The 52,269-nt window shown below is 64.5% G+C and carries 56 protein-coding genes; 19 read left to right on the plus strand and 37 right to left on the minus strand.

Going from position 1 to position 52,269, the window contains the following annotated elements:
- Positions 1 to 1,131, plus strand: a 1,131-nt coding sequence (locus AB0O52_RS18695) for a DUF222 domain-containing protein (RefSeq protein ID WP_364540689.1), incomplete at its 5' end; no start/stop codon positions are given.
- Positions 1,132 to 1,136: 5 nt separating this feature from the next.
- Here the strand turns inward: AB0O52_RS18695 and AB0O52_RS18700 are convergent.
- From AB0O52_RS18700 to AB0O52_RS18715, 4 genes are read right to left on the minus strand one after another with little or no spacing between them, the layout of a single operon-like run.
- On the minus strand, positions 1,137 to 2,138 hold the full coding sequence (locus tag AB0O52_RS18700; protein WP_364540691.1) for a HAMP domain-containing sensor histidine kinase: 1,002 nt from the start codon (positions 2,136 to 2,138) through the stop codon (positions 1,137 to 1,139).
- Positions 2,139 to 2,149: 11 nt separating this feature from the next.
- A complete protein-coding gene (locus tag AB0O52_RS18705; protein ID WP_364540694.1) occupies positions 2,150 to 2,824 on the minus strand; it encodes a response regulator transcription factor in 675 nt (224 codons plus the stop codon).
- Between the two features lie 27 nt (positions 2,825 to 2,851).
- A complete protein-coding gene (locus AB0O52_RS18710; protein WP_364540697.1) occupies positions 2,852 to 3,499 on the minus strand; it encodes a VTT domain-containing protein in 648 nt (215 codons plus the stop codon).
- Between the two features lie 10 nt (positions 3,500 to 3,509).
- Positions 3,510 to 4,355 carry a phosphatase PAP2 family protein gene (locus AB0O52_RS18715; protein ID WP_364540700.1) on the minus strand — a complete coding sequence of 282 codons (846 nt, stop codon included), beginning with the start codon at positions 4,353 to 4,355 and terminating at the stop codon, positions 3,510 to 3,512.
- A 108-nt stretch (positions 4,356 to 4,463) separates the two neighbouring features.
- Here AB0O52_RS18715 and AB0O52_RS18720 point away from each other — a divergent pair, with 108 nt between their 5' ends.
- Positions 4,464 to 5,249, plus strand: a complete 786-nt coding sequence (locus AB0O52_RS18720) for an alpha/beta hydrolase (protein ID WP_364540703.1) — start codon at positions 4,464 to 4,466, stop codon at positions 5,247 to 5,249.
- Between the two features lie 19 nt (positions 5,250 to 5,268).
- Positions 5,269 to 6,165, plus strand: coding sequence for a hypothetical protein (locus AB0O52_RS18725; protein WP_364540706.1), 897 nt, complete (start codon positions 5,269 to 5,271; stop codon positions 6,163 to 6,165).
- Positions 6,166 to 6,284: 119 nt separating this feature from the next.
- On the opposite strand, the gene AB0O52_RS18730 is transcribed toward AB0O52_RS18725, so the two are convergent.
- Complete coding sequence (locus AB0O52_RS18730; protein WP_364540708.1) at positions 6,285 to 7,040, minus strand: FCD domain-containing protein; 756 nt, start codon at positions 7,038 to 7,040, stop codon at positions 6,285 to 6,287.
- Between the two features lie 93 nt (positions 7,041 to 7,133).
- Here AB0O52_RS18730 and AB0O52_RS18735 point away from each other — a divergent pair, with 93 nt between their 5' ends.
- The 4 genes from AB0O52_RS18735 to AB0O52_RS18750 all read left to right on the plus strand — a co-directional run bounded on the left by AB0O52_RS18735 (position 7,134) and on the right by AB0O52_RS18750 (position 11,741).
- On the plus strand, positions 7,134 to 8,012 hold the full coding sequence (locus AB0O52_RS18735; RefSeq protein ID WP_364540711.1) for a carbon-nitrogen hydrolase family protein: 879 nt from the start codon (positions 7,134 to 7,136) through the stop codon (positions 8,010 to 8,012).
- A 10-nt stretch (positions 8,013 to 8,022) separates the two neighbouring features.
- Positions 8,023 to 9,372, plus strand: a complete 1,350-nt coding sequence (locus AB0O52_RS18740; protein WP_364540714.1) for an APC family permease — start codon at positions 8,023 to 8,025, stop codon at positions 9,370 to 9,372.
- Positions 9,373 to 9,418: 46 nt separating this feature from the next.
- Positions 9,419 to 10,207, plus strand: coding sequence for a carbon-nitrogen hydrolase family protein (locus tag AB0O52_RS18745; protein WP_364540717.1), 789 nt, complete (start codon positions 9,419 to 9,421; stop codon positions 10,205 to 10,207).
- Between the two features lie 82 nt (positions 10,208 to 10,289).
- The gene (locus tag AB0O52_RS18750; RefSeq protein WP_364540719.1) at positions 10,290 to 11,741 is read left to right on the plus strand and encodes a cytosine permease; all 1,452 of its coding nucleotides are present in this window, start codon (positions 10,290 to 10,292) and stop codon (positions 11,739 to 11,741) included.
- 49 nt (positions 11,742 to 11,790) lie between these two features.
- Here AB0O52_RS18750 and AB0O52_RS18755 read toward each other — a convergent pair whose 3' ends face one another.
- Positions 11,791 to 13,374 carry an arylsulfotransferase family protein gene (locus AB0O52_RS18755; RefSeq protein ID WP_364540722.1) on the minus strand — a complete coding sequence of 528 codons (1,584 nt, stop codon included), beginning with the start codon at positions 13,372 to 13,374 and terminating at the stop codon, positions 11,791 to 11,793.
- 241 nt (positions 13,375 to 13,615) lie between these two features.
- Complete coding sequence (locus AB0O52_RS18760; protein WP_364540725.1) at positions 13,616 to 14,680, minus strand: NAD(P)-dependent alcohol dehydrogenase; 1,065 nt, start codon at positions 14,678 to 14,680, stop codon at positions 13,616 to 13,618.
- Between the two features lie 101 nt (positions 14,681 to 14,781).
- Here AB0O52_RS18760 and AB0O52_RS18765 point away from each other — a divergent pair, with 101 nt between their 5' ends.
- From AB0O52_RS18765 to AB0O52_RS18780, 4 genes are all read left to right on the plus strand, one after another.
- Entirely contained in the window at positions 14,782 to 15,450 is a 669-nt protein-coding gene (locus AB0O52_RS18765) for a TetR/AcrR family transcriptional regulator C-terminal domain-containing protein (RefSeq protein ID WP_364540728.1), read from the plus strand.
- Complete coding sequence (locus AB0O52_RS18770) at positions 15,422 to 15,766, plus strand: FAD-dependent monooxygenase (RefSeq protein ID WP_364540731.1); 345 nt, start codon at positions 15,422 to 15,424, stop codon at positions 15,764 to 15,766. The genes AB0O52_RS18765 and AB0O52_RS18770 overlap by 29 nt, the downstream gene beginning before the upstream one ends.
- A gap of 43 nt (positions 15,767 to 15,809) precedes the next feature.
- Positions 15,810 to 17,039, plus strand: coding sequence for a hypothetical protein (locus AB0O52_RS18775; RefSeq protein ID WP_364540733.1), 1,230 nt, complete (start codon positions 15,810 to 15,812; stop codon positions 17,037 to 17,039).
- A gap of 768 nt (positions 17,040 to 17,807) precedes the next feature.
- A complete protein-coding gene (locus AB0O52_RS18780) occupies positions 17,808 to 18,020 on the plus strand; it encodes a hypothetical protein (protein WP_364540736.1) in 213 nt (70 codons plus the stop codon).
- Positions 18,021 to 18,152: 132 nt separating this feature from the next.
- On the opposite strand, the gene AB0O52_RS18785 is transcribed toward AB0O52_RS18780, so the two are convergent.
- On the minus strand, positions 18,153 to 18,518 hold the full coding sequence (locus AB0O52_RS18785; protein WP_364540739.1) for a cupin domain-containing protein: 366 nt from the start codon (positions 18,516 to 18,518) through the stop codon (positions 18,153 to 18,155).
- A 52-nt stretch (positions 18,519 to 18,570) separates the two neighbouring features.
- Between AB0O52_RS18785 and AB0O52_RS18790 the strand changes: the two genes are divergently transcribed.
- Positions 18,571 to 19,563: a helix-turn-helix domain-containing protein gene (locus tag AB0O52_RS18790; protein ID WP_364540741.1), complete on the plus strand. Its 993-nt coding sequence runs from the start codon at positions 18,571 to 18,573 to the stop codon at positions 19,561 to 19,563.
- A 57-nt stretch (positions 19,564 to 19,620) separates the two neighbouring features.
- Here the strand turns inward: AB0O52_RS18790 and AB0O52_RS18795 are convergent, their stop codons facing one another.
- The 16 genes from AB0O52_RS18795 to AB0O52_RS18870 form a co-directional block, all read right to left on the minus strand.
- Positions 19,621 to 20,793 (minus strand): flagellar hook protein FlgE, encoded by a 1,173-nt coding sequence (locus AB0O52_RS18795; RefSeq protein WP_364540744.1) that lies wholly within the window; start codon positions 20,791 to 20,793, stop codon positions 19,621 to 19,623.
- A 37-nt stretch (positions 20,794 to 20,830) separates the two neighbouring features.
- A complete protein-coding gene (locus AB0O52_RS18800) occupies positions 20,831 to 21,283 on the minus strand; it encodes a flagellar hook capping FlgD N-terminal domain-containing protein (RefSeq protein WP_364540747.1) in 453 nt (150 codons plus the stop codon).
- 16 nt (positions 21,284 to 21,299) lie between these two features.
- The gene (locus AB0O52_RS18805; RefSeq protein ID WP_364540750.1) at positions 21,300 to 22,778 is read right to left on the minus strand and encodes a flagellar hook-length control protein FliK; all 1,479 of its coding nucleotides are present in this window, start codon (positions 22,776 to 22,778) and stop codon (positions 21,300 to 21,302) included.
- Positions 22,778 to 23,473 carry a C40 family peptidase gene (locus tag AB0O52_RS18810; protein WP_364540753.1) on the minus strand — a complete coding sequence of 232 codons (696 nt, stop codon included), beginning with the start codon at positions 23,471 to 23,473 and terminating at the stop codon, positions 22,778 to 22,780. Before AB0O52_RS18810 ends, AB0O52_RS18805 begins: the two co-directional genes overlap by 1 nt.
- The gene (gene fliJ / locus AB0O52_RS18815) at positions 23,470 to 23,895 is read right to left on the minus strand and encodes a flagellar export protein FliJ (RefSeq protein WP_364540755.1); all 426 of its coding nucleotides are present in this window, start codon (positions 23,893 to 23,895) and stop codon (positions 23,470 to 23,472) included. Before fliJ ends, AB0O52_RS18810 begins: the two co-directional genes overlap by 4 nt.
- Positions 23,892 to 25,223 carry a FliI/YscN family ATPase gene (locus tag AB0O52_RS18820; RefSeq protein ID WP_364540758.1) on the minus strand — a complete coding sequence of 444 codons (1,332 nt, stop codon included), beginning with the start codon at positions 25,221 to 25,223 and terminating at the stop codon, positions 23,892 to 23,894. The genes fliJ and AB0O52_RS18820 overlap by 4 nt, the downstream gene beginning before the upstream one ends.
- Entirely contained in the window at positions 25,220 to 25,834 is a 615-nt protein-coding gene (locus tag AB0O52_RS18825) for a FliH/SctL family protein (protein WP_364540760.1), read from the minus strand. Before AB0O52_RS18825 ends, AB0O52_RS18820 begins: the two co-directional genes overlap by 4 nt.
- A complete protein-coding gene (gene fliG, locus AB0O52_RS18830; RefSeq protein ID WP_364540763.1) occupies positions 25,824 to 26,852 on the minus strand; it encodes a flagellar motor switch protein FliG in 1,029 nt (342 codons plus the stop codon). The genes AB0O52_RS18825 and fliG overlap by 11 nt, the downstream gene beginning before the upstream one ends.
- Complete coding sequence (gene fliF, locus AB0O52_RS18835) at positions 26,849 to 28,483, minus strand: flagellar basal-body MS-ring/collar protein FliF (RefSeq protein WP_364540765.1); 1,635 nt, start codon at positions 28,481 to 28,483, stop codon at positions 26,849 to 26,851. The genes fliG and fliF overlap by 4 nt, the downstream gene beginning before the upstream one ends.
- Positions 28,483 to 28,824: a flagellar hook-basal body complex protein FliE gene (fliE, locus tag AB0O52_RS18840; protein ID WP_364540767.1), complete on the minus strand. Its 342-nt coding sequence runs from the start codon at positions 28,822 to 28,824 to the stop codon at positions 28,483 to 28,485. The genes fliF and fliE overlap by 1 nt, the downstream gene beginning before the upstream one ends.
- Entirely contained in the window at positions 28,824 to 29,216 is a 393-nt protein-coding gene (locus AB0O52_RS18845) for a flagellar basal body rod C-terminal domain-containing protein (RefSeq protein ID WP_364540769.1), read from the minus strand. Before AB0O52_RS18845 ends, fliE begins: the two co-directional genes overlap by 1 nt.
- On the minus strand, positions 29,216 to 29,557 hold the full coding sequence (locus AB0O52_RS18850) for a flagellar basal body protein (protein WP_364540771.1): 342 nt from the start codon (positions 29,555 to 29,557) through the stop codon (positions 29,216 to 29,218). The genes AB0O52_RS18845 and AB0O52_RS18850 overlap by 1 nt, the downstream gene beginning before the upstream one ends.
- A 133-nt stretch (positions 29,558 to 29,690) precedes the next feature.
- The gene (locus AB0O52_RS18855) at positions 29,691 to 29,987 is read right to left on the minus strand and encodes a hypothetical protein (RefSeq protein ID WP_364540773.1); all 297 of its coding nucleotides are present in this window, start codon (positions 29,985 to 29,987) and stop codon (positions 29,691 to 29,693) included.
- Positions 29,977 to 30,417: a flagellar export chaperone FliS gene (fliS, locus tag AB0O52_RS18860; protein ID WP_364540774.1), complete on the minus strand. Its 441-nt coding sequence runs from the start codon at positions 30,415 to 30,417 to the stop codon at positions 29,977 to 29,979. The genes AB0O52_RS18855 and fliS overlap by 11 nt, the downstream gene beginning before the upstream one ends.
- An 11-nt stretch (positions 30,418 to 30,428) precedes the next feature.
- Positions 30,429 to 31,808: a flagellar filament capping protein FliD gene (fliD, locus tag AB0O52_RS18865; RefSeq protein WP_364540775.1), complete on the minus strand. Its 1,380-nt coding sequence runs from the start codon at positions 31,806 to 31,808 to the stop codon at positions 30,429 to 30,431.
- Between the two features lie 114 nt (positions 31,809 to 31,922).
- Complete coding sequence (locus AB0O52_RS18870) at positions 31,923 to 32,789, minus strand: flagellin (RefSeq protein WP_364540778.1); 867 nt, start codon at positions 32,787 to 32,789, stop codon at positions 31,923 to 31,925.
- 300 nt (positions 32,790 to 33,089) lie between these two features.
- On the opposite strand from AB0O52_RS18870, the gene AB0O52_RS18875 reads away from it, so the two are divergent.
- The 5 genes from AB0O52_RS18875 to AB0O52_RS18895 all read left to right on the plus strand — a co-directional run bounded on the left by AB0O52_RS18875 (position 33,090) and on the right by AB0O52_RS18895 (position 38,457).
- Positions 33,090 to 33,590, plus strand: coding sequence for a flagellar protein FlgN (locus AB0O52_RS18875; RefSeq protein WP_364540781.1), 501 nt, complete (start codon positions 33,090 to 33,092; stop codon positions 33,588 to 33,590).
- Positions 33,591 to 33,663: 73 nt separating this feature from the next.
- Positions 33,664 to 35,085 carry a flagellar hook-associated protein FlgK gene (flgK, locus tag AB0O52_RS18880; protein WP_364540784.1) on the plus strand — a complete coding sequence of 474 codons (1,422 nt, stop codon included), beginning with the start codon at positions 33,664 to 33,666 and terminating at the stop codon, positions 35,083 to 35,085.
- Positions 35,086 to 35,088: 3 nt separating this feature from the next.
- Positions 35,089 to 35,976: a flagellar hook-associated protein FlgL gene (gene flgL / locus AB0O52_RS18885; RefSeq protein ID WP_364540787.1), complete on the plus strand. Its 888-nt coding sequence runs from the start codon at positions 35,089 to 35,091 to the stop codon at positions 35,974 to 35,976.
- Complete coding sequence (locus AB0O52_RS18890) at positions 35,973 to 36,359, plus strand: flagellar assembly protein FliW (RefSeq protein ID WP_364540790.1); 387 nt, start codon at positions 35,973 to 35,975, stop codon at positions 36,357 to 36,359. The genes flgL and AB0O52_RS18890 overlap by 4 nt, the downstream gene beginning before the upstream one ends.
- A gap of 532 nt (positions 36,360 to 36,891) precedes the next feature.
- Positions 36,892 to 38,457 carry an APC family permease gene (locus tag AB0O52_RS18895; protein ID WP_364540793.1) on the plus strand — a complete coding sequence of 522 codons (1,566 nt, stop codon included), beginning with the start codon at positions 36,892 to 36,894 and terminating at the stop codon, positions 38,455 to 38,457.
- Positions 38,458 to 38,519: 62 nt separating this feature from the next.
- On the opposite strand, the gene AB0O52_RS18900 is transcribed toward AB0O52_RS18895, so the two are convergent.
- The 10 genes from AB0O52_RS18900 to AB0O52_RS18945 form a co-directional block, all read right to left on the minus strand.
- Positions 38,520 to 39,065 carry a hypothetical protein gene (locus tag AB0O52_RS18900; protein ID WP_364540795.1) on the minus strand — a complete coding sequence of 182 codons (546 nt, stop codon included), beginning with the start codon at positions 39,063 to 39,065 and terminating at the stop codon, positions 38,520 to 38,522.
- A gap of 439 nt (positions 39,066 to 39,504) precedes the next feature.
- Complete coding sequence (locus AB0O52_RS18905; RefSeq protein WP_059388261.1) at positions 39,505 to 39,807, minus strand: DUF4193 domain-containing protein; 303 nt, start codon at positions 39,805 to 39,807, stop codon at positions 39,505 to 39,507.
- A gap of 143 nt (positions 39,808 to 39,950) precedes the next feature.
- Entirely contained in the window at positions 39,951 to 40,127 is a 177-nt protein-coding gene (locus AB0O52_RS18910) for a hypothetical protein (RefSeq protein WP_364540798.1), read from the minus strand.
- A 56-nt stretch (positions 40,128 to 40,183) separates the two neighbouring features.
- Entirely contained in the window at positions 40,184 to 41,035 is an 852-nt protein-coding gene (locus tag AB0O52_RS18915; RefSeq protein ID WP_364540801.1) for a DUF6454 family protein, read from the minus strand.
- The gene (locus AB0O52_RS18920; RefSeq protein WP_364540804.1) at positions 41,016 to 42,563 is read right to left on the minus strand and encodes an inositol monophosphatase family protein; all 1,548 of its coding nucleotides are present in this window, start codon (positions 42,561 to 42,563) and stop codon (positions 41,016 to 41,018) included. The genes AB0O52_RS18915 and AB0O52_RS18920 overlap by 20 nt, the downstream gene beginning before the upstream one ends.
- Positions 42,560 to 43,639, minus strand: coding sequence for an ABC transporter ATP-binding protein (locus tag AB0O52_RS18925; protein ID WP_364540806.1), 1,080 nt, complete (start codon positions 43,637 to 43,639; stop codon positions 42,560 to 42,562). The genes AB0O52_RS18920 and AB0O52_RS18925 overlap by 4 nt, the downstream gene beginning before the upstream one ends.
- Before the next feature lie 31 nt (positions 43,640 to 43,670).
- Complete coding sequence (locus AB0O52_RS18930) at positions 43,671 to 44,534, minus strand: ABC transporter permease subunit (protein WP_364540809.1); 864 nt, start codon at positions 44,532 to 44,534, stop codon at positions 43,671 to 43,673.
- Positions 44,534 to 45,496 carry a sugar ABC transporter permease gene (locus AB0O52_RS18935; RefSeq protein WP_364540811.1) on the minus strand — a complete coding sequence of 321 codons (963 nt, stop codon included), beginning with the start codon at positions 45,494 to 45,496 and terminating at the stop codon, positions 44,534 to 44,536. The genes AB0O52_RS18930 and AB0O52_RS18935 overlap by 1 nt, the downstream gene beginning before the upstream one ends.
- Positions 45,493 to 46,653 carry an extracellular solute-binding protein gene (locus AB0O52_RS18940; RefSeq protein ID WP_364540814.1) on the minus strand — a complete coding sequence of 387 codons (1,161 nt, stop codon included), beginning with the start codon at positions 46,651 to 46,653 and terminating at the stop codon, positions 45,493 to 45,495. The genes AB0O52_RS18935 and AB0O52_RS18940 overlap by 4 nt, the downstream gene beginning before the upstream one ends.
- A 164-nt stretch (positions 46,654 to 46,817) precedes the next feature.
- A complete protein-coding gene (locus tag AB0O52_RS18945) occupies positions 46,818 to 47,636 on the minus strand; it encodes a hypothetical protein (RefSeq protein ID WP_364540817.1) in 819 nt (272 codons plus the stop codon).
- A gap of 116 nt (positions 47,637 to 47,752) precedes the next feature.
- Between AB0O52_RS18945 and AB0O52_RS18950 the strand changes: the two genes are divergently transcribed.
- Complete coding sequence (locus AB0O52_RS18950) at positions 47,753 to 48,067, plus strand: hypothetical protein (RefSeq protein WP_364540819.1); 315 nt, start codon at positions 47,753 to 47,755, stop codon at positions 48,065 to 48,067.
- A gap of 126 nt (positions 48,068 to 48,193) precedes the next feature.
- On the opposite strand, the gene AB0O52_RS18955 is transcribed toward AB0O52_RS18950, so the two are convergent.
- The 3 genes from AB0O52_RS18955 to AB0O52_RS18965 all read right to left on the minus strand — a co-directional run bounded on the left by AB0O52_RS18955 (position 48,194) and on the right by AB0O52_RS18965 (position 51,724).
- On the minus strand, positions 48,194 to 49,336 hold the full coding sequence (locus AB0O52_RS18955) for a hypothetical protein (RefSeq protein WP_364540822.1): 1,143 nt from the start codon (positions 49,334 to 49,336) through the stop codon (positions 48,194 to 48,196).
- 91 nt (positions 49,337 to 49,427) lie between these two features.
- Entirely contained in the window at positions 49,428 to 50,099 is a 672-nt protein-coding gene (locus AB0O52_RS18960; RefSeq protein WP_364540825.1) for a response regulator, read from the minus strand.
- A complete protein-coding gene (locus AB0O52_RS18965) occupies positions 50,096 to 51,724 on the minus strand; it encodes a sensor histidine kinase (protein ID WP_364540828.1) in 1,629 nt (542 codons plus the stop codon). Before AB0O52_RS18965 ends, AB0O52_RS18960 begins: the two co-directional genes overlap by 4 nt.
- Positions 51,725 to 51,945: 221 nt before the next feature.
- Between AB0O52_RS18965 and AB0O52_RS18970 the strand changes: the two genes are divergently transcribed.
- Positions 51,946 to 52,269: hypothetical protein (locus AB0O52_RS18970; RefSeq protein ID WP_364540830.1), on the plus strand; the 324-nt coding region annotated here is incomplete at its 3' end.

The following is a 52,269-nucleotide window of genomic DNA, read 5'->3' on the forward strand; positions in this document are numbered from 1 at the left end:
GAATCCCCCGCCCGCGGCTCCCGGCTCCACGGACTCGCCACAGCCCTCGTGACCGAAATGCCGCACACCCTCGCCGCCCTCCAGACCGGACAGCTGAACGAATGGCGCGCGACCCTGTTGGTGAAGGAAACGGCCTGCCTGTCCGCCGAAGACCGCTGCGCCGTGGACGAGGAACTCGCCGCCGACACCGGAGTCTTCGACGGCGCCGGAGACAAGACCATCATCGCCGCGGCCCGGGCCGCGGCCTACCGCCGGGACCCCCGCTCCGTCACCCGGCGGGCGGCCCGTGCCGCCGCCGAACGGCACGTCAGCCTCCGCCCGGCACCGGACACCATGACCTACCTGACCGCGCTGCTCCCGGTCGCCCAAGGCGTGGCCGTGCACGCGGCCCTGACCCGGCACGCCGACACCCTCCGCTCCACCGGGGAGGAGACTCGGTCCCGGGGCCAGATCATGGCCGATGCCCTGGTCGAACGCACCACCGGCACCCCCGGCGGGATCACCGGGGTCGAAGTGCAGCTCGTCATGACCGACCGGACCCTGTTCCAGGGCGACGCCGAACCGGCCCGCCTGCCCGGCTACGGCATCGTCCCCGCAGCCTGGGCCAGAACACTGCTCACGGCGGGCGAGCCGGAGAGCGGTCAAGAACTCAAGCTCTGGCTCCGGCGCCTCTACACCGCCCCCGGAACCGGGGACCTTGTCGCCGCCGACTCGAAGGCGCGGCTCTTCCCGGCGGGCATGCGCCGCTTCATCCAGGCCCGGGACGAGACCTGCCGCACCCCCTACTGCGACGCGCCCATCCGGCACTTCGACCACCTCGTTCCCTGGCATGACGGCGGCACCACCAGCCTGGCCAACGGCGCAGGCCTGTGCGAGGCCTGCAACCACACCAAAGAACTCCCCGGCTGGATGGCAGAAACAAGCCCCGGGACACGGCACGTCCTCGACATCCGCACCCCCACCGGCCATACCTACCGATCAACAGCCCCACCCCTACCGGGAACCAGGCTGACAAGAAGCACCGACCCGCCCGATACCGCGGCACCACATTCCAAACGCCACCGACGGCGACTACGACACCACGCCAAGGCGCTGAAATACGCCCACGCCACCGAACTGCAGGCCGCCTAAGAAAGCTATGCCGGGCGAGGTGCCGTGCCGGTCGGGGCGAGTGGCAGCGTGATCCTCATGACCGTTCCCCGCGGACCGCTGCGCTCAACCTCCACAGTGCCGCGGGCGCCCGTGATGATTTCACGGACCAACGCCAAGCCGATTCCGAAGCTGCGCTGGCCAGGTACGCCGTCCGGAGTGTGGGTCCTCACGAAGCGGTCAAAGATCCGGGTCTGGTCAACGCCCTTGATCCCGGCCCCGGAATCCGAGACGGTCACCACCGCGCGGTTGCCGAGCACCGCCGTCGTAATCCCCACTTGGCCGCCAGCAGGGGTATGCGCCAGCGCGTTGTCGGCCAGGGCAAGGAGTGCCCGGCGGAAGCCGTTGCTGTCAATGAGCGCGAAGGGGCGGTCCCTTTCCATCAGGGTGACGCGGACGTTTTTCTCCCCCGCGAGCTGTTGCAAGCTCTCGACGACGGCGCCCGCCACCTTGGCGAGATCGCTTGGCTCTGCTGATACAGCCTGAGGCGAGCCGGTGGCTGCCACAAGCAATTCGTTGACGATGCCGGTGAGGGTCGCGGTGTCGTTGCGGATGCGGGCGAGAGCTTCCCCGGTTTTTGAATCCGCGGGGGCATCGCGCTGGGCCAACTGGACGCGTGCATCCAGGATGGCCAGGGGTGTGCGCAACTCGTGGCTTGCATCCTGCACGAACCGTCGCTGCAATGCGAGCGCTTCTCCCAGGGGCCTGATGGCACTCCGCGCGGTGAGCCAGCCGATGGCCCCGGCAAGGAGGATCCCCGCAATGCCGGCAACGATCATGGCCTTCAGGAGGTCCTTTGTGTCCAGATACGCATAGACGGAGTCGGATTCGCCTGGTCCGGGCAGCGTTGGATGCTGTGCCTGGTTGAAAAGGTAGATCGCGGCGGCCGCCAGCAGGCAAAGAACCAAAATCGCGCATGCCGCGCTGATCCGCACCGCGATCTTCAGGGACGCCTTGCGGAGCGTCGCCTGGTCCGGATTCTCAGTCATGGGCATTGTTCTCAATCATGGGGGTCGCCGATCTGGTATCCGAGGCCGTGGACCGTCCGGATCACAGTTTTGGAGATCTTACGGCGCAAGTGGTGGACGTAGGTGTCGATCACGCCCGGCTGGTCCGTGGGATGGAACAGTGCGTTGATGAGGTCTTCACGGGTAAAGACACGTTCGGGTTCGCCAGCCAAGGTTTCGAGGAGCCCGGCTTCCTTCGCCGTCAGGGTGACCACGGAACCATACACGGAGCGCATGGAACGGGCACCGGCGTCGAGCTCCCAGTCCCCGATTCCCAGAGTCCGGGGCGGCAGGGCGTACGTCCTGGTCAAGGCTCGCAAACGGGCGGCCAGTTCCATGGCGTCGAACGGTTTGCTCATGTAGTCGTTCGCCCCCGCATCAAGGCCCTGGATCTTCTCATCGGTGGCACCGAGCGCCGTCAGGATGAGGATCGGGGTGCCAATCCCTTTGGCCCGAAGGGCTTTGATCAGTGCGATACCGTCCATGACCGGCAGCCCCCGGTCAATGACCATCGCATCCCAACTCCGGGTCAAGGCAAGGTGGAGGCCCTCGCTCCCATTGACGGCCAGGTGAACGGCAAAGTCGGGCTCCAGGAGCTCGCTGATGAGCGGCCCCAGCGCGGCGTCGTCTTCGACCACGAGGAGGGACGGCCGCTCAGCTGTTGTCATGCGGTCTATTCTTCCGTGAAACGCCGGTTACTCCTCAGCACGCCCACTCGCGGCGCCCACCTTGGCCTTGCGCTTTTTGAGGAACTCGACTCCCCACGGCAAGACGGAGATCAAAACCATGATCACGGCGATAGCGTCAATGTTCTTGGCCACGAACTCATAGTGTCCCAGCCAGGAGCCCAGGAGGGTCACGGAAGTTGCCCAAATGACGGCACCGGCGACGTTCCACAGAGTAAAGGATTTGTAGTTGTAGCGGGCGATGCCTGCGCTCAGCGGGGCAAATGTCCGCACAATGGGGACAAAACGGGCCAAGACGATCGCAGGGCCGCCCCGGCGCTTGAAGAATTCCTCGGCCGTGTCCAAGTGCGCGGTCTTCAAGACCCGGGCATCATCCTTGAACCAGAGCCGTCCGAACCTGCGCCCGAGCATGTAGCCGATCTGGTCCCCGGCGATGGCGGCGGCCGATACGACGGCGATCAACACCGGCAATTCAAGCTGCAGTTGCTGGTGAAGCAGGCCGGTAGTGAACAACAAAGAGTCACCCGGCAGGAAAGGGAAAAGGAGACCGGATTCGATGAAGACGATCAACGCCACTACGCCCAGCGCCGCGGGACCCAAGCCCTGAAGGAGGGTGGTGGGATCAAGGAATGCGGGCATGGCAGAAAGTACGTGCATGGGGTCCTCCTCAGGATCCGTTTGCTTGGGTCGTGGTTGCGTCCGACGAAGATGCTTCTGGACCAACGCCAAAAGGCAGCCGCCCGATGACTCGCGGTGCGTACCGGTTCCAGAGCCCGGCCAAGACGATGACCACGGCGCTGGTGGCCAGGAATGACGCCATAACGTCGCTGGGGTAGTGGACTCCGATGTAGATCCGGGACCACGCCACCACTATGGCCAGCACGGCGCCGGCCCACGCGGTGATCACGCCCCATCGGGTGCCCCGGACCAGGAAGTACACGGCGAAGGCGAGCGCTACGGCGAAGGCGGTATGGCCGCTGGGAAAGCTGTTGGAACTCGTTTCCGGAGAAAGTGGATCGAAAAGAAGCGCAGGGTTGGGCCGGTGACGGGCAACGATGAGTTTGAATACCTCGCTGGCAGCCCAGCCCGAACACGCGAAGAGCACAAACATGACCGCCCGCACGAAGGACTTACGAACCAGGAAAACGAACAAGCCGATCACCAGGACAATGCACACTCCCGCTACGGGGGCGAAAAGGAAGTTCAGTGCCATGGCCACGGTGGTCAATGCGCCCACGTGATGGCGGCTGAGTTCCTGGTCAACGCCCAATTCGTTTGCGGTCAGGCCGGTTACCGACTGCACGCTGAAGCCAATGGCAAGGACTGCCGCGGCGAGGACAATGCCCCACAGAAGCCAGTACCGGGGCTGCGGAAGCAACGGCACACCGTGACGGACGACCGCGGAAGCGCGGCCTTCCGTGGAATCGTTCTGCTTGGCGTCTGATGGCATGCGGCTCTCCGGTTCGATGGTGACGGCCGTAGTACGGCCTGCTTCAACTCTCGCGCGCGGCATTTAAGAAGCTCTTAAGAACTCCTGGCCCGCCCCCTTCTACCCTTGACCCGTCGGTGGCCGAGCGCCAGAGTTTAGGAACCTACTGTCCGCCAAATGTAAGGATCTGGGATGTCCGAATTTGTGATCTCGAAAGACGGTACCCGCATCGGGTATGACCAATACGGCGAGGGACCTGCCGTGATCCTGGTTGGCGGTGCAATGCAATTCAGGGGATTCGACGCCAACACGGTGGAAATGGCGAAGCTCCTGGCCGCCAAGGGTTTCAAGGTGCTGAACTACGACAGGCGCGGCCGTGGGGAAAGCGCCGAGGCTCCGTCCTTCACGCTGAAGGACAACATTGACGATCTCGCCACGCTTATCGACATCGCGGGCGGCCAAGCTGCGCTCTTCGGGAGCTCTTCCGGTGGCTCGATTTCCTTGGCTGCGGCGGCAGCAGGCCTGCCCGTCACGAAGCTGGCCCTCTGGGAGACTCCCCTGAGCGATGAACTCGGCACCGGCGGCGCAGAATTCTTCGCCGGGCTCCAGGAACGGATCGCATCCGGCGACAAGGCGAGCACCATCGAGTACTACATGAAGGACATGCCGCCCGAGTGGCTCGCCGGGGCTAAGAACAGTCCAGGATGGCCCATCATGCTCGAGTTGGGCCCCAGCCTTTCCGCTGATGCCGAATCCCTCGCATGGACCCAGTCCGCGCCGCGCGCCCAGCTGTGGTCCGGCATCACCCAGCCCACCCTTGCGATCGTCGGCGAGCAAACCATCCCGATCATGCCGAAAGCGGCCGACTCCATCGTGGCCAACATCCCGAGTGCCCGCAAAGCCACCATTGCGGGCGCCAACCACGGCTGGGAACCCGGAGTCATGGCCGACGCACTCGCCGAGTTCCTGGCCGATTAGCACAGCGCGGGCGTCCACGATGGATCTGGCCGCGATCGCCGCCGAACTCTACACACTGGTTCCCTCGGCGTTCACGGCGGCCCGCACTGCGCGGGCAAAGGAAGCCAAGTCCGCAGGGGAAGCGGAACTGGCAAAACAGCTCGCACAGTTGCCCAAGCCTTCGACGGCGGCGTGGGCAGTCAACATGCTCGTCCGGCACGGCACCAAGGAATTCGCGGGTGTCCTGGAACTCGGGGCATCGCTCGGGAGGGCCCAGGAGCAGCAGGACCACGACCGTCTCCGCACGCTCGGCCAGCAGCGCCCGCGCGTCCTGGGCGCCGCCGTCGAGCAGGCCCGGGCAGTGGCGGAAGGCCTGGGCGTCAAAATCAGTTGCGCCGCCGCGATGGAGATCGAGGCCACGCTGCGGGCCGCCATGACGGATCCCGGCGCTGCCGCGGCGCTCCGCAGCGGACAGCTGGTGCGCTCGTTGTCCACGAACGGATTGGAACCCGTGGACCTATCGGGCGCGGTAGCGGTTGCGGGCGCAATTCCCGCGGTGGATACCACCGAAAAAGGGTCCGACGACGGCGGGCGGCAGCGCGGGCGGAAGGACTCCCAGCGCGGGCGCGCTGACTCGGAGCGCGAACGCGAGAAGGCACAGGCTGCGCTCGTGGAGGCTGAGCGCAGTGCGGACAAGGCTGACCTGGAACTCGCCCAGGCCGAGCGGGAAAAGTCGGAGGCCGTGCGCCGGAGCGAGCAACTCGCCGTCGAAGTCAAAGCTGCCAAAGACAAGCTGGCTGCGCTGCAGCAGGAGCTTGCCGCCACGGAGTGGGCGATCACCCTGGCCGAGCGGAACCGCAAACAGGCAGCGCGGACGGCCGCCCGGGAACGCCGCACCGCTGAATCGGCGCGGGCCCGGTTGGAGGGATTGCCTTGAAGCGGGTTCACGTCACGCCCGGCCGACTTTTGGCAGATCATGCTCGCGATGGGCCCGGAAATCCGGGGTTTGGCAGGCTGCAGACCCCCAAAAAGTTGCCGTGCGTGACGCACGCCGGATCAGTCCCGGCCGTCGCCGCCAGCCAGGCCCATGAACATCGTCTTATGCAACACATCCACGTGCCGCCGCGATACCTCCACCGCGCCGAGATCGTCGCCGGCCCGCAGGGCGTTCACCAGCGCGATGTGGTCCCGGTTGGACTCGTGGAGAAACTCGATCGGGTACGGGATGAAGTAGGCGTAGAGTTCCGCCAGCGCCTCGTTGTAGACGTCGACTGCAGCGCCCAGGCCTGAGGACGCCGCGACGAGCCGGTGAAACCTCTCGTCGGCCTGGTGATATTCGGACCAATTGCTTGATCCGGCCATTTCCTGGGTAAGCCGCTCCAGCTCGTCAAGTTGCGCTGCCGTGGCATTGACTGCAGCGAAGTGGGTGACCGCGCATTCGAACAGGAGCCGGCGGTCCACCAGCCGGTTCACGGCAAGGGATTCTGCGGGCGACGCAGCGAGCTCCTCGAGCACGTTCCGCGGCGGCTCATCAGCGACAAAGGTTCCGCCGCCACGTCCGCGACGCCGGACAACGACGCCCTGATCAGCCAAGCTTGCCAGGGCCCTGCGAGCCGTGATCGGGCTGACCGACAGGCCCAGCGCGACGTCTTGCTGGTCGGGCAGCCTCTCCCCCGGCTGGAGCAGCCCCAAAGATATGGCCATGCCGATCCGTAGCCGCACGGCATCGATTGCGCTCCTGCGGTCGATTCCGAGCAAAGGGGCAGCATCGATGGGTGAGTCGCCGGTGGCGTCCTCGAGCTGACGGGTCATATCCGCTACTTTACGGGGCAAAATCCACCTTCCTTTTATTTGATCATTATGATCTAATATGAGGCGAGTCACAACGACAACGTGGAGAAACAAGTGCAACGCATCCTTCCCCTCATCGCTGCCCAAGCGGCACCCCGACTGATCGGCGAGCCAATCCAGGCCTTCGCAGCCGAGGTCGCCGCCGCAGTCGCGATCCAACCGCAAAGCAAGCTCGTGGTCTTCCCCGAGCTGCACCTCTTTGGGGACACCTACCCGGATCAGCAGCGTACTGAAGTGTTGCAGGACTCTGCCGAACCGCTGGACGGTCCGCGGGTCAACGAGCTGCGGCAGCTCGCAGCGGACCTGGATATCTGGCTGGTTCCGGGCAGCGTCTGCGAACGCGGGCCCGAGGGGCAATTGTTCAACACCCAGTTAGTCCTTTCCCCGGAAGGCGACCTTGCCGGCTACTACCGCAAGGTCTTCCCTTGGCGCCCCTTTGAGCCCTACGACCCTGGCGATCGCTTCACGACCGTTGACCTGGAAGGGATCGGCAGGGTGGGCCTGAACATTTGCTACGACGCCTGGTTCCCCGAAGTAACCCGCCAGCTTGCGTGGATGGGCGCCGAAGTCATCCTCAACGTCGTGAAAACCACGACGGCGGACCGCAAGCAAGAACTCGTCCTCGCCAAGGCAAACGCGATTGTGAACCAGGTCTTCATGGTCAGCGTCAATTGCGCGGGCCCCACCGGCAAAGGACTCAGCCTGATCGTCGACCCCGAGGGGAACACCATAGCCGAGGCCGACGACGACGCCCCCACCCTTCTCGCCGCGGAACTGGACCTCTCCGCCGTCGAGCATGTCCGCACGCACGGGACCGAAAACCTCAACCGTCCCTGGTCCCAATTCCGCCCCGGCGAGCCGCCCATAGAGCTGCCCATCTACCAAGGCCGGATCGACCCGACCACGTGGACCCCGCGGTCCTCCAACCCCTAAGGAACCACCGGTGACAACGCAACCGAGCCTCACGCGCGCCCTGAAACTGCCCTCCCTGGTCCTGTTCGGGCTGGCATACCTGACCCCGCTCATCGTCCTGGCGATATTCGGCGTGATCGCCGAAACCACCGGCGGCGCATCGCCGTCGGCCTATCTGGTGGCCATGGTCGCCATGCTCTTCACCGCGCAGAGCTATGGACGGATGGCTGTTGCCTATCCGGTGGCCGGCTCCGCGTACACCTATATCCGGCGCTCCATCGATTCCCGGATCGGATTCCTGGCCGGTTGGGCAGTCCTTCTCGACTACCTGTTCCTCCCGATGGTCATCTGGCTGATCGGAGGCTCCTACCTCACTGCACAATTCCCCGCCATCCCCATCGGGGTCTGGATTGTCGCATTCATCGCCATCACCACGCTGCTCAACGTGGTTGGAGTCAAAGTGGCGGACAAGGCCAACTACCTGCTGATGGCTTTCCAGCTCCTGGTGATAGCCCTCTTCGTTGCATTGTCCGTTGGAACCTTGCTCTCAACCTCCGGGGCGAGCGCCCTGGTCAGCACCGCTCCCTTCTTCAACGACACATCGAGCTTCGACAAGATCACCGCCGGAGCCGCCATTGCCGCGTACTCGTTCCTCGGCTTTGACGCCGTGTCCACCCTTACCGAGGAGACCATCGAGCCGAAGAAAACCGTCCCGAAGGCGATCATGCTCGTCGCACTCATCGGCGGCGCGATCTTCGTTGTCGTGTCTTACACAACCCAGCTGATCCACCCGGGCGGAGTGTTCGACGATTCTGCGTCGGCGGCGTCGGACATTGCCCTGAAGATCGGTGGGCAGTTCTTCGGCGCAGTTTTCCTGGCGGGACTCGTGGTGTCCCAGTTTGCTTCCGGGCTCGCGGCACAAGCCAGCGCCTCGCGCCTGTTGTACGCCATGGGCCGGGATTCAGTCCTGCCGAAGAAGGTCTTCGGGGCGCTGAACAAGTCCTTCCACACGCCCGTGTTCAACCTGGTCATCACAGGGGCGGTGGGACTCATCGCCATGTTCCTGGACGTTGCCACCTCGACGTCGTTCATCAACTTCGGTGCCTTTACGGCCTTCACCCTCGTCAACGTCTCGGTCATTGCCTACTACTTGCGCCAACGACGCTCGGGGCACCGGCTCAGCGTATTGTTCTACGTGGCCATGCCGGCGATGGGCGCGATCATCGACGGGTTCCTGCTCTCCCAGCTGGATTCGAATGCGATCACGCTCGGGCTGATCTGGCTCTGCGTCGGCGTCGTGGTGCTGGGCATCATCACCAAGGGGTTCCGGAAGGCACCGCCGGAGATGGTGATGGAGGAAAAGGAAGCCGCCTTGGTGTGACGGCATGTCACAGCTTGCTGCTTGAACACTGAGAAATGAGGACTGCGTGCGCATCACCCTAGCCCAGATCGATTCCGGGACGGACGTCGGCCGTAACCTCGACCTCATCGCGGACTACTGTGCCAGGGCCGCCCGCGAGGGCTCTGACCTCATTGTGCTCCCGGAGTACTCGACGTATGAGAAAAGCCGGGTGGACCAGAGCTTCGTGGACATGGCCGAACCCCTTGACGGCCCGGTGGCCGCAAGGCTCCAGGCGACAGCGGCCCGTTACGGGATCGCCGTCGTCGTTGGCCTCCTGGAAAGCTCCGGGGAAGGGGAAGGTGACCGGGCCTTCAACACGTTGGTGGCGATCGGTCCGGGCGGTTCCCGCCTCGCCAGCTACCGGAAGATCCATCTTTTTGACTGCCAAGGATTCCGCGAATCGGATTACATCCAAGCAGCGCCGGAGCCGGTGCCTGTCACCTTTTCCTGCGGCGGCATGACGTTCGGGTTGATGACCTGCTACGACCTGCGCTTCCCGGAGTTGGCGCGCGTCCTGGCCGATTCCGGGGCCGAGGTGCTCCTCGTTTGCTCCTCGTGGGTTCCCGGCACTGCCAAGACCGAGCAATGGGCCAGCTTGGCCAAGGCCCGGGCAATCGAGAACGGGGTGTACGTGGCGGCGGTCTCCCAGACTCCGCCGGTGTCCATCGGCTACAGCATGCTCGTTGACCCCCTGGGAACTGTCCTGCATAGCCTCGGCACTGAGCCCGCCGCCGCGACGCTTGACATCTCACCGGGTGCCGTCGAGGCAGCCCGGGACCAGTTCCCCACGTGGCGGCACCACCGGCTCGTTTAGGAATCTCGCGGCCTCTTCTAGGCCGCCCAACTCTGTGCTAAACCAAAGTCAAGATGCACCTACGCATCGAAGGAGAAACGCCATGAGCACTACCACCGACAAAGGATCGGGCCGCGGACTGGAGGTCCGGTCGATCGACTACGTTCCATTGAACGAACGGCACGGCAAGGTCTCACACATCGGGCCGCTGTGGTTCGTCAGCAATGCCCAGATCGCCACCCTGGCCGTAGGGTTGATCAGCATCACCACCGGCGGCAACCTGATCTGGTCGCTGCTCGCGATCGCCATCGGAGTGCTCGTGGGCACCCTGTTCATGGCCGCGCACTCCTCGCAGGGCCCCCAACTCGGCCTGCCGCAAATGATCCAGTCCCGGCCGCAATTCGGCTACATCGGCGCCCTGCTGGTTTGGCTCTTCGCCTATCTCCAGTACGCGGGCTTCAACATCTTCAACACCATCCTGGCAGGCCAGGCCATCCAGAAATCGGTCAACGTCGGGTCCGAAAGCCTCTGGTTCTGGGTGGTCACGATTATTGCCGTCGTGATCGCCTTGTTCGGCTACGACCTCATCCACGCCTTTGAGCGCTACCTGACGTACCTGACCATCATCATGCTGGCGCTGCTCACCATCGCGGCCGTGAAGCTGACCATACCCGCGGGCGCATACAACCTGGCCGACTTCCACCTGGTGCCGTTCCTGGGCCAGCTGGGCGTCGCGGCCGGCTACCAGATCTCCTGGGCCATCTACGTCTCGGACTACTCCCGCTACCTTCCGCCGTCCAGCGGACGCGGCACCTTCCGGTGGACGTTCTGGGGCAGCGCCCTCGGCGGTATTTGGGTGATGTTCCTGGGCGCATACATCGGCGCCGCAGCCGGGGAAAATTTCGAAACCATCGGCTCGATCAAGTCCACCGCCGACCAGCTCTTCGGCGGATTCGGTGACATCGCCTTGATTGTCGCCGCCCTGGGTTTGGTGTCCGTGACCGCCCTGAACATGTACGGCGGCTCGCTGACCCTGATATCGTCCGTCGACAGCGTGCGGCAGATCAGGCCGACCCTGAGGCTCCGGATCATCACGATCTCCATCACCGCACTCATTTCGGTGGTCCTGGCGAACCTTGCCTCGGCCGATTTCCTGGCCAACTTCAACGACTTCCTGCTGCTGGTGCTGTACTTCTTCATTCCGTGGACGGCGGTCAACCTCACGGACTACTTCATCGTCCGCAAGGGCCATTACGCCATCGCGGAGATCTTCAAGCCGGACGGGATCTACGGACGCTGGGGCTGGCCTGGCATCATCTCCTACCTCGTCGGCTTTGTGGTGATGATTCCCTTCTTCTCGGCCGGCAAGCTCTTCGTCGGGTTCATAGCCCACGCGCTTGACGGCGCCGACATCTCGCTGTTTATCGGGCTCCCCGTCTCAGCTGGGCTGTATTGGCTCATGACCCGGCGCATCGACGTCGAGGCAGAGACCCGCATGGCCAAGGAAGAGGCCGAGGCCTTGGAGGCAGCCGCGCACGAACACATTTTGCCGTAGCTCGGCCGGGAGGCGTCCGGGAAGCGGCCGGGAAGCGAAGGGCCCGGAATCAGGCAGTGGCGATGACCGCGGACGTCGCCAAAACGTTGCCTGACTTGTCCAAAGCCTCGACGGCGGCCCTCGGCGCGGTAGCCACCGCCGTCGACGTTTCAAAGCCCCGACGCGGAACCGTCACTGCTTCGGCCATGGACCCGGGACCGGTTCCCGTGAGGAACCTCCACTTGGCAACCTCGGTTGCGCCGTTCCAGCTCGTGTAAAGCTGCATCGTGGACCCGTTGCCGGGCACCGCCGCCAGGTCCGGGACGGTGTCCGGCCGGCCTGTCCACGGCGAGCGGTAGGTGCGGTAGGAGGCGTCGCCCAGTCCGGTCGCTTCGAACACCGCTTTCCCGTCGGGAGTGAATTCGGTGGCGGCGGGGTCCGCTCCCCAGCCCACCAGGACGTGCCCGTTATCAAGGAACTGGACGTTCCCTTCGGCATCGCCCCGGTGGCCGCCCCTGCTGAACTCCTGCTTGACGACGGCGGTGCGCGCCTTTTCGTCGACGGCGAGGAGCAGCCCGCGCGACGTCCCAGTGGTGCCTTGGTTGTAATGGTTGTCGAACATGCTGATGATGCCGTTGGGCCGGCGTCGAACGTCGTGCTGCCAAGCGAAGACAGACTCCGGCGTCATCGAGAAATCGCTGCGCTTCCCGCCCAGACGCCAACGGATCTTCCCGTCGGAACGGCCGATCAAATAGGCGGTGTGCGTGTGGCGGGACGAGACAAGGAGTGCGTCCCCGCTCTCGTCCACGGAATTGAGGTGGAACGGATCGAACGCTTTCGTCGCGTCGGAGCCATCGGCCTTGGGATTGTCAGACGGGCGCACATAGGACTCAGTGACGTCGATGTGGTCCGAGGCCGTCCAGTCGAAGAGGACCTTGCCCGAACGGATGCCGATTTCCTGGACATGGCAATCAAACATGTAGCCCTGCGCAGGTCCGCCCACTGACGTCAGGTCATGCCGAACAGTCGGGTAGGAGATCATCAACGCCGTCCCGGCGGGGGTGATGGTGAACTCATGCAGGTCCGCTTGCAGTCCGTTGCCTGTGTTGACTTCGGCCACGGTGCGGTAGTGGACGTCCTTGACGACACCCTTTCCTACACCGTGTCCCCCGGTTCCGATTCCAGTCCAATAGGTCAAAACCGTTTGGCCTTCGAAGGCTTGTACCCGAAGGTCCGTCACCCCGGAACCTGTCGGCTCCATCCATACCGGTTCCCCGTGGTTGTCCATGATCAGCCCGTTGGTGCCGTGGCCCATCGGACCCACGAACAGCAGGCCTGCCCCGGTAGGACCGGTAGCCCAGCTGGCAACGCGCGCAGCGGTCAAAGCGGTGGAAACGAAGCTACGGATCGCAGGGGCGGAAGCCGTGCCCGCCGACGGCGAGGGTGACGCCGTCGGCGTCGGTGTAGCCGCGCTGACCGGGGCCGTGCCTCCGGGCAATACGCCTGTCCTCGCGATGCCGAGGCCGGCGAGCAATCCCGCGCCTGCCATCCCGGCCCCGCTAAGGAAGCCGCGCCGGCTCAACCTCAACTGGGACTCACGGTGTTCCCGCGAGGCTGCCCGATCACCACTCCCGGACTCCGTATTCTGCTCCACCCCCTCAGGATAGAACCGGACACAGTGCGGAAACCGGACAGAAGCTGCAAGTTCGCTGTAAGAGGGCGGGGCGGGAACTCAGTGATTGGTGCGGGCTGTCCCGGCGTCACGCAGAGCAGGTTTTTGATGCCTTGAGCTGGCCGCTAGCCCGGGATTCCGGGGTTTGAGTGGAGTCGTTGGGCCAAGAAGTTGCCCGGCGTGACGCGGGGCCGATCACAACCAGTCCCCGCGTGGGCCTGTTTCAGCTGCCGAGGACGCCTTGGATGGTGATCGCGATCTTCCCCCGCACTTTGCCGGCGTCGAAATAGCGCATGGCATCCGGAACCTGCTCCAGCGGATAGCTGCGGTCGACAGTCGGGGTGAGGGTTCCGGCGCCGATGAGCCCGGCAAGGTATTCGAGGTCTGCAACGCCTTGTGTCGCCATGACCATCGTCAGCCGCTGGCTGATGAACCGGGACAGCGCCAGGGCCCGGAATTGCCTGTCGATACTGCCCGTCCAAGAGCCGCCTTCTTCGCCGCCGGTGATAACGGCCGTGCCGGTAGGGGCGAGTGCCCGGCGGAGGCGTGCGAGGGTGGGGTTCCCGGCGATATCCAGGATCAGATCGTAGTGTTCCGTGCCGTCGGCGAAGTCCTGCGCAGTGTAGTCGAGCACGTGGTCGGCGCCGAGCGAACGCACCAGGTCCAATTTGGCTGTACTGCAAACGCCTGTGACGTCGGCCCCGGCTGCTTTGGCGAGCTGAACGGCGTAACTGCCTACTCCTCCCGAGGCGCCAAGGATCAACACCTTGTGTCCCGGGACTATCTGGCCCCCTGCCCGCAGAGCCTGGAGCGCAGTGCAAGCGGAAACGGGGACCACCGAGGCCTGTTCGAAACTGATGTTCGCCGGTTTGAGCGCGAGCTGGCTTTCGCGGGCCGTCGCGTACTCAGCGAAAGAGCCCTTCCCGACGCCGAAGACGTGGTCCCCGACGGCGAACCGGGTCACCGCCGCTCCGACCGCCATGACCGTGCCGGCCAGGTCCAGCCCGGGGACGGGGTTTTTCGGGGCGCGGATGCCGAAGGCCAGGCGCAGCGCGTAGGGCACGCCCCGGGTTACGTGCCAGGTCCCGCGGTCCAAGCCTGCAGCATGGACCCGAACCAGCACCTCGTTTTCGGCAATCTTCGGCGTGGGAATCTCCGCCATGTGGAGGACCTCGGCGGAACCGTAGGCCTCCTGCACGATGGCCCGCATCATGACCGACGCCTGCGGCTGCGCCGCGGGCGAGCCGCTCGAAATCGGAGTCTCCGCAGCATGTTGAGCAGAGGTCATGGCCGTTCCTTTCCACACAATTGGGTGCGCACCTTTTCGTACGCTGTACTAAAAAGATTATCGTACAATGTACCAAATAGCTAGACCCCGAAGGAGTCACGATGCCGGACACTGCACAGCCCCTCCCCCAGCGGCGCCTTCCGCTGAGCCGCGAAAGGGTGCTCGGCTGCGCCGTGGATCTCGCCGACGAGTCCGGAATCGGAGCGCTGACCATCCGCTCGCTCGCCCAGAGCATGGGAACCAAGCCCATGTCGCTCTATTACTACGTGGCCAATAAGGATGAGATTCTGGACGGCATCGTGGACATGGTCTTCTGCGAAATCGAATCACCCTCTCCCGCGGGCGACTGGCGGGAGGAAATGTACCGGCGGGCACACGCAGTGCGCAGCGCGCTGAAACGCCATCCGTGGGCGGTCGGTCTGTTGGAGAGCCGTTCTTCCCCAGGCGAAGCGAACCTGCGCCATCACGAAGCGACGCTGGCGACTTTGAGGGCAGCAGGCTTTTCCGTTCAAATGACAGCCCATGCCTACGCCCTGCTCGACAGTTACATCTACGGATTCGCGCTACAGGAAGCCGCCCTGCCATTTGACGGCCGGGACACCGCATCGGAGATCACAGCGCCCATCGTTGAACGCTTTTCGACCGGTCAATACCCCCACATGATCGAGATTGCCACCGAACACGTCCTCAGGCCCGGCTACGACTTCGGGGACGAATTCGACTTCGGGCTAAACCTCATCCTTGACGGCCTCAGCCGGTCGATCAGATGAGCTAGGGATAGCCGGCGCAACCGCCCCCGGCTCCAACCCCGGCCGACCATCTTGGGAAACCCGCTGTTGCGTGGCCGGTGGTGGACCGGCCGGCATGATGCTCGGCTACCTGCTCGCCCGCGCCGGCGTCGAGGTGACCGGCGTACGGGCGCACGGCCCAAGGCCATATGGAGATCCGCGCCGTCGCGGACACATCCGCAGCCCCCATCAGGTAACCCAACGATGGATCTCCCTGGTGGCGCATGAGACCGAGGTGACGAATGTGACGTGGGTGACAATTGTGCTGTTTGGTGCGAAGCTTGTCACGCCGAGTTGACAATCCTGTCAAATCGGATCTTATTGATCCTCGTGGAGGTTTCGTGAAGAAGATCCTTAGCGTTTCCACAGCGTTGTTGCTATTGGTGAGTGCGGTCTCAGCCACAGCGCCGGCGGCAGTTGCCCAACCATCTCCGTCCGCCAATTGGCATGCGGAGAAGGTCTGCGCCGATGTCCCAGCCGGCAGTGCGTCGTGCTTTGCGCTTAAGTACGTCGACGACTCAACGGCTCCGGCCAAGGCCCTGCCGCAGGGAGGACAAGCCAAGCCCGCTTCGAGCACCCCGCCCGCCACCGGCAAGACCCCTGCGGACATCCAGAGCGCCTACAACATCACGGGCCTCATGTCCGGCGGCCGGACCGTCGCCATCGTGGATGCCTATGGCTATCCGAACCTTGAAGGCGATCTCGGCGTTTACCGTTCACAGTTCGGCCTTCCGGCATGTACGGTCAGCAACGGTTGCCTCACCATCAAGGACCAAAACGGCGGTAACAAGCTTCCCAAGTTCAATTCCGGATGGGCCGACGAAACAGCGCTTGACGTCGACGCCGTCTCGGCAGCGTGCCCGGACTGCAAGATCCTGGTGGTACAGGCGACAACAGCCGGCCTCAGCGATCTTGGTACAGCCGTGGCAACGGCCGCCAAACAGCCGGGCGTCACGGCGATCTCCAACAGCTACGGCGGCGGGGACTCCGCAGACTCCAGCTACGGCGCGTACTACAACCACCCGGGCATTGCCGTAACAGCATCAACCGGTGATAACGGGTATACCGGCTCGTCCTACCCGGCTTCCTCGAGTTACGTCACCGCGGTGGGAGGCACATCGTTGGTCAAGAACACCAGCACGCGCGGATGGGGCGAGTCTGCCTGGTCCGGCTCGGGATCCGGATGCTCAAGCGTCAATGCCGCGTTGCCGGCAGCAGCCACGTTCGGCACGGGATGCGGCAAGCGCGCCTCTGCGGACGTCGCCGCCGTCGCAGATCCGCAGACCGGATTGGCAGTCTATGCGCCGAGCAGCAGTACTGCCTCGTCGTGGGCCCAGTATGGAGGCACGAGCTTGTCCTCACCCCTGATCGCGGCCATGTATGCGCTTTCCGGAAACTCCGGCAGCTCCACGGCGCTGGCCAACTCCCTCCCGTACACAAACTCCGGGAAATTCAACGACGTCGCCTCGGGTTCGACGGGCACTTGCGCCACGAGCCAATGGTGCCTCTCCGGCACCGGATGGGACGGACCGACGGGCGTCGGCACTCCGAACGGGGTCTCCGGACTCTAAGTTATGCAGCAATGACTGAAGGGTGGCCGGCGTCCAGGCCGACCACCCTTCAACTCTGAATGGGTAGCGTCACGCCACGCACATTTTCAGCCTCCCCGACGGACCACAAGCCCGGGATTCCGGGGTTGGGGAGGAGTCCGGCGACAAAAAAGTGCGTGGCGTGACGCAGCCCAGAACGCATTGAGCACGGGATGGTCGTTCCCAGGCTGCCGAGCCCGGGGTGAGCAGGACCAGAACTTGAGAGTCAGCTGCCCCGGCATTTGGGCTCAGGCGATCAAACCCGTGCAAGCCCGAATTGAGCTTGTGCCTTGCCCTGTGGTCGAGGGGCAACCCGATAATGAACCATCCCAAGCGGCAGGGGCAGTTACCGAGGCTTTGCACGTCCGCCGGTCCCGGCGGCGACTTTTTTGGCGGTGTGGCCCCCAGGCGGTTGGGTGCAGGCGGGCCGACGGGTCCCATCGTCCACATGTGTGCGGGAAAAGCCCTGCTCCTAGCTTTTGCCGTGCCCATGATGCTTCTATAGTCGTCAAATTGCGCTTGCCCTCCGAGGCAAATTGCCGCGGATCGGCAGCCCATATGCCATGGTTTGGGCATGTCATAGAATGAAGCCGTGAATATCGGACCGGCCGCACGCCATGCACGGATTGGCTTTCCGATAGCTGCTTGACGCCTCGCGGTCACCGGGCATTCGTATCCCGCGGCCAGGCGCGCGGCCCGCCACCTCCTCCGACTGAATAGGAAATCAGTCTGCGAAAGGAGGTGAATTACATGACTGAACCACAGAACACCGCGCTCAAGGCCGGCGATCTCGTCACCGCCACTGTAACCAAGACGCTGCCCTTCGGCGCCATTGTCGAGGCTCCCAACGGTATGCCGGGGCTGGTGCGGGGACTGGGTGACGCCGCGGAAGGCGAGCGGGTCGCTGTCCGCATTGACGACGTCGACGCCGGGAAGAATCGCTTCAGCGCCAGCGCCGGCTAAGCCGCACCCCACAAATGGGGTTGGCGGCGGCACGAGAATGCCGCCGCCAACCCCCTCGTGGGATGTCAGGGATGGCCCAGACTTGTCGGAAGCCAGAAACTGAGTGGCAGGAGGGCTGGCGGTGGGGTTTCGCTAAATGAGGTACCCATTGCCGTCACGGTAGCTCCATGCGGGCTTCCCGCCCGCCGCGTTCGAGGTAACGGCCGGTCCAACGATGAGGAACCGGGCCTCCTCGGTGGCGATCGGGGCGTGTTCGACGCCTCGTGGCACGGTGAACAGGTCCCCGGGGCGCAGGTCGACTTCCCGGTCGCGCAACTGAACAGTGAGGTTCCCTTCGAGCAGCAGGAAGGTCTCGTCCTGGTCCTCGTGGCTGTGCCAGTTCACGGCCCCGATACCCTTGGCAACTTTGAACAGGTTCCCATTGGCCTGGCAGAGGACCTTCTGTGACCAGTACTCCTGCAGCTCGGCTGCCTCATCGAAGACATTGTGCTTACTCATGGTTCAAGTCTTCAGGGTCACCTTCACCCTTGGTGAGTGCTATAAATAGCACGTGCCGAAACAATCCTCTCAACCGCATTCGGTCGCGATCCTGGTGGACCAGGGATCCAACCCCTTTGAGTTCGCATGCGCCTGCGAAGTGTTCGGCACCCGTCGCCGAGAACAGTTCGGTTTCGAACTTTATGAAACCCAGGTGGTGAGCGCTCAGCCGTCGATCCTGATGCGGGACGGTCTATTCACTCTCACCGGGACAGCCGATCTGTCAGCCCTTGAGACGGCGGACACCATCGTGGTCCCCAACCGCCCCTACCTCGACACGCCCAGCCACACGGAGGTCCTGGCCGCCCTGCGACGTGCCCACCGACGGGGAGCCCGGCTCGTCGGTCTCTGCACCGGAGCGTTCACCCTCGCCGAAGCAGGGCTGCTGCACGGACGCCCCGCGGCCGTTCATTGGCAGGTCGCTGACCAATTCCGGCAACTGCACGCCGACGTCGACCTCCGACTGAACGAACTGTACGTCGACGACGGCGACATCCTCACCTCCGCCGGCAGCGCGGCAGCGCTGGACCTCTCCCTGCACATCGTGCGAATCGATCATGGAGCAGAGATCGCCAACCGCGTCAGCCGACGTCTCGTCTTCGCCGGCTTCCGGGAAGGCGGACAGCAGCAGTTCATCGACAAAGCGCTCCCTGAATCCCGGCACGTGCCGCTCTCCGCAACCCTGGAATGGGCCAGACAACGCCTGGAGCTCACCACCGGCGTGACCGACCTCGCCCGCCACGCCAACGTCAGCCCCGCTACCCTGCACCGGCGTTTCCAAGACGAACTCGGCACAACGCCGCTCGCCTGGCTCACCACGGAACGCGTCCAGCTGGCCCTTCGCATTCTGGAACGTACCCCGGCAACCATGGACGAGGTAGCCCACCGCTCAGGACTCGGAACCGCGGCGAACCTTCGCAGCCTCATCAAACGGCACACCGGCCTGTCTCCAAGCGCCTACAGGATGCGATTCAGCGAGTTGGACCCAGCGACCGCCAACGCATGAAGTGCCTACAACCTCGAGCGCGCATAGCCTTCCAGCCGTTCTACGTTTTCCGGGGATTTAGTGCTTCAGGTTCGTCAGCTCCTGCAGAACCTCGTCCGACGTCGTGATGATGCGGGCGTTCGCCTGGAAGCCGCGCTGGGCGACGATGAGGTTGGTGAATTCCTGGGAGAGATCCACGTTGGACATCTCCAGGGCCCCAGCAGTCAAGGTTCCGAGTCCGGCGTCGCCCGGGGCGCCCAACTGGGCCGCGCCCGAGTTGGCAGTGGCCACGTATGTCGAGCTACCTGCTTTCTCAAGGCCACCGGGGTTGGTGAAGCGCGCAAGGGCCACGCGTGCCAGAACCTGCTTGGCACCGTTGCTGAACGAGCCGATGAGTGAGCCGTCCCCGCCGAGGGTGAAGGACTCCAGCTTGCCTGCCTCGGATCCGTTCTGGCTGCCGACCGTCAGCGTGCTCATGGCGGCGAAGCCGGTAACAGTGGACATGTCCACCGTGATGCCGCCGACAGTCATGGCTCCGCCCGAGCTCAGGGCGCCATTCGCGAAAGTGAGCGTCGAGTGGCCTGTGGCGCCGTTGGCATCTGCCCCGGCCACATCCCAGCCGCCCGCAGAGCGGCTGAAGGTCAGAGTCAGGCTGCGGGAGGCGCCGTCGGCATCGTAGACCTTGACTTGGCGCTCGACGCTTGTCCCCACGGCCGCGTCGGACGGGAGGTTCCCGTCAAGGGAGGCCTTGGTGGTGGCAACGGCGGTCGACGTCGTGTTGGGCGAGAGGGCGATCGGGCCAACGGGACCGCCCGGGTTCACCGCGCCGTTGGCCGCGGACCAGCCCTGCAGGATGCCGCCGTCGGGGCTCACGAGACGGCCGGCCGCGTCCATGTCGAAGGCACCGGCGCGGGTGTAGAGCTGCTGGCCGGCCTTGCTGGTGATGAAGAACCCGTCGCCGGAGATCATCATGTCAGTAGCTCGCCCGGTGTTCTGCGATGAACCCTGGCTGAAGTTGGTGCTGACTCCCGCCACGCGCACGCCGAGGCCGATCTGGGCGGGGTTGGTGCCGCCGGTCTCGGCCTGCGGGGCGCCTGCGCCCTGGGTCATCTGCGAAAGTGTGTCCTGGAACTGGGTCGAGGAAGCCTTGAAGCCGGCCGTGTTCACGTTGGCGATGTTGTTTCCCGTAACGTCCAGCATGGCCTGGTGGGCACGGAGGCCGGAGATTCCGGAGTACAGCGAACGAAGCATGGTGTTGCCTTTCTTCGGGTGGTTCGGGGGTGGAGCGTCAGGCGGTGGGCGTAGCAGTGGCGGGCGATGGCGCGGCCGTCATCCCGCTGATCGAATCGAGCGGAACGTTCACTCCGCCGACCGCCACCGTGGGTGTTCCGGCCGCAAAGGAAACCGAGCTCGCGACGCCTGAGCCCTTCGTCCCGTCCGCGAGCGCGTAGCTGACGTTGTGGCCGATGACCTGCGCCGCGGCACTGCGCATCTGGAGCGAAAAGCTCTCCTTGGCGTCGGCGGTGAGTTCCGTCATTTTCTCCATCATGGACAGCTGGACGGTCTGGCTCATCATCTGGTTGGTGTCCATAGGGGCGCTCGGGTCCTGGTTTTTCAGTTGTGTCACCAGCAAGTTCATGAACATGCTCGAATCCATGGTCTGCGCGGGCTTGGGTGCGGTGGTGCCGGCGATGGCGCCAGGCTGGACTCCGCTGCTTGCCGCGACGGCTTGGATGGTCACTATTGGTTCTCCTTCATCAGACGAGAATGTCCAGGCTGCTGGTACTGCTTCGGGGAAGTACGACGGCGGTCCGCGGCAGGCGGACCGGCTCGCCGTCGGTGCCCCGCGGGAAGGCGGGGCTTTCCATCGGGCGCCGGTCCCGGGGGTCCGAGCCGCCCGCACCGGCATCGGCCGGAGCGTTGTGTTCGGACAGGTCGAGGCTGGCGCCGAAGCCTGATTCGCTGAGGTCCCGCCGCAGTTCCGGCAGGATGCTGCGCACTGCCTCACGACCGGCTTCCCCGGGGGCGAACAATTCGATCCGCACCCCTGCGCCTTCGATATGCGCCCGGACAGTCAACGGACCGAGGTCTTCCGGGGACAGCTTCAAGGTCATCACATGCGCGCCGGGCGCCCCCGATGCAAGGGAGAACAGCGGTCCAGACACTTGGGGAAGCAGTTTCGCCGGCTCTGCCTGGGGTGTTGGTGTTGCCATGCCTGGAGGGGCCGCCGAAGGGGCTTGCTGGAGTGCCGACGCTGGCGGCACCAACACCGGAACTCCGGCCTGAATCCCCGCGGGAAGCCCGGGTGCCGCGGCGATGGGGGCGTCCTGCCCGAGGATCCGCTGCGGGTCCTGCTGCGGGTCCTGCTGCGTCGCGGGTTTCCCGGCGGGAAGTACGACGGCGGTTCCGGACTCGCGGGACCAGGCTGCGGTCGGATTGACCCCGGGTTCGAGAACGGCCGGCTGCGGGTTGGCGGTCAGGGCGGCGGCCGGCTGGAGGCCGGTGGGCTGCGGGTTGGCGGTCAGGGCCGCGGCGGACAGTGGACTTGTAGGCACGGCTGCGGCCGACTGCGGGCCGCTAGGCTGCGGGCCGGTGGGCACGGCTGCGGCCGGCTGCGGGCCGGTGGGCACGGCTGCGGCCGGCTGCGGGCCGGTGGGCTGCAGGGTGGTCGGAGTCGGACCAGGCTGGGATGAGCTTTGACCAGGGCTCCCGATCGGCAGCGTTTCCGGGACGGCACCGCCTACCCGCGTTCCAGCCGGCGCCGCCTGAGTGCTGCCCGCAGGCATGACCGGCACAGCAACGCCGGACCCGCTTGCCTGCGGAGCGGCGCTCCCCGTAGCGACTCCGGTCATCGCGAGCCCGTCCGCAACTGCAACCACCGCTCCCGCGGCGTCCACCGCTCCCATCGCACCGGGCAGGCCCGTCGCCCCCGCCGCATCAGGCAGACCAGTCGCACCCGCCCCATCAACTTTGTCCTTGGCGACCTTCGACGCTTCCGGCTTGTCGGCGTGGGCGACCGCCCCGGGACCGTCGGCGGCAGTCGTTCCCTGCTCACCGCCGTCGGGCGCCTGCCGTGCGGTCCCGTGGGAGGTCTTCGAGCCGGAGGTCGTCGAGTCGGACGCGAGCACGCCGTTCATCACGGCCTCAAAACCGGCGGCAGCGCCAGGCTGCGGCACAGGCGAGGAGCCGGGAGCGGCAGGACGGGGTGGGGCCGCACCGGCAGGGGACAACTGCATCACGAGCCTCCCGCGGGAACAATCCGGCGGATTGCCGTCAGGTTGGACTGCTGCTCCCACGCATCGCGGATCTGGATGGTCTGGCCGGGCACAGGCGCGTCAATCGCTTTGCCGTTGCCGAGGTAGATGGAGATGTGCTCGCCGCCGAAACTGACCAGCAGGTCGCCGGGCTTGGCCTGGGCCAAGGACGCCACGGGGGTACCTTGACGCATCTGGTCGCTGACGACTCGCGGCAGGTCGACACCGAGGTCCTTGAAGACTCGCTGCACGAAGCCGGAGCAATCCATGCCCACGGCCGGGTTGGTGCCGCCCCAGACGTAGGGCACGCCCACGTATTTCTTGGCGTCGGCCACCACGGCGTCGCCCGTGAGAGTGCCGGTGGCTGTGCCTGTGCCGACACCCGAAAGCGCGCCTTTGCCCGCAATACCACTGAGGCCCGCAATGCCGGAGAGGGCGGCCGTGCCGTCGAGCCCCAAAGAAGAAGCAAGCTGGCTCACGTCCGGCGTCGTCGAGCCTCCGACGGCGGTGCTCAGGGCTTGCGCGAAGGATGCCGCATCCATGGAAGAGGCCCTGCCCGCGGAAGGGCCCGTTGTCCCGGCGGTCGCGGCAGATGCCTGCGGGCGGACGCCTTGGCTTAATTGCTGCAACATCGACTCGATGCCCTGGATGCGCCCAATCGCCTCGGTCATGCTCATGAGGTGGCCTTCCGGTGCCACGCGGAGGACGCGATCTCGTCCAGGACCCCTTGTTCAGCGCGCAGCGCGGAAGCCTCGAAGGCGGCTCCATGGCGGGTTTCGAGCTTCTCGAGCCCAACGGCGCGACGCTTGGCTTCGGTGTATTCCGCGCGGGCCTCTGCGGCTTCGGCCTCCGCACGGGCAGCCAAGGCGTCCAGCTCGGCCAACATGCTTTGCGCGGAAGCGCGGGCAGCCGCGATGGCCAGGAGCGACGCGGAGCTTCCGGCAGCTCCGGCGGACTCGGCGAGTTCCTCCCGGGCCGCAGCCCGGCGCGATCGCAAGGATGCGGTCCGGGAGTTGGCGCGGGCCAGTCCGCTGGCGGCGGCGTCCTGCTGTGTCTGGCGCAGGCGCAGCAGCCCGGCCAGGGAGAATTGACGGTTCACGCGGCTCCTTCGAGGCTTGCTGAAAGGCGGAAGAGTTCCGGCCAGGACTCGCTGTACGGGGTGGATTCGTCCATGCTTTGCCGCAGGAATCCGTTGATAGCGGCTTCGTGGTCCAGTGCCGCGTCGACCAGGGGATTGCTGCCGCGGTGGTAGGCGCCGACGTCGATCAGGTCCTGGGCGTTGCGCCGCGCGGCGAGGACCCTGCGCAAGGATGCCGCAAGCGCCGTGCGATCGGCGGAATTGACCTTGGAGGCCACGCGGGACACCGAGCCAAGCACGTCCACCGAGGGAAAGTGCCCCGTGACGGCGAGCTTCCGGTCCAGGACGACGTGTCCATCGAGGATCGAGCGGGCGGCGTCGGCGATCGGTTCGTTGTGGTCGTCGCCGTCCACCAGCACCGTGTAGATACCGGTCACGGATCCGGTTTCGGCGGTCCCGGCGCGTTCCAGGAGCCGGGCCAGTACGGAAAAGGTCGACGGCGGGTAGCCGCGGGTGGCGGGTGGCTCACCGGCGGACAGGCCGATTTCGCGTTGGGCCATGGCCACGCGGGTGAGCGAATCCATCATGAGCACCACGTCCTGCCCGGCTTCGCGGAACGATTCGGCAATCCGGGTGGCCGTGACGGCGGCGCGAAGACGCATGAGGGCAGGCTCATCGGACGTGGCAACAACCACCACGGAGCGGGACAGGCCTTCGGGTCCGAGGTCGTCTTCGAGGAACTCGCGCACTTCACGTCCGCGCTCCCCCACCAAGGCGATCACGGAGACTTCGGCGTCCGTGCCGCGCGCAACCATGGACAACAGCGAGGACTTTCCGACCCCCGAGCCTGCGAACAACCCCATGCGCTGGCCGCGGCCCAGCGTGGCCATGGTGTCCAGGACGCGGACGCCGGTCTGGAGCGGGGTGTCCACCCGGGCGCGGTGCATGGCCGACGGCGCTTCATTGTCCAGGGGGACCATGGGGCTGGCGGGCAAGGGGCCTTTGCCGTCGATCGGACGTCCAAGCGCATCCAGTACCCGTCCGAAGAGGCCGCGGCCAGCCGGGACCAGGATGGGAGCGCCTTTGGACCGTGCCGGGTCTCCCGCGGCCACTCCGGTCAACCGTCCCAGCGGCATGCATCGCACGGCGCCGCTGACCGAGGCGACCACTTCGGCGTCGAGCCCGGGTGCCTCGCCTATGGTCACCAGATCCCCCACCGCGCAGTCCAACCCGGCGACCTCCAGGCCAAGGCCGAACACGGACGTCACGGTGCCCACGCGCTGCGGTGCCGCGGCTGCGAGGGCCGCGCGGAAACGGCCTGCGTGCGGCCGGTATGCGGTAGTGCTCATGCGTCGTTCCCGAGCAGGGCTGCCTTGGCCCTGTCCACAGCGGTGCGGAGCCGGGCGTCGAGCCAACCTTGCGGATATTCCGCGATCGCGTCGCCGGGGTTCAAAGCGGGATCGGCCTTGAGTTCGACGCCGGCCACGTTCCCGACGTCGACGGCGGCCAGCGCGGCAAGGTCCGCGGGGTGGAGGCGGACGGTGGTTACCGTTTGCACGTCGGAGACCGTTGCCAGGGCTCGGGCCAACGCGGCGCGGGCGGTGTTCGCGCCGTCGTTGAGTTCGTAGCCCAGGATGGCTTCGGCAAGCTCCATCGCGCTGGCTGCTAACACGTCCTGTGCTTCCTCCAGGACAGCGCCGTGGCGCTGCTGGAACGCGGCAGCAGCCGCTTCGAGCACGCGGAGGGCTTGCGCCACAGCCAGGTGCCCGGCGTCGAGCATTGCGCGGTGTTCGGCGTGAAACTGTTCGCGGAGGCGCAGCTGTTCCGCGGCCGCGGCCCGAGTGCCGGCCGCGTAGCCTGCCGCGTGCCCCTGGGTGTATCCCCGGTCTTCCATGCGTGTCCTCGCGGCCGGCTGGATGTCCGGGAAGACCACCCTCTGGAGCTCAGCCTCAGTAGACATAATCGTCTTCTTCGCCGCGCCGGACCACGATGGCGCCTTCGGCTTCCAACTCACGGATGGAACGGACGATCTCTGCCCGGGCCTCTTCGACCTGGGATGCGCGCACCGGCCCGGCAGAAGCCATTTCGGCTTCCAGGATTTCGAGGTTGCGGCCGGACACGTTGGTGCGTACGGCCTCAAGCACTGCGGCAGGGGCACCCTTCATCGCGACAGCGAGCACTTCGGCGTTGACGCCGCGCAGGATCTGCTGGATGTCGCGCCGTTCCAATTTCACGATGTCCACGAAGGTCAGCATCCGGGCGCGCACTTCCGTGGCCAGCTCCGGATCGAGGGACTCCAAGCCTTCCAGCACGGAGCGTTCGGTGTTGACGTCGGAGCGGTTGATGATGTCAACGAGCGGCTGGATCCCGCCGACAATTTCACTCGACTTCCTCTGCGACATGACGGCCCCCGCGCGAACCTTGAGGGTCTCTGCCACGATGCCCACGGCTTCTGGCGAAGCCATTCCCATTGTGGCGATGCAACGGGCCACCTCACTGCGCTGCACGTCGCCCAGGCCCGCCATGACCGCGGAAGCCTTGCCTGGCCGCAAATGCGCCAGGATCAAGGCAATGGTCTGCGGCATCTCGCTGTCGATGAGGGCCAGGAGCTGGCCGGAATCCATCATTTCCAGGAATTCGAAGGACTTCCCGGCCATCGTGGACGCGAGACGGTCCATGAAACCGGCGGCTTTGTCCGCACCGAAGGATGCTTCCAGAAGCCCGACGGCGAATTCCTGGCCGCCGCGGGCCGTGCGGCGTCCGCTGACGGCAAGGTCGTGGAATTCGGTCATGACGTGATCTGCCACGGATGCGGAAACGCGGCGCAAGCGTACGATCTCGGCCGCGATGTCCTCGGCCTCGGACTCGGAGAACTGGGTCATCACGGAAGCCGCGCTGCCAGGGCTCATCTGCATCAGCACCACGGCCACCTTCTGGGCACCGGTCAAGCCGCTTACGTCCAACTCCCCGGCCCTCATACCGATTGCCTTTCATCCATGAGCCCACGCAGGTAATCGGCGGTCCGAGCCGGGTTCTCGGCAACCATTGCCTCAATCTGGGCCCGCCGCCGCTCGCCGTCGAGGGCCTCGGCGCCTGCTATCGGCAAGCCGGAGATCGGCACCGCCGGAACGGGATGCGCTGGCGGCAGTTCGATCGCCGTCGTGGCGGGCGGTCCTTCGAGCGCCGGGGTGGAGACTGCTTGGGGCAGCATCTCGTAGTCAAGCCGTTCGCCAAGGTCAACCGGTTCGCGGCGCTGCCGGCGCCGCAGGAGGATCAGCACAAGCACAATCAGTGCTACCACTGCCAGCAGGATGCTGCCGGCCAGGATGAGCGTATTCATCAAGTCGGACTGTTGCTTGGCGTCGGCTTGTGCTTTGGCCGCACCCAATGCCTGGGCTGCCGCGTCTGCTGCCGAGGTACTGAAGGGCAGCACTTCGACTGTCACTACGTCGCCGCGGGTGGGATCGACGCCGGCTGCGGAAGTGACGAGTGCTTTGACCGAGTTGACGTTGAGCCCGGCCGCCGCCGACTGGTTGATGGCGACGGAGATGGTCTGGCGTTTCACGGCGCCTTGCGGAATGGTGCGGTCTTCCGTGACCTTGTTGACTGCGTTGTTCTTGGTGGTGTCGCTCGAGTCGAAGGTTCCATTGCCGTTGGTTCCGCCCGGCACGGCAATGTTGTCCGGACCAAGGACGCCGGAGGCGGCGCCGCCGGTTCCCGTGTACTTCTCGGTCTTGGTGGTCTCGCTGAGCGGAGCGGCATCCTTGGCTGTGGAGAACGTCTCGCTGCGCTGTTGCGCGGACTCGGCGGTCACGTCGGCGGCGACGGCGACCGTGGCGTTGCCCGGTCCCACTACCCTGTCCAGCACGGCCTTCACCGAATCGGACGTGCGCTGTTGGTAGTCGGCGGCTTGCTTGGACGAGGAACCGGTGGCTCCGCCTCCCACCGTGGAGAGGACGTTGCCCTGGGAATCCACCACGGTCACGTTCGTTGGCTTCAGGTTTTCGATCGCGGCGGACGTCAAGTGCACGATCGCCTGGACCTTGTCGGCGGACAGGGTGATGCCGGGCCGCGTTTCCACGAAGACGGATGCCGTGGCGTCCGGAGCCTTGTCCACGAAGACTGTCTTGGCCGGTATGGCCAACTGCACGGCCGCTGTCTTCACGCCGTCCATGGCCTGGATGGTGGTGGCTAGTTCGCCCTCGAGCGCGCGCTTGTACGTCACGGACTGCTGGAACTCGGAAGAGGTCACGCCCAGCTTGTCGAGCAGGGAATAGCCAGTGGCCGCGGCCGCCGGAAGGCCCGCGGCGGCCGCTTTCAGCCGTTCATCGTTGACCTTGTCATCGGGAACCAGGATGGTGGAGCCGCCGTTGCTGAGCTCGTACGGGACATTGTCCTTGCGCAGCTGCTCCACGATCCCGTTGGCGTCCGTGTCCTTCAATCCGGAGAACAGCGGCGAGTAGGACGGCTTGCCCAACCATGCTGACAGGGCCACCCCGCCGAGCACCAGGACGGCGATGCCGATGATGGCGATGGTGCGCTGCCCGGCGGTGAACCCCTTGAATCCATCGCCCATCTTGCGGAAGAAGGCGGCAATCTGAGGCGGCATCAGGCCTGCATCCTCATAATCTCGTTGAACGCGTCAACGCCCTTGTTCCGTACCGTGGAGACAAACTCCATGGTGATCTGGGCGCGGGTGGCGGCGATCGTCGCCTTGTGGATGTCGTCAAGATTGCCCGTCACGGCCGATACTGCCAGTTGGTTCGACGTCGATTGCAGGGACTGGAGATTGTCCACGGCACCTGTCAGCGCCGTCGCAAAGCCGTTGCTTCCCGCTGCCCCGGCGGTTCCGCCTACGTTGTCAGTGCTGCCCAGGTAGCCGGTGCCGGTGACGCCCCGCACGGAAAGCCCCCCGCCGCCTTGAATTGCGCCGATCGGGTCCAAAGCCATCAGGATTTTCCTATCTCAAGCGCTGCCTGGTAAGTCTCACGGGCCCGGTCCACCACTTGGGCGTTGGCCTGGTAGCCGCGTTGCGCCACAATCAGGGCACCCATCTGTTCGGCGAGGTCGATGTCCGGGTAACGGACATAGCCTTGGGCGTCGGCAAGCGGATGGTCAGGTTGGTACACGAGCCTGCCGGTTGCGCTGCCCTGGGGGGTGCTCCTGACGTACACGCCGTTTCCGTTGCCGCCCTCGGCGGCTTCGATGTAGCGGGCTTGGAACGCCTTGCCGCTGGTGCGCGTGACGGTATTAATGTTGGCCAGGTTGTCGGAAACAGCGTCGAGCCATTTGCGGTGGACAGTCAGCGCGGAGCCGGCAATCCCGATCGCGTCGAAAGTCATCAGCTGGTCCTCATGGCCGTGCGGAGTGCCGTGAATTGCTCGCCGATGGCGCGGGAGGCGAACTGGTAGCGCAAGACGGTGTCCACATTCGAGAGGGTTTCGGTGTCCAGGTTCACGTTGTTGCCGTTGGGCTGGGTAGGTTCCTGGGAGGTAGTGACGGTAGCCGCGGCCTGCCCGTCTCCGGCGCTCACCGAGGCCGCAAGTGCGTCTTCGAACTGGACCCTTTGGGCGTGGTAGTTCGGCGTGTTGATGTTGGCGATGTTGTTTGCGATGGTGCGCTGGCGCAATGAGAGCCCGTCCAGGGCGCTACCAAGGGCAACAGAAGTCACTGACTCGAACACGACGGCCTGCCTTCGCGAATAGTATGAAGAGGCCGATCCGTGGCCGTGCATCGAGCATCCCTGCTCAACATCCACCATCGGCAAGCACGGGGCATCCGTTAGCGGATTAGGGGATTGTTTTCGATACTTCGCTTCAGCCTTGGACGTCAAGGAACAGCGGCCGCGCTGAACTTTGGCTGTCCGGGACGGCACTGAGGGCGTCCAAGTGGGCGAGAGCGTCGTTGCGGACCTTGCCGAGCATGGCCATGGACTCCAGCTGCGCGTCCAGGATACGGCGAGCCCGGTCCGCCAGCTCTTCAGGAAGTGGTCCGGTCCCGGCCTCGGCGGGCGGATTCCATGGCTCGGGCTCGCCGCCGGAGACTGCCAAGGCGATGTCTGCTTCAAGCCGGTCCAGGATTGCGGACCATTCCTGAACCCGATCAGCCGACACCGAGAGTGCCGTTCGTCCTGGCCGTGCCGGATACGGGGGCCTGGACCGGCAGCTGCGAGGCGGCGTCGTGCCAGCCCTGCCGGAGCGGTTCCAAGAGCACAATGCATTCCTTGGTCCGGTTGACGTCACGGTAGATGTTTGCGCCGATCATGGCTTCCATCGCGTACTGGTAGATGCTCAGCAGCCCGGATGCCCCGTCCCAAACATCGGTCTTCAGGGTGGAGGACAGCTCGGTGACGATCGACTGGGCGTGCAGCAGGTTTTCGCTGGCGACCCCCCAGTTGGCGTTCTCCTGCGCGAACTGGGCCCGGTTCAAGTCCAGGAGCAGCCGGTCATAGAGCATCGTGAGGAGCCTGGCCGGCGGGGCTGAAAGGACGGCGTCGTCGTTGTAGCGGGAAAGCTGGCTGGCGCGGAGGGCTGTGGAGGTCATGCTTACGCTCCTTACTTCGTCGAGGTCGAGAGGCCGGCAATCTGGCCGGTGAGCCATGATTGCTGGGCGTTGAGTTTGCCAAGGGCCACTTCCATGGCGTTGTACGTGGTTTGCAGGCTCTGCCGTCTGGTGGCCAAGCGCAGGTCCCAGTCGGAGATCTGGCTTCCCAGGTCAGCGACTTCGGATTGTTGCCCCTTGATCAGGGCGGTTACCGGACCAGTGAACGGATCGGTAGCGCTCGTCGCAGCGTCGGACACCCGGGACGCAATGGCCTGGAGCGCTGCCTGCGTCCCGGCGGGATCCGAAGCCAAGGACGATTGGAGCTTGGCCGCGTCGAAAGTGAAATTGCCGTCCCTCGTGACGTTGATTCCGTATTCGGCGGGAGACTTCCCGTTCACAGGCATCGACATGGCGGAGAAGACTTGGTCATTGACCGAGCGGACACCGCTGTTGCCGCTGAAGATCCCGCCACTGGCCGCTGAGGCGCCATTGGCGTTGGTCGTCTTGGTCACCGCACTGTAGATCGACACGAAGCCGAGGACGTCGTTGACCGCGTTCACCAAATCCCCTGCCTTTTTGGTGATCCCTGCGGAGTCGCTCGCAATATTGACGGTCACCGGTGTGGCACTGACGGCGGAGGCCGTGACTGCCACACCGGGAAGCAAGTCGGTGAAGGTGTTGGTTCCGGACGTGATTGTCTGCGCTGCCGGGCTCCCCGCATACAGCGTTGCTTGGGCATCCTGGGCGCTTTTGACGACGGCGGCGGAAGGGTCGGCCATCAGGTCGGTCGCGGTGCCCGCGCTCACCTGCGCTGCGGTGCCCTCGTAGAGGCTGAAGGCTCCAGCCGCACCCGAGGTGGCCGCGGTCAATTGAAGGCGATAGGCTCCATTGCCTGCCGGGACCTTCACGGCACGGGCCGGGCCGGACGCCGCGTTGATTGCCGTCACGACGTCGTCAAGGGAAGTGGATGCCGGCGTGATCTCGGTCTGGTTTCCCGTGGAGTCGACAAGTGTCAGGTGCGCTGGAGCACCCGAACCGTCGGTGGGCCAGCTGCTCATGGCGGCGGTGACGTCCACTTGGCTCTGGGCCAGCTGGGTGACTGTGACGTCGATGGAGCCCGCGGTCGCGGAGGTGGTCGCCGTCGCACTGAGCGACGGAGAACTCGTGGTGGCGCTAAACAAGTTCAAGGCGTTCACGGCTGAATCGCCGCTCGCGAGGTCCTTCAGTGAAGACAATTTCGAGTTGAGCGACTGAAGCGTCGAAATCATTGTCTGGTCCGACGCAAGCTTCGTCTTCAGTTGCGCCTGCGGTTGTGCTTCCACAGCCATGAGCGAATCAATGATGGAGGTGGTGTTCAAGCCGCTGGCGAGGCCGTCGATCGAGCTTCCCACGTTGGTCCTTCCGGATGTGTTGGTTGTGTCAGCGGGATCCGGACGCGAATGGCGGCCAAGGGGTCTTCCCGCCTGGCCGCCATTCGCTTATCGCCGGTCTGTTACCGGAAGGTCCTAGCGCAGGAGCGAGAGAACGCCCTGGCCGGACTGGTTTGCCTGGGCCAGCATTGCGGTGCCGGCCTGGGACATGATGTTGGCCTTGGTGTACTTGACCATTTCCGAAGCCATGTCCGTGTCCGTGATGCGGGACTCGGCTGCCTGCAGGTTTTCGCCGGAGACCTGGAGGGTCTTCGTGGCGTGCTCCAGACGGTTCTGGGTTGCACCCAGGTCTGCTCGCTGGGCAGATACAGCCGCGATGGCAGTGTCAACGGCAGCGACGGTGAGCTGGGCGTTGGCGCTCGTGTCCACCTTGAAGCCTCCAGCACCTGCGGCGCCGGAGAGGCCCGTGGCGCCGGTTCCGACGGCGGTTGCGACGTCGCCGAGGTTGATGGCGATCTTGTCGTTGGCGCTGCCGCCGGTGCCGACCTGGATGTTCAGGGACGCGCCGCTGTTTCCAGCAGCACCCTTGAGCAGGTCGATGCCGTTGAACTGGGTGGACTGCGTGAGACGGTCCAGTTCCTTGCCGAGCGAGTCACCTTCGCCCTTGATCGCTGCACGCGAAGCGGTGTTGTTGGTGTCGTTCGAGCCCTGGACAGCGAGGTCGCGCATGCGCTGGAGGATCGAGTGGACTTCCGTCAGGGCACCTTCAGTGGTCTGGATGACCGAGATGCCGTCCTGGGCGTTACGGGCAGCCACTGCCGAACCGCTGACCTGGGACTTCAGGCCTTCCGAAGTTGCCAAGCCTGCTGCGTCGTCAGCTGCACGGTTGATGCGCAGGCCGCTGGAGAGCTTCTCCATCGACTTGGACACATCGTTCTGCGTGCGGTTGAGGTTGCCGTAAGCGTTGTTCGCCATCAGGTTTGTGTTGATTGCCATGCCCATGATGTATTCCTCCGTGATTGGGTCTGCTGCTACTCCCAGGCCGTCCGTGGCCTGTCAGTTCTGGTTATCGGAACGACCGCCCCCTTTGGTTAGCAAAAAGCCACAGGAAAAATTGCCACGGGCCCCAAGATCCACCACGCGTCACTTGACTGGACAAAGCGAATAAATCATGCATAAACGACGCCTAACGCGTGAGCCGCGGCAGCCGATAGTTCTTTTCAACGCGGCGAAGGCACAAGGGAAGTGCTTTCCCACGGCAACGCACCCGAGAAACCAACCCGGAACTGGAGTTGACCCGACATGGCCATCCATGAACTGTCGGCCCTGCTGTGGCGAGAACGTGAGCTACTGGATCTGTTGACATTCAAGCTCGAGGAAGAGCAACTGCTCCTGACGGCGGGCAAATCCCGTTGGTTGCCCCATGGCACCCGGGAAGTGGAACAGGTCCTGGGACACCTGTCGAAGGCCGGGCTTGCAAGGGCGGTGGAAGTGGCGGCGGTGGCCGAGCAATGGGGCTTGCCTGCCGAGTCTTCACTGGGCGAGCTGGCCTCGTCCGCCCCTGAAGAAGCCTGGGCTGATGTCCTGTCCTCGCACCTGAACGCGATGCAGCAGCAGACCGCCACCATCAAGGAACTGCGTGATTCAAACGAGCAGTTCCTTCGCGCTGCCGTACGTTCCACCCAGGAAACGATGGCGGATCTGAAGCCGGCTGCCGGGACCTACGACTCCCACGGGCGAACAGGCTCCCAAGGCAGAACCGCAGACTCAACCCCGTCCCGCCTCTTCGACCAGCAACTCTGACCGAAACTCATCCAACGCAGACGGCAACCAAAGTCCGGACCACCAAGGGCCCGGATTACCAAAGGACACAGCAGTGAGCACATTCGGCGGACTCAATACGGCCTACCTGGGCCTCACCGCGGCGCAGCAGGGCATCAACGTTGCCGGACAGAACATCGCCAACGCCGGCACTGACGGGTACACCAGGCAGCGGATCGAACAATCGGCCGTCGGCGGACCCGCGCGGACGGGCCTCTTCGCAGCGGGCGCCCAGGCCGGCCAAGGAGTGTCGGTGGACGGGATCGCCCGCCTGGGCAACAGCTTCCTCGATGCCGGGGTGCGCTCCGGCGCGGCCCAGGGCGGTTACGCAGGGTACCGTTCCACCGAACTCCAGCAACTCGAAGGCTCCCTGAACGAACCCGGGCCCGCCGGAATATCGACGGCGCTCCAGACTTTCTGGTCCTCATGGCAGGGCGTCTCCAACCACCCCGGCGAAGCAGCCCCTGCCGGCGTGCTGCTGCAAGCCGGTACCAGCCTCGCCAATACCGTGTCCGCTGGCTACAAGGCGTTGGATTCACAGTGGACGCGGATTCGCGGAGAGGCCCAAACTACCGTCGCCACGCTGAATGATGCCGCGGCCCGGGTGGCCGGCTTCAACGCAACCATCCGTTCCGTCACGGCCTCCGGCGGCTCCGCCAATGAGATCATCGACGCCCGTAACAAGGTGAGTGAAAGCATCGCTTCCCTGGCTGGTGGAACCGTCCGGGACAACCCCGACGGCACGGTTGATGTCTTCGTCGGCGGCAACGCCATCGTCTCCGGTACCTCGCACCGCGACCTCACCTTGAGCGGCCAGGCGAGTATGGGCGGACCGGGCTACGCGGTGCAGTTGGAATGGGCCGATCGCCCCGGCGTGGCGGTCCCCCTCGACGGCGGAAAGCTCGCCGGCGCCGTATCCCTCCTTGCTCCCGCCGCGGCTGGCGGCGCGGGAGGCGCCATCTCCGAGGCCGCCGCTTCCTACAACGCCTTCGCCACCAAACTCATGAACGACGTCAATGCCGTGCATCGCACCGGGCAGTCCGCCACAGGCGCCTCAAACCTCGATTTCTTCGCAACCGCGCCTGGTGCCCCGGCAGCCCTGTCCCTCAGCGTTGTCCCGACGAGCGCTGCGGGAATCGCGACCGGCAACCCCGGCTCGGGTGCCCTCGACGGCAAAATCGCGGACGCTGTTGCCCAAATCGGCACCGGGCAAGGATCCCCTGACGCCTTGTGGTCCGGGATCGTCACAGGAATCGGCACCGCGTCCCAGTCGGCAGAGCAGCACCAGCAGCTCGCCGACGCGGCGAGCGCCGCCGCCGTCGGGCAGCGTTCCTCCGGCGCGTCCGTCAGCCTCGACGAGGAGAACATCAGCCTCCTGAGCAACCAGCACGCCTACCAAGCGGCTGCCCGGGCCATGACGGCCGTGGATGAAGCCCTCGACGTCCTGATCAACCACACCGGATTGGTGGGAAGGTAAGCCATGCTGAACCGTGTCACGAACCAAACGATTGCCGCGGCCGCGCAACTGAACCTGCAGGCCGGGCAGGCCAAGCTCGCCGCACTGCAGGACAAGGCCAGCAACCTCAAGAACATCACCAGGCCCTCGGACGATCCCGCGGCCACGGCGAACCTGCTCGCCACGAAGAGCCAGCTCAGCGCCGCCGGACAGTATTCGAACAACATCAACGACGGCAATGGCTGGCTGACAACCGCGGACGCGGCCCTCGGCCAAGCCACCAACATCCTCAACCGGGTCCGGGACCTCACAGTCCAGGCCGCCAACGGTTCCCTGAACAGCACCGCCAAGGAGGCGATCGCCGTCGAAATCGAAGGCCTCAACAAAGACCTTCTCGCCCAGGCGAACACCCAGTACCTGGGCCGCAACGTCTTCGCTGGAAGTTCCGATTCCGCCGGCGCGTTCAGCAGCGCCACGCCGCCCGTGTACAACGGAGCACAGGGCGGCACCGTAGAGCGGCGGATTGACGCAACGCAGACAGTGCGGGTGGACGCCGACGGCGGTGCGATCTTCGGTGACGGCGCCGGCTCCGTTTTCGCTTTGGTGAGCAACGTCGTCGCCGATATCCGCTCCGGCGCGGACGTCAGCGGCCGTTTGGCCGCGATCGGTGACAAGATCAAGTCGATCGTCAACGGACGCGCGGACGTCGGTGCCAGGCAGACCAAGCTCATGCGCGCCCAGGACTCCGTCGATGGACTGAAGGCATCGCTCGACGCACAGCGTTCCGGAATTGAAGACGCAGACATCGGAAAGGTCGTCATGGACTTGAAGCTGCAGGAAACCAACTACCAGGTTGCCCTCGCGGTCACCGCCAAGACGCTCCAGCCCACGCTTATGGATTTCCTCAAATGAGCACGGCACAGGATTCGCGGGAGCTCAGCTTCACCGCGCCCATGCCGGGGCTTGAAGCCTCTGACGGCTTCGCTTTGCGGGAAATCGACGGAGCCCCCGGGCTCTACGCGATGGAGTCGGCCAGCCCGCGCATCCGGATGTTCCTGGCCGAGGCCGCAGTTTACGTTCCGGGCTACGCCCCGGCCATCCCCCGCGCAACACTGGAAGACCTGGGCCTGGACCGGGCCGAGTTCGCAACCACCCTGGTAGTGGTCAACCCGACCCCCGAAAGGACCACGGTCAATCTCGCGGCCCCCATCGTGCTGAACCCGGAAACCGGACGTTGCACCCAGCTTCTCCTCGACGGCAAGGAATACCCGCTCCGGGCCGAGCTGAGCGCCTAGGCAGCAGCCGCTCAGGTTTCCTAAAACCCCGACGCTCGCTCACCTTTGGGCCGTTTCCGACAAACGCCCGCTCACTTATGGGCCGTTTCCGGGAAACGCTCGCTCAGATGATGTGAGCGAGCGTCGCCACATTTGGCCGCATATGTGAGCGAGCGTCGCCACATTTGGTCGCATATGTGAGCGAGCGTCGCTCCCCTTTGTTAAGACCCCGACGCTCGCTCACCTTTGGGCCCATTTCGGCAAACGCTCGCTCATTTATAGGCCGTTTCCGGCCGACGCTCGCTCAGATGATCCACCCCGAACCAAAATTGTTTGGCCAAACCACTTGCGTCAAGGCTTCTCCGCGTCCATACTAAATGAACGTCATTCATTTAGTGACTCCCGTCTCACCGGAGAACAGCCATCATGATCTACACCACCTACCCGGGCGTCCCAACCTCCCCCGCCCGCCATCAGCTTCGATGACCCCACAGACGGCTTTCACTGCATCACCCAGCAACAACCTTCGGCCCATCTAGAAAGAGCCAAGCACATGACTCAAATAACCCGCCCAAGCGCAAGGAAAACCGTGGAGGCCCACGATCCCGCCGGCACCGAACACGGCATCAGCGGCAAAGGACTCAAGACGGGGCAGCTGGGGCTCCTCGCCGTCGTCGTCCTGGGTATTTCCTCCGTGGCGCCCGCCTACAGCCTGACCAGCTCACTGGGCCCGGCGGTCAACGCGGTGGGCCTGCAACTGCCTGCGATCTTCATCGTCGCCTTCATCCCGATGATCCTCGTGGCATTCGCCTACCGGGAGCTCAACGCAGACTCTCCCGACAGCGGCACCACCTTCACATGGGCCACGAAGGCCTTCGGCCCGTTCATCGGCTGGATGGGCGGCTGGGGGCTGTTGGCCGCGAACATCATCGTCCTTTCCAACCTGGCAGGCGTCGCGGTGGACTTCTTCTACCTCTTCCTCGCCCAGGTTTTCGGCAATCCCGATCTTGCCGACCTCACCACCAACAAGGCCTTGAACATCGCCACATGCCTGGTCTTCGTGGCGCTGGCTGTCTGGGTCAGCTACCGGGGCCTTCACGCCACCAAGCTCGTGCAGTACGCGATGGTGGGGTTCCAGGTAGTGGTCTTGGGCGTGTTTATCGTCATGGCGCTCACCCATGCTTCCTCCGGTGACACCCCCACGGCCATCGCCTTCAGCTGGGACTGGTTCGACCCGACGAAAATCAGCAGCTTCGAACAGTTCGCTGCCGGCATGTCTTTGGCGGTCTTCGTCTACTGGGGCTGGGACGTCTGCTTGACGGTCAACGAAGAGACCAAGGGCGGCAAGGGTACAGCCGGCAAGGCCGGAACCACGACGGCGATCGCCGTCCTGGGACTCTACGTCGCAGTGATCGTTGCAACGATGATGGTCGCAGGTGTTGGCGGCGACGGCATCGGCCTCAACAACCCGGACAACCAGTCCAATATCTTCGCCGCGTTGGCTTCCCCCGTGATGGGTCCCTTGGCCATCCTGATGTCTTTGGCCGTACTCGCGGGCACAGCGTCGTCCCTGCAGTCCACCATGGCCTCCCCTGCCCGAAGCCTGCTCGCCATGGGTCACTACGGCGCCCTTCCGCAGAAGTTCTCCACCGTGAGCAAGCGCTTCGGTTCCCCGGGCTATGCAACCATCATGGCCGGGGCTATCTCCGGCGGGTTCTACGCCATCATGAAGGTGGTCAGCGAGAACGTCCTCAACGACACCATCCTGGCCCTGGGGTTGATGATCTGCTTCTACTACGGAATGACCGCTTTTGCCTGCGCTTGGTACTTCCGGCACAGCGTATTCAGCAGCGTCCGAAACTTCTTCATGCGCCTGCTCTTCCCGGTGATCGGTGGCGTCGTGCTGACCCTCGTCTTCATCCAGACGGCAGTGGACAGCTGGTCTCCGGACTTCGGCAGCGGTTCCGAGATCTTCGGCGTCGGCCTCGTATTCATCATCGGCGTGGGCATTCTGGCCCTCGGAGCAGTCGTCATGGTGATCATGGCCCGCGTCCGCCCCGGCTTCTTCCGCGGCGAGACCCTCCGCAAGGACACTCCGGCACTCGTGGTTCCCGAGTAAAACTCAACATGTCAGAAGCCCTGTTCCGGAATCATCCGGGCAGGGCTTCTGTGTTGGTTGCTTCACCACATGTGGGCGACGTCGATCACCAGCCGTGATCCCGTTCCCGGACCAGCCAACGTGAAGACCCTGAAGGGAAGCCGGGCGCGAACACCCAGGCCAAGGGTCGTGTATCCCTCGAAGCTGCCCGCGTAAGCCACCTGCCGGAAGGTCTTGTAGTCCGAGACGTTGGTCAGCTCGTTCTTGTCGGCCGGGTTGTACGTGGCATTGCCGCCGGAGTTGTAGGCGGGGGCGTTCACGGTGACTTGGAGAAAAGCGTTGCCCCTCAGCTCGACTGGAAGTCCCGAGCCGTCGTGCAGCACCTGTGGAACGTAGCGGATTGAATAGCCGGCAACAGCACCGTTCAGGTCGACCACCAGGCGGTCATAGCAGCTTTGCTGGCCCGTCCTGACATTCACCACTTGTGCCTGGGTCAGCGCCGGGTTGGACTTCGCCAATGATCCCCACACGATCCCGCAATACGGCTCTGCGGACGCCACCCCTGGAGCCACGAGGCCGAGTCCGGCAGCCACCACCAAAGCCGCCAACCACGCACGAAACTTTCTCATCTGGGCCCACTCCCCTTGAATACTTGAGCGATCCGATACCTCAAGCGTAGGAGCGTCGGGGCCCTTCCAGGAGCTTCGTATCCGCTTCGGCGCCCAACTGTTAGTGAACCTCGCAGAGGGTCACGAGGACGTCATCGTGCCCCTTGGTTTCCGCGGTTTTACAGGGTTTCGGGGCCGTTTCGTGCCTCCGTTCGTTATCACGGATAACGACGCCGGAGCGGCCGCTTCCGAGGGTTGCGTGGTGCAGGTGAAGGGGCCGGTGGCCTGCGTCACGCACGGCAGCTTTTTAGGGGTCTGCAGCCTGCCAAACCCCTGGATTCCGGGACTCTCGCGGGCATGATCTGCCAAAAGTCTGCTGGGCGTGACATGCAAAAGCCCCGCCCGACTGGTTTGGTATCCACTGGATCCCAGTCGGGCGGGGCTGCTTTGCGTGCGGGTTTTAGCCTTCGCAGTCGCGGCAGTACTTGAGACCGTTCTTTTCCAGCGCGATCTGCGACCGGTGACGGACCAGGAAGCACGATGAACACGTAAATTCATCGGACTGCTCCGGGACAACGATGACGGTCAGTTCTTCGCCGGACAGATCGGCGCCCGGAAGGTCAATGCCCTCGGCTGTGTCGTTCTCGTCGATGTCGATGACAGCAGTCTGGGCACCGGAGCCGCGCGACGCCTGAAGGGCCTCGAGCGATTCGGCGGGAGACTCTTCTTCGGTCTTGCGTGGGGCGTCGTAATCGGTAGCCATTGTTGTGGTTCACTTTCGTTGCTGCATAGTGCCATTTCAGGCACCTCAGTGAAGCAGTTTAGGGCATAGTACACGCCATCAACGAATAGTGTGTTCAACAAGACATTAGGCCACTCAAAAACCCCGGAATCCCGGGGTTTTAACTACTCCATAACTCGGACTTTCCGTGCCTGGGCGTCGGCAATGGCCACACCGCTGAGGGCCGGGAGCCAGCCGTACCGGGTGGTTTCGGTGGCTCCGGAAGCCCCCAGCTCTGCGGCGTCGTAGAAGTAGGCAGCCTCGATCCAGGCGCTCACCTTGGACATGATGGATACGATCATCCGGCCACGCTATCGAGGCCCCGTTCAGGACCCGTTTCCGGTCTGTCACCGCTGTGTTAAATGATCCTGTAGCTCAGTATCCGCGTGCCGCCGTCGTCGTCGCCGTCGTCCGGCGCCGCGTGAATAAACAGCCCGGATTCATCCGCGGTGACGGTGACAGGGTTCCGTGTGATGACGTGGCCGGCGCCGCTGAACACGCTGATGGGCACATCCCAAGCGATCCTTTGCCGTAGCGGTTCCACCAGGGCCAGTCCCCCGAGTTCAAGGGCGGTGCCATGGGCCCGCGGCAGCAGGGAAATCCCGCTGCACAGCAGGAGGCCCGGCCCCAGGAGCTGGGCATCCTGGTAGTCGACGAAGTGGCCGGGGTTCTCCCACTGATCCATCAGGCGGCCTTCCGTGTCCCAGGTGAAGAGCTGCCGGGAACCCCAGCTTCCGCCGAACACCAGGTCCAGTCCCGGGTCGCGGAGGATCCAACCGATGTGGTCGTCCACGCGGAACCGCTCGCGGACCTCGAAGGTGTCCGGATCGATCGTATAGACGATGCTTCTGCTCGCGGCGCGGTACTCAGCGACGGAAACCCACACGTGGTCGCCGTCGAAGTCGATACCGCCCGGGTGGTAGACGGTGCCCTCGCCCACCGGAATATCGCGAAGCAGCCCTCCATCTGGCCCGAGGACGAAGACGTGCCCGCTCCCCCGCCCGGGAGTTCGCAGCGCCGGATCCGCCGCTGGGCGCGGCGCTTCGAGGATCTCAACGGACGACAAGAATGTCAGTCCCTTGGCGAAGGCCATGCCCTGCGGGTGGTGCGTCGGAAAGTCGAGGGGGATCTCCTTAACCAGTTCGAAGCGGCTCCCCCGGTCAAGGGCGGAAATATCGTCGGCGTGGAGCTCACTTGCCGGCGTCGGCATGTGCTTTGCTCCACAGTTCGTAAAGTTCGGCGGAGTATTCCGGACGGGCCGCAAGCACCCCGCCCTGTTTCGGGAACGTGTCGATCTCGCCTTCGGAATTGAGGACGATGCCTCCGGCCTCTTGAACAACGAGCGTCGCAGCCAAGTGGTCGATCGGGCTGAAGCTGCCGATGATTGCCCCCGCACCACGCCCGGCAGCTACGCCCACCACCGTCATGGTGGCCGAACCCATGATCCGCATGATGCTGTGCCGTTCGCCGAGCTCGGCGAGCAGTTCAAGCATTCCGGGCCACGGCAAGTGCCCCGCGAGTTCGGTCGCCACCACGGTTCCGGCCAGGTCCGGCGTCGGGACTCCAGCACGGGCAAGCGAAAGCGGCTTGCCGTTCAGCCAGGCACCATGACCGGCCCACCCCTCGAAAATCTCGCCACGCCAAGGATCTGCGACGACGGCGACCGCGGGTTTGCGGTCCACCGCCAAGGCCAGCGAGAACGCCGTCCAGGGAATGTGGTTCACGTAATTGGTGGTCCCGTCGACGGGATCAAGGTACCAACACGGTGCGCCGGGCACGGCGACGCCGCCCATTTCCTCCCCTACCACCGTGTGGCCGGGAAGGCGGGCGGCAATCACTTCGCGGACGTGGCGCTCGACGGCGACATCCACTTCCGTGACCAGATCAGCAGGGTGCGCCTTGGTCGAGACCTGGCCGCGATCGGCGTCGCGCATGTACCCGACGGCCCATTCGGCCAGCTCCAAGGCGACTTTCCGGGACTCAAGTACCTCATCTCCGGCCAGTCCCCCGGGAGCCTGGGCCGAAGCCCATGCCTGCGGGTCTTCACCGATGGCGCTTTGCAACAGATCCAATTGGTTGCTCGTGATCGAATCCACGCCAAGTCCCAAGGCCCAGCGCATGGTTTCCAAGTCATCCACGGTCCAGCACGCAACCTTGGCTCCCGTGGCGTGGATCTGTTCGACCATGTCCTTGCTGAGAACGACGTGCTCGGAATTGACGAACTCGGGACTTAGTTCGGCTAACAGCTCCTCCGGCGGGGCGATCCTCTTGCTCCACGGCAGCCAGATCCGGGCATCCTGGTCGAGGGCGCGGATGGTCCGCATTCCGTCCAGGTTCCCGCACCAGGCCACTTCGACGCCGCTTTCGCGTACGACGGCGGCAGCCGCCTCTGCGGGGCCGGGCTCGTCCATGTCGATGAGCAAGGTTGACCGGCTGCCTCGGAATAGTTCGAGGGCTTCGGAAAGCAGCGGAATTCGTTCCTCGCCCGCGCCCAGCTGCCTGATCCGGTCGTAGTCGAGGTCTGCAGCGTCGGCGTCGAGGCTCCAGATCCTGAGCAACGAGGCATCGTGGAGCAGGATTACCTGCCCGTCCTTCGTTACCCGGACGTCCACCTCCACGAGGTCCGCAGCCGCGTCGATGGCTGAGGCGATGGCGGGCAGGGTGTTCTCCAGGTGTTTGTTGGAGTCGCCCCGATGGGCCGTGGCGCGGGTCCTTTTGGTGTCAATGATGTTACTCAAAGTGCGGCACCCGCCTCTGCTACCAGTCGTCCGTCCCGGAAGGTCATGGCTTTGCGGATCCCCGCATAGGTCCGCTGGCCTGGCTGCATGAGCTCGCCGCTGACAAAGCTGCGGAGCTGGGCGTCGGCCCTGCGCACGTACACTTCTTGGAAATGTCCGCGCGGGACGACCCTCTCGACGGTCGCCGGGACAGCACCTGCGAAGGGCGCGTCTGCCAGGATGACGTCCTCGGGCCGGATCCCGAGAATGTCCGGGCCCGCGGTGATGAGTCCGTTGTTGAGCGAGCCTTCCAGTCGGTTCATGCTGCCGATGAAGGTGGCCACAAACTCGGTTTCCGGGCGGGCATAGAGCGCTTCCGGAGTACTGTATTGCTCGATTCTGCCCGCATTCATGACGGCGATGCGGTCGGACATGGACATTGCCTCTTCCTGGTCATGGGTGACGATGACCGTGGTGATGCCCAGTTCCTGCTGGATCTTCCGGATGTCTTCGCGCACTTTGACCCGCAGTTTCGCGTCCAGGTTGCTCAGCGGCTCGTCGAGGAGCAGGAGCTTCGGCTCCTGGACGAGTGCCCTGGCCAAGGCCACGCGTTGCTGCTCGCCGCCGGAGATGCGCGCGGGCTTGGAATCCTTGTGGTGCAAGAGGCTGACCAACTCCAGGACGGTTTCCACCCTGTCCTTGATCTCGGCTTTGGACATCTTGCGGAGCTTCAGGGGGAAGCCGACGTTCCTGGCCACGGTCATGTGGGGCCACAGTGCGTAGTTCTGGAACACCATGGCGCTGGGGCGGTTCTCCGCGCCGAGGTGTGACACTTCCTGGCCTTCCACCTCAATGGAACCGGAATCCGGTTCCAGGAAGCCGGCAATCATGCGAAGCGTCGTCGTCTTGCCGCAGCCGGAGGGCCCTAGCAGGGACACCAGTTCGCCCTCTTTTACCGAGAGATCGAGGTTGTCGATGATGGTGCGGCCGCCGAGGACCTTGTGGAGGCCGCGTACGGTCAGGCCACCGCCCGACGCCGAGGTCCCCGGCTTCGTGGTGCTGGTCAGTGGTTCAGTCAATGGTTCATGAATAGTCATGGGTTCTCTGTCTGACGTTGGGCGCGGGGCGCTATTTGATCTGGAAGCCTTCGGCGAGCTGGCCGCCGAGGATGTGCTTGTGCGCCGCGAGCATGAGGGCAACGGAGGGGATGGCCAGCAGGATCGAAAAGACTGCTGCCACCTGCGTGGGGTAGTTCAGCACCAGGCTGTACATCTGGGTAGGCATCGTCATGAAGGCCGGCGCCCCGACCAAGTACGTTCCTTGCGCTTCGTCGAATGACGCCAGGAAGGACATCACGGCCGCGACGATGATCCCAGGCAGTGCCATGGGGAGGGTCACTGAAGCGAACACGCGCAGTTTGGAGGCTCCGGCGTCGCGGGCTGCTTCCTCCAGGTTCCGCGGAACCGCTGCGAACGCTGCCGCCGGAATCCACGTCATGAAGACCACTGTGCCCAGCACGTGCACCACGAGGATTCCCAAAATGGTGTTCATGAGGTTCAACGCGTAGAAGAGTGCCGCGAGGGTGACGAATAGGCCCATTTTTGGAAAGGCGTTGGTCGCGAACAGGCTGATCAGGAAGAACCGGCGCCCGGGAAAATCAAAGCGGGCGAAGGCGTAGGCCGCGGGCAAACAAATGATCGCGGATACCAGAACGGTCAGCGGGGCGAAGAACAACGAGTTCTGCACTGCGATGCCGAGCGCGCCGTCGTTGACCACCACTTGCCACCAGCGCAGCGTCCAGTCATCGGGAAGGAGATTGGGGAAGGTCCAGTTACCGGCGAACGCGCGGACGCCGAGCCAGAGCAGCGGGCCCAGGATGAAAACGACCATGAGCACGACGAACAGGCCCACCAGCACACGGCGGACAATCGAGTCCAGCGTGAGCGGCCTGCGGGAGCGGAAAGGAGCCGGCGATCCGGTAGCGGTAGCCATCAGACTTTCCCCTGTTCCTTGGCGGAACGGAAGTTTGCCCACACGTAGAGCGCGGCGATTCCGGAGGCAATCAGGAAGACAGTGAAGGCCATGACCGCCGACTGCTGGGGTTGGTTGAAGGCGGAGAAGTAGTTGGACATGTCCACTCCGAGCATGTTCGGCGAATTGGGCCCGGTGAAGTACGGGACCGTGAAGGATCCAACGATTCCAATGGCCGTAAACGTCGTCGCGATGATGATGGGAACTGCCGCCATGGGAACGATTACTGAGACGATCGTGCGCAAGGAGCCGGCACCGGCGTCGCGGGCTGCTTCGATCATGGCGTTCGGCACGGACTGCAGTCCGGAGGAGACCATGAGCACGGCGAAAGGCAGGGACGTCCAGACCGAGCCGATGATGACCGTGACCATGGTGAAGGCCCATACGGGGAAGTCAAGCCCGAAGAGGGCGAAGACGCTCCGCAGGAAACCCGTGCCGGAGTAGAAGGTCAGGATCGCCCACGAGGCGATGACCACCGGGATGAAGAGCGGGACGATCGCCAGTCCGGAGAGGAGCCGGGCCATTCGACCGCCCCTGAGCTTGAGGTAGAGCCCAATGCCTAGGGCCAGGAAGATGACCGTTGCCGTGCTCACCAGCGTCACGATGACCGTGACCAAGAGGTCGCCGAGGAAGCGCTTGTTGGTGAACATCTCCTGGTACGCGGCCAGGGTTCCCCACCAGGCGTCTGCCTCGTGCACGTTCTGGCCAATGGTGGCGATGGTGTGGTTCAAGCCACCGGTCAGGCCGATGCTGAAGCCGAAGGCGAGCACGATCGGGAAGCCGACGAAGAGTGCGATCAGCAGGATCGGCGGGAGGGCCATGAAGAATCCGACGGCGCGCTGGCCCAGGCGCTTGGGCCGCGGCGCACCAGCCGGCGGAACTGTTGGTTGCAGTTCCGCCGGCTTTTGAAGCGTGGTTGTCACTGGCCGGGAACCTTCTGGTCCCAGAGGTTGTTCAGGTCTTTGCCCATCTGGTCGAAGTAGCCCTTGCGCAGGTTGTTGGTGTCTGCGTCCTTGAACTTGTCCTTCACATCAGCAGGCAATTTGTCCAGGCTGATGGCCGGGAACCCGGACATTTCCTTGATGATCATGGTTTGCGCGTCCGGCGAGAGGACGAAATTGGCAAGCTTCAGCGCGGCTTCCTGGCGGGGCGAGGACTTGGGAATACCGAGGTAGGCGGCGCCGCCGGTGAACGACGGGTTGCTGATCTGGGTGGCCTTTACGGCGGACGGGATCTGGCCGTTGGTCAAGCCGGTGATGAACTGGTCGGACCACACCGGGGCCATGGAGATCTGTCCCTTGGCGAGCAGGTCAAGGGTTTGCTGGTTGCCGTTGGGGTAGACGCCGTTCTGGAAGACGGACGGGTTGAGGTCCTTCAACGTCGCGAAGCCTTGGTCCCAGTACTTCTCGAGGTCCTTCTCGTAGCCCACCGCCATCTTGGCGCGGGCGTCGGCGGGAACGAACTTGTCCAAAACGGTGGCAACGAATGCGCCGCCAGACCCTCCCGACTTGGGCGAGTTGTAGGTGAACTTGCCCGGGTTTGCCTTGATCCAGGCGAGCAGATCGTCCAGGGTCTTCGGCGGAGTGGCAACTGTCTTGGTGTCATATGCCAAGAGCACCGCGGAGCCACGGTACGGGATCCCACCCGTGCCGCCGGCCTTGATGACGTCCTGCGGGACATCGTTCAGTGCCGGAATCGTCTGCGAGCTCACGGAGGTCAGCAGATTTGCTGCGGAAGCCTTGGAGACGAAGCCGCCATCCACGAGGTCGAAATCAGGTTGCTTGTTCTGCTCCGTGGCGCTGGTCAGTTTCGCCAGGGTCTGGGCATCGTGCTCGCCGTGCAGATCGAGGGTGACCTTCACGTTGTAGCCGGGGTTGGCCTTCTCGAAGGCAGGAACGAGGCTCTTTTCCCACAGGTTCTGGACGTTCGTGTCCCCGCTGATAAAGACGGTGATCGTCTTGTCCGGGGATGCGCTGGAGCCATTGTTCTGGGCCGAAGCGGTACTGCTTTGAGCGCAGCCGGTCACAGCGGTGGCTGCAACAACGGCGACGGCGGCCGCTGCTAGAAAGCGGTTGGTCATGGTGTTCCTTCATCTTGAACCGAAAAGTCCCCCAAGGGCAGGAACTACCTTCCAAGGGCAAGGTAAAGGAGTGGGTCATGGCCCATGAATCCGGGGTTAACCGGAAACAGAATTCACGCAAATATGTCAGGACATGCGAACATCAGCAGTAGCAATGGATTGCGCTACTTGCGGGCCCGATTCCGGTGGATCGTCAGGAACGTGACCAGGACGGCTATCGCCGCGGCCAAGGCAAGGCTGACGGGGCCGGTACCCCAGTCGAGTCCCCCTCGATCGGGGGAAACGGCGGTCCAGTCGGAGAAGGACGCCCCCAATGGCCGGGTCAGGATGTAGGCGAACCAGAAGGCCGGGATCGCCGCCAGCAGGCGACGCCAGTGGGCCAGTGCGGGGACGGCGATGACAACCGCGAACATGATGCCTGAGGCAAGGTAGCCCAGGCCCAGCGTGTAGGCGGTCAGGTCCCCGGTAGCCGTGCCAAGCGCAAAGGTTGTCAGCACCGCAGCCCAATAGAAGGACTCCCGACGCCGGGTAGTGATGCTGTGGATGGAGAGGGTCTTCTCGCTCCGGTGCCAGAGCAGGAAGACGACGGCGAGCGCCGCGGTGAAGAAGAGGGTCGACGCCAGATAGGGGACGCCAAGTCCGACGTGGACGGCGTCGGCGGCCATGGTCCCAAACACACTGACCATCGCAACAGCGGTCCAGTACACCCAGGGGATGTACCGGCGGACCCGGAACTGCAGGACCAACGAAATCACCAATGCCGCGAACCCCAGGCCCAAAGCGATCTCGGGTTCGAAACGGTGTACAAGAAAATCGGACGTAGTTTCGCCCATCCCGGTTGTAAGGATCTTCACTACCCAGAACAGGACGGTCACCTCGGGTACTTTCGAGGCGGCGGCTCGGGAAACGGCATTCTGCGGTTGCTCGCCGACAACTGCGGTGTCCTTGAGCCGCGGGCTAGCGGTGAGTTCTTCGGGCATCATGGCCCCCATTGTTCAGGGCTTTCCCGAGCGTTTCCCGAATACGACACTCGTACGACCCTGCCTGACACGGCAGCCAACCCTCAATCAGCAGGCCCGATTCGCGGGATAATGGAACTATGGCCGATCAGGATCTGGATCCTTGGGACGAGTTCGACAGGCTCAAACCCGCGGGACACGATCGCGTCCAGGGCTATCCGGGCGGGGAACCCTTGGGTTTTGGCTTCCAGACGGGCGTGCGGAGCGCGAGAGTGGCCTTCGGTTTCGCCGTCTACTCACTGGTCCTTGGAACCGTGCTCGTCTTTGTCGGGATCATTGACTTTATCGGTAAGGGCGAGTTGCTGTGGCTGGGATTGATGGTGCTCACCGAGGCCGCATTCATCTACGGCTTCATCCAGCTGGCGCACCAAGCGCGCAAGCGCCGCTCAAGCTAGGGGCCCGCCCACGCGGATTGATTGTACGAGTCCGGCCTCCTGCAGCACCGCGATCTGCTTGGCGATCGCTTGTCGGGTCGTGTGAAAGAGCAATCCCTAGGTTGCAGATCGAGACTTGCCACTGTCTCAGAGGGCGGATCTCCTGCGGCGTCCCGCGGCCGCGATGAAGACGGCGACGGCGATTGCCACTATTGCGGCGCCGCCACCGATTGCAGTGAGTGCCTGATCGGTTTGCCCGGACCCTGCGGCCGCTAACGCCGCTTTCGAGGCTGTGGAGCTTGGCGCCCCCGGGGGCATGGCGGCGTAACGGGAGACCGAGCCGTTGCCGGTACCGCTGCCCGGGCTCGTCACAATGACTGTCCCGTCCGGAGCCACCGCCAGATGCCCGGAGTTGCTATCTGTTGGAATGGAGGATCCCACTACTGTTGCGCCCGGGGGGATGACTGACAACACGCGGTCTTGGACCGTGGTCACGTAGAGGGTACCGTCCTGCCCAACGGCTGCCTCTTGGGGTCCTCCGGGGACGAAGATGCGGTACGCGACTGTGTCAGCGCCCGGTTTGATGACAGCGACGTGATTGGAACTAATGTTGGTGACATAAATTGTCCCGTCGGGGCCGGCTGCGATCCCGTGGGGGTTCTCTGTGCTCCCGGGAGTTGCGCTGACCTGAATGGTCCGTGACACTGCGCTCGCTCCCGGGGGAATGACCGAAACCGTCCCCGCGATTTGGTTTGCTACGAACGCAGTTCCGTCCTTCGCGACCGCGACCTCCACCGGTCCTGCTCCGACAGGCACTGTGCGGTCCACGGTCGATCCGTTCGGCGCAATGACCGACACGGTGTGCTCCGAGGAGTTCGGAACGTAGATCGTCCCATCGGGGCCTGCGGCGATCAGATGATTCCCGCGGGAAACCGGGATTCGTCGTGCGACGCCGGTTGCGCCAGCAGGAATGACGCCCACGTCGAACTGATTCGTAGCACTGTCCAGCTCAGCCACATAGAGCGTGCCGTCCGGGGACAATGCCAAGCCTGACGTGGGCCCTCCCGTGCTGATGGTCCGGGATGGCCGGACCGCTCCGGGAGGTACCACCTGGATGCCGCCAGCCCCGCCGTAGTTGCCGACATACGCAGTGCCGTCGGAACCAACCACCACGCCAACTGGCACCCCGCTGATGTCGAGAACTTCCGAAGGGGCCGCCATCGCAGGCATCGCTCCTAGATAGGCGAACACGCCCGCCGCGGCCACGAAGGCCACGCTCCAAATTTTCACTTTCTACCCCCACAGATGTCCCCCACAACGGCGCTGGACGCCGACTCGGCGGAGCCTGCTCCGCGTCAGCAGCATATCCTGCGGCCGGTCCTCAGCCCTTGCGCGGCAAGTACGTGTTCACGGGGCGCCCCGTCGAACCGTAGGCCAAATGCAGGTCAACGAGTCCCTTGCGCTCGAGTTCGCTGAGATAGCGCTGGGCGGTGGGGCGGCTGATGCCGACGCTGCCCGCAATCTCCGATGCGCCCAAGGGTTCCGTGGAGTGAACCACCATATCGAGGACTTTTTGCATGGTGGGCGGCAGGCGCCGGGATCCTTTGGCAGGCGGAGCGGTCCGGCGCAGGCTGAAGAGCTGGTCCACGGTCGCCTGATCGGCGACGGTCCGGGACTCGGCTTCCTGCCGCCAGCGCCGATAGGCCTCGAGCTGGGTTTGCAGCTGTTCGAAGCCAAACGGTTTGACGAGGTAGTACACCGCTCCCCCGCGCATGGCGGCCCGTACGGTCTCGAGGTCCCGGGCGGCGGTGATCATGACGGCGTCGAGCTTTTCGCCGGCTCCCTGAAGGGACCTCAACAGGCTGATTCCGTCTTCATCGGGAAGGTAGACATCGAGGAGAAGGAGGTCTGGTTTGAGCCGCTGCACGGCTTCCCTGGCCTCCGCCGCGGTGTGGGCCTCACCGACGCATTCGTATCCCTCGATTTTGGCCACGCGGCTGGCATGGATGCGCGCTACGCGGAAGTCGTCGTCGACCACCAAGGTCCGGATCATTCGATTGATTTTCCTGTCATGACCGGGGCGTCGGATTCCATGTGCGGTTCCGGCAGCCAGATTTCAAAGCGTCCCCCGGGGCCCGGGAAAACATCCATGGTGCCCCCTGCACGGTGAACGATCCTGCTCACGAGCGCAAGGCCTATCCCCCGACGCATTCCCGGCCGCGGTTCCTTGGTGGTGAACCCGTCAGCGGTGATCGTGCCCACCAATTCTGCAGGAACGCCGGGCCCGTTGTCGGTCACGCATATGAAGATGCCGGAGGAATCGTCCAGCTGGATGGTCACCTCACGGGGCGCCGGTTGCTCGGCGAGGATCTCGACGGCGTTGTCGAGGAGGTTTCCGACGATCGTCAGGAGCGCTTGCGTTTCGAGGAACGGTTGGCGCAGCTGCGAGTCGTCCGTCACCGAGATTTGGACATCCTGCTCGGCAGCAACGGTGATTTTCGCAAGCAGCAGGGCCGCGAGCTCCGGCGGCTCGATCCGCGAGCGCAAGCCTTCGCCAAGCGAGCGCGAGGTGTCCGAAATCCGCGATACGAAATTCCGTGCCTGGTCCACATCTCCGAGTTCCAGGAGCCCGTCCACCACGTGGAGACGGTTCGCGTACTCGTGCTCCTGCGCGCGCAAGGCCTCCATCAGGCCTTCGACGGAGCGAAGATCGCGCACCAGGCCCTCGACCTCGGTGCGGTCGCGCAGTGTGACCACCGAACCGATGCTCCTTCCGGCCAAGGCAACGGACATCCGGTTCACCACCAGCAAAGCGTCCTCGGTGATGACGATCTGGTCGGTACCGCTGATCTGGCCGGTCAGCAGGGAACGAAGCCGTCCGGGCGGCAGGAGATCCTCGATCTTCTCTCCCAGCACGTTTTCTTCCAGGTGGAGCAGGGAGCGCGCCTCGGAGTTGATGACGGTGACCCGGCCGTCGTCGTCGAAACCTATCATCGCTTCGCGGATGCCGTGCAGCAGGGCTTCGCGTTCCTGCAGGAGGGACGCAATCTCCACCGGTTCGAGATCGAAGGTGACCCGCTTGATTCTGCGCGCCAGGAGCGCCGAACCCATGGCGCTGATCACGAGCACGACAGCTGAATAACCGGCAATCAGCAACACCTGTTTGGCGAGCTCGCTGCTTTCCGTGGTCTCCAGGATTCCCACCGAAACCTGCCCGACGACGGTCCCGTCCGCCGCGCGCACCGGCGCCTTGGCGTTGACTGAGTCACCGAGGCTGCCTTTGTCGATGCCGACATGGGTCTGCCCGTCAAGGACCGCAACGGGTTCTTCCAGGGTCTGTCCGATGAGGTTCGGATTCGGATGGGAGTACCGGACACCCTTCCGGTCGGACACGACGACATAGTCCGGCTGCGCTTGGGACTGGACTTTGCTCGCAATCGCCTGAATCGTGTGCGCTGGGTCTCCGTTCCCCAGCGACGTCACGATTTCCGGCATTTGCGCCACCGTCGTGGCAATGCCCAGCGCCCGGAGCCGGTACTGGTCTTCGAGGGTCTGGTTGCTGATCTGGGTGTAGAGAAGAGCACCCAAAGTGACTGTCACAAAGAGGATGCAGAGCAGCCACACCAGGATCTGGGAGGCAAGGGGCCGCGCCTTCCAGCGCGCGCCGAAAAATCGCAAGCCACGCAACTCTGGATGCACCGCCAACCTCTTCCTACTCCCTTAGTAGCTTATGTGACAAAGTTCACGCCCACTATCTCCCTCCGGGCTTCCGGATCCTGTGAGCCAGGCAAAATGTCACAGTTCAGGCACAGCAAGGGCATACAGGGGCCAAAGCCTGGGGTTCGAGGATGGGATACAGCTTCGAACCCCTCGGAGTTGAACCTCTAAGGAGCAACATCGTGAATAAAGTCCGGAAAATCGCAGTAGGCGCGGCCCTGATAGGCGCGGTCGCAGGCGGCGGAGCCCTCACTGCCATGGCTCTGCCGGCCGATGCCGCAACCACTGATACCTCGACCGCCAGCCCGTCCGCCCCCGCCACGGGCGACGGTACGCACGGAAACGAAACAGCCCTGACCGGTGACACTGCAAGCAAGGTCAAGGCCGCTGTTCTGGCGGCCAACTCCGGGGCCACGGTGGAGAACATGACCACCGAAGACGACGGCAGCGCCGCCTACGAAGCCCACATCACCAAGTCGGACGGCACGCACGCCACCGTCAAACTA

The organism is Arthrobacter sp. NPDC080073 (genome assembly GCF_040686575.1).
Lineage (GTDB): Bacteria > Actinomycetota > Actinomycetes > Actinomycetales > Micrococcaceae > Arthrobacter.

Bases quoted from the DNA above. Each gene is read 5' to 3' on its own strand.
- AB0O52_RS18890 (WP_364540790.1), top strand. From the start codon at position 35,973: ATGAGCACGGCACAGGATTCGCGGGAGCTCAGCTTCACCGCGCCCATG.
- AB0O52_RS18795 (WP_364540744.1), bottom strand. From the start codon at position 20,793: ATGCTTCGTTCGCTGTACTCCGGAATCTCCGGCCTCCGTGCCCACCAG.
- AB0O52_RS18875 (WP_364540781.1), top strand. From the start codon at position 33,090: ATGGCCATCCATGAACTGTCGGCCCTGCTGTGGCGAGAACGTGAGCTA.
- AB0O52_RS18705 (WP_364540694.1), bottom strand. From the start codon at position 2,824: ATGACAACAGCTGAGCGGCCGTCCCTCCTCGTGGTCGAAGACGACGCC.
- AB0O52_RS18810 (WP_364540753.1), bottom strand. From the start codon at position 23,473: ATGAGCATGACCGAGGCGATTGGGCGCATCCAGGGCATCGAGTCGATG.
- AB0O52_RS18945 (WP_364540817.1), bottom strand. From the start codon at position 47,636: ATGATGCCCGAAGAACTCACCGCTAGCCCGCGGCTCAAGGACACCGCA.
- AB0O52_RS18940 (WP_364540814.1), bottom strand. From the start codon at position 46,653: ATGACCAACCGCTTTCTAGCAGCGGCCGCCGTCGCCGTTGTTGCAGCC.
- AB0O52_RS18730 (WP_364540708.1), bottom strand. From the start codon at position 7,040: ATGACCCGTCAGCTCGAGGACGCCACCGGCGACTCACCCATCGATGCT.
- AB0O52_RS18785 (WP_364540739.1), bottom strand. From the start codon at position 18,518: ATGAGTAAGCACAATGTCTTCGATGAGGCAGCCGAGCTGCAGGAGTAC.
- AB0O52_RS18900 (WP_364540795.1), bottom strand. From the start codon at position 39,065: ATGAGAAAGTTTCGTGCGTGGTTGGCGGCTTTGGTGGTGGCTGCCGGA.
- AB0O52_RS18925 (WP_364540806.1), bottom strand. From the start codon at position 43,639: ATGACTATTCATGAACCATTGACTGAACCACTGACCAGCACCACGAAG.
- AB0O52_RS18805 (WP_364540750.1), bottom strand. From the start codon at position 22,778: ATGCAGTTGTCCCCTGCCGGTGCGGCCCCACCCCGTCCTGCCGCTCCC.
- AB0O52_RS18895 (WP_364540793.1), top strand. From the start codon at position 36,892: ATGACTCAAATAACCCGCCCAAGCGCAAGGAAAACCGTGGAGGCCCAC.
- AB0O52_RS18715 (WP_364540700.1), bottom strand. From the start codon at position 4,355: ATGCCGCGCGCGAGAGTTGAAGCAGGCCGTACTACGGCCGTCACCATC.
- fliF (WP_364540765.1), bottom strand. From the start codon at position 28,483: ATGCCGCCTCAGATTGCCGCCTTCTTCCGCAAGATGGGCGATGGATTC.
- AB0O52_RS18930 (WP_364540809.1), bottom strand. From the start codon at position 44,534: ATGGCTACCGCTACCGGATCGCCGGCTCCTTTCCGCTCCCGCAGGCCG.
- AB0O52_RS18700 (WP_364540691.1), bottom strand. From the start codon at position 2,138: ATGACTGAGAATCCGGACCAGGCGACGCTCCGCAAGGCGTCCCTGAAG.
- AB0O52_RS18750 (WP_364540719.1), top strand. From the start codon at position 10,290: ATGAGCACTACCACCGACAAAGGATCGGGCCGCGGACTGGAGGTCCGG.
- AB0O52_RS18910 (WP_364540798.1), bottom strand. From the start codon at position 40,127: ATGATCGTATCCATCATGTCCAAGGTGAGCGCCTGGATCGAGGCTGCC.
- AB0O52_RS18870 (WP_364540778.1), bottom strand. From the start codon at position 32,789: ATGGGCATGGCAATCAACACAAACCTGATGGCGAACAACGCTTACGGC.
- AB0O52_RS18760 (WP_364540725.1), bottom strand. From the start codon at position 14,680: ATGACCTCTGCTCAACATGCTGCGGAGACTCCGATTTCGAGCGGCTCG.
- AB0O52_RS18725 (WP_364540706.1), top strand. From the start codon at position 5,269: ATGGATCTGGCCGCGATCGCCGCCGAACTCTACACACTGGTTCCCTCG.
- AB0O52_RS18960 (WP_364540825.1), bottom strand. From the start codon at position 50,099: ATGATCCGGACCTTGGTGGTCGACGACGACTTCCGCGTAGCGCGCATC.
- AB0O52_RS18765 (WP_364540728.1), top strand. From the start codon at position 14,782: ATGCCGGACACTGCACAGCCCCTCCCCCAGCGGCGCCTTCCGCTGAGC.
- flgL (WP_364540787.1), top strand. From the start codon at position 35,089: ATGCTGAACCGTGTCACGAACCAAACGATTGCCGCGGCCGCGCAACTG.
- AB0O52_RS18780 (WP_364540736.1), top strand. From the start codon at position 17,808: ATGACTGAACCACAGAACACCGCGCTCAAGGCCGGCGATCTCGTCACC.
- fliS (WP_364540774.1), bottom strand. From the start codon at position 30,417: ATGACCTCCACAGCCCTCCGCGCCAGCCAGCTTTCCCGCTACAACGAC.
- AB0O52_RS18710 (WP_364540697.1), bottom strand. From the start codon at position 3,499: ATGCACGTACTTTCTGCCATGCCCGCATTCCTTGATCCCACCACCCTC.
- AB0O52_RS18950 (WP_364540819.1), top strand. From the start codon at position 47,753: ATGGCCGATCAGGATCTGGATCCTTGGGACGAGTTCGACAGGCTCAAA.
- fliG (WP_364540763.1), bottom strand. From the start codon at position 26,852: ATGAGGGCCGGGGAGTTGGACGTAAGCGGCTTGACCGGTGCCCAGAAG.
- AB0O52_RS18905 (WP_059388261.1), bottom strand. From the start codon at position 39,807: ATGGCTACCGATTACGACGCCCCACGCAAGACCGAAGAAGAGTCTCCC.
- AB0O52_RS18915 (WP_364540801.1), bottom strand. From the start codon at position 41,035: ATGCCGACGCCGGCAAGTGAGCTCCACGCCGACGATATTTCCGCCCTT.
- AB0O52_RS18720 (WP_364540703.1), top strand. From the start codon at position 4,464: ATGTCCGAATTTGTGATCTCGAAAGACGGTACCCGCATCGGGTATGAC.
- fliE (WP_364540767.1), bottom strand. From the start codon at position 28,824: ATGGCTTTGGACCCGATCGGCGCAATTCAAGGCGGCGGGGGGCTTTCC.
- AB0O52_RS18845 (WP_364540769.1), bottom strand. From the start codon at position 29,216: ATGACTTTCGACGCGATCGGGATTGCCGGCTCCGCGCTGACTGTCCAC.
- AB0O52_RS18825 (WP_364540760.1), bottom strand. From the start codon at position 25,834: ATGTCTACTGAGGCTGAGCTCCAGAGGGTGGTCTTCCCGGACATCCAG.
- AB0O52_RS18820 (WP_364540758.1), bottom strand. From the start codon at position 25,223: ATGAGCACTACCGCATACCGGCCGCACGCAGGCCGTTTCCGCGCGGCC.